48 protein-coding genes and 4 tRNA genes (1 of these 52 cut by a window edge) are annotated in these 56,770 nt (G+C 58.9%); 34 read left to right on the top strand and 18 right to left on the bottom strand.

The genetic code is table 11. The features are described from left to right. Positions 1–36: 36 nt before the first annotated feature. On the top strand, positions 37–1,047 hold the full coding sequence (locus ABIE13_RS21770; protein WP_354447352.1) for an inorganic phosphate transporter: 1,011 nt from the start codon (positions 37–39) through the stop codon (positions 1,045–1,047). Between the two features lie 112 nt (positions 1,048–1,159). On the opposite strand, the gene ABIE13_RS21765 is transcribed toward ABIE13_RS21770, so the two are convergent. Further along, positions 1,160–1,609: a hypothetical protein gene (locus ABIE13_RS21765; protein WP_354447350.1), complete on the bottom strand. Its 450-nt coding sequence runs from the start codon at positions 1,607–1,609 to the stop codon at positions 1,160–1,162. A gap of 279 nt (positions 1,610–1,888) precedes the next feature. Here ABIE13_RS21765 and rpsP point away from each other — a divergent pair, with 279 nt between their 5' ends. After that, the gene (rpsP, locus tag ABIE13_RS21760) at positions 1,889–2,149 is read left to right on the top strand and encodes a 30S ribosomal protein S16 (protein WP_354447348.1); all 261 of its coding nucleotides are present in this window, start codon (positions 1,889–1,891) and stop codon (positions 2,147–2,149) included. A 16-nt stretch (positions 2,150–2,165) separates the two neighbouring features. Next, positions 2,166–2,732: a ribosome maturation factor RimM gene (gene rimM, locus ABIE13_RS21755; protein WP_354447599.1), complete on the top strand. Its 567-nt coding sequence runs from the start codon at positions 2,166–2,168 to the stop codon at positions 2,730–2,732. A 143-nt stretch (positions 2,733–2,875) separates the two neighbouring features. On the opposite strand, the gene ABIE13_RS21750 is transcribed toward rimM, so the two are convergent. From ABIE13_RS21750 to ABIE13_RS21725, 6 genes are read right to left on the bottom strand one after another with little or no spacing between them, the layout of a single operon-like run. Beyond that, positions 2,876–3,151: a septum formation initiator family protein gene (locus tag ABIE13_RS21750; RefSeq protein ID WP_354447346.1), complete on the bottom strand. Its 276-nt coding sequence runs from the start codon at positions 3,149–3,151 to the stop codon at positions 2,876–2,878. Between the two features lie 51 nt (positions 3,152–3,202). Further along, the gene (eno, locus tag ABIE13_RS21745; protein ID WP_354447344.1) at positions 3,203–4,489 is read right to left on the bottom strand and encodes a phosphopyruvate hydratase; all 1,287 of its coding nucleotides are present in this window, start codon (positions 4,487–4,489) and stop codon (positions 3,203–3,205) included. 44 nt (positions 4,490–4,533) lie between these two features. Next, positions 4,534–5,427 (bottom strand): FkbM family methyltransferase, encoded by an 894-nt coding sequence (locus ABIE13_RS21740; RefSeq protein ID WP_354447342.1) that lies wholly within the window; start codon positions 5,425–5,427, stop codon positions 4,534–4,536. Between the two features lie 27 nt (positions 5,428–5,454). Then, a complete protein-coding gene (locus ABIE13_RS21735) occupies positions 5,455–5,745 on the bottom strand; it encodes a DUF1330 domain-containing protein (protein ID WP_354447340.1) in 291 nt (96 codons plus the stop codon). Positions 5,746–5,769: 24 nt separating this feature from the next. Further along, complete coding sequence (gene kdsA / locus ABIE13_RS21730; RefSeq protein WP_354447338.1) at positions 5,770–6,627, bottom strand: 3-deoxy-8-phosphooctulonate synthase; 858 nt, start codon at positions 6,625–6,627, stop codon at positions 5,770–5,772. Beyond that, complete coding sequence (locus tag ABIE13_RS21725) at positions 6,624–8,309, bottom strand: CTP synthase (RefSeq protein WP_354447336.1); 1,686 nt, start codon at positions 8,307–8,309, stop codon at positions 6,624–6,626. The genes kdsA and ABIE13_RS21725 overlap by 4 nt, the downstream gene beginning before the upstream one ends. Before the next feature lie 156 nt (positions 8,310–8,465). Here ABIE13_RS21725 and coaBC point away from each other — a divergent pair, with 156 nt between their 5' ends. From coaBC to ABIE13_RS21705, 4 genes are all read left to right on the top strand, one after another. Continuing rightward, positions 8,466–9,710 (top strand): bifunctional phosphopantothenoylcysteine decarboxylase/phosphopantothenate--cysteine ligase CoaBC, encoded by a 1,245-nt coding sequence (gene coaBC / locus ABIE13_RS21720; protein WP_354447334.1) that lies wholly within the window; start codon positions 8,466–8,468, stop codon positions 9,708–9,710. A 71-nt stretch (positions 9,711–9,781) separates the two neighbouring features. Continuing rightward, a complete protein-coding gene (locus ABIE13_RS21715; RefSeq protein WP_354447332.1) occupies positions 9,782–10,216 on the top strand; it encodes a hypothetical protein in 435 nt (144 codons plus the stop codon). Beyond that, positions 10,213–10,659 carry a dUTP diphosphatase gene (gene dut / locus ABIE13_RS21710; protein ID WP_354447330.1) on the top strand — a complete coding sequence of 149 codons (447 nt, stop codon included), beginning with the start codon at positions 10,213–10,215 and terminating at the stop codon, positions 10,657–10,659. Before ABIE13_RS21715 ends, dut begins: the two co-directional genes overlap by 4 nt. A gap of 203 nt (positions 10,660–10,862) precedes the next feature. Continuing rightward, positions 10,863–11,336, top strand: a complete 474-nt coding sequence (locus tag ABIE13_RS21705) for a glycine zipper 2TM domain-containing protein (RefSeq protein WP_354447328.1) — start codon at positions 10,863–10,865, stop codon at positions 11,334–11,336. A gap of 207 nt (positions 11,337–11,543) precedes the next feature. Here the strand turns inward: ABIE13_RS21705 and ABIE13_RS21700 are convergent, their stop codons facing one another. Next, complete coding sequence (locus ABIE13_RS21700; protein WP_354447326.1) at positions 11,544–12,068, bottom strand: FKBP-type peptidyl-prolyl cis-trans isomerase; 525 nt, start codon at positions 12,066–12,068, stop codon at positions 11,544–11,546. A gap of 60 nt (positions 12,069–12,128) precedes the next feature. Between ABIE13_RS21700 and ABIE13_RS21695 the strand changes: the two genes are divergently transcribed. After that, positions 12,129–13,259 (top strand): JmjC domain-containing protein, encoded by a 1,131-nt coding sequence (locus tag ABIE13_RS21695; RefSeq protein WP_354447597.1) that lies wholly within the window; start codon positions 12,129–12,131, stop codon positions 13,257–13,259. Between the two features lie 288 nt (positions 13,260–13,547). Beyond that, the gene (locus tag ABIE13_RS21690) at positions 13,548–13,865 is read left to right on the top strand and encodes a hypothetical protein (protein WP_354447324.1); all 318 of its coding nucleotides are present in this window, start codon (positions 13,548–13,550) and stop codon (positions 13,863–13,865) included. A 96-nt stretch (positions 13,866–13,961) separates the two neighbouring features. Here the strand turns inward: ABIE13_RS21690 and ABIE13_RS21685 are convergent, their stop codons facing one another. The 4 genes from ABIE13_RS21685 to ABIE13_RS21670 all read right to left on the bottom strand — a co-directional run bounded on the left by ABIE13_RS21685 (position 13,962) and on the right by ABIE13_RS21670 (position 17,433). Further along, positions 13,962–14,735, bottom strand: a complete 774-nt coding sequence (locus ABIE13_RS21685) for an MBL fold metallo-hydrolase (RefSeq protein ID WP_354447322.1) — start codon at positions 14,733–14,735, stop codon at positions 13,962–13,964. Positions 14,736–14,746: 11 nt separating this feature from the next. Further along, positions 14,747–15,850, bottom strand: coding sequence for an outer membrane protein assembly factor BamC (gene bamC / locus ABIE13_RS21680; protein WP_354447320.1), 1,104 nt, complete (start codon positions 15,848–15,850; stop codon positions 14,747–14,749). 60 nt (positions 15,851–15,910) lie between these two features. After that, complete coding sequence (gene dapA, locus ABIE13_RS21675; protein WP_354447318.1) at positions 15,911–16,798, bottom strand: 4-hydroxy-tetrahydrodipicolinate synthase; 888 nt, start codon at positions 16,796–16,798, stop codon at positions 15,911–15,913. Positions 16,799–16,860: 62 nt separating this feature from the next. Then, positions 16,861–17,433, bottom strand: a complete 573-nt coding sequence (locus ABIE13_RS21670) for a class I SAM-dependent methyltransferase (protein WP_354447316.1) — start codon at positions 17,431–17,433, stop codon at positions 16,861–16,863. A gap of 208 nt (positions 17,434–17,641) precedes the next feature. On the opposite strand from ABIE13_RS21670, the gene ABIE13_RS21665 reads away from it, so the two are divergent. From ABIE13_RS21665 to ABIE13_RS21615, 11 genes are all read left to right on the top strand, one after another. Then, on the top strand, positions 17,642–19,618 hold the full coding sequence (locus tag ABIE13_RS21665; protein ID WP_354447314.1) for a DNA topoisomerase IV subunit B: 1,977 nt from the start codon (positions 17,642–17,644) through the stop codon (positions 19,616–19,618). Between the two features lie 13 nt (positions 19,619–19,631). Then, positions 19,632–20,687: a lytic transglycosylase domain-containing protein gene (locus ABIE13_RS21660; protein WP_354447312.1), complete on the top strand. Its 1,056-nt coding sequence runs from the start codon at positions 19,632–19,634 to the stop codon at positions 20,685–20,687. Positions 20,688–20,710: 23 nt separating this feature from the next. Beyond that, a complete protein-coding gene (gene parC, locus ABIE13_RS21655; protein ID WP_354447310.1) occupies positions 20,711–23,056 on the top strand; it encodes a DNA topoisomerase IV subunit A in 2,346 nt (781 codons plus the stop codon). Next, positions 23,053–23,247, top strand: coding sequence for a hypothetical protein (locus tag ABIE13_RS21650; RefSeq protein ID WP_354447309.1), 195 nt, complete (start codon positions 23,053–23,055; stop codon positions 23,245–23,247). The genes parC and ABIE13_RS21650 overlap by 4 nt, the downstream gene beginning before the upstream one ends. A gap of 247 nt (positions 23,248–23,494) precedes the next feature. Then, entirely contained in the window at positions 23,495–28,648 is a 5,154-nt protein-coding gene (locus ABIE13_RS21645; RefSeq protein ID WP_354447307.1) for a two-partner secretion domain-containing protein, read from the top strand. Between the two features lie 141 nt (positions 28,649–28,789). Continuing rightward, positions 28,790–28,876, top strand: a tRNA-Leu gene (locus tag ABIE13_RS21640). A gap of 32 nt (positions 28,877–28,908) precedes the next feature. Further along, positions 28,909–30,222 (top strand): trigger factor, encoded by a 1,314-nt coding sequence (tig, locus tag ABIE13_RS21635; protein WP_354447305.1) that lies wholly within the window; start codon positions 28,909–28,911, stop codon positions 30,220–30,222. A gap of 160 nt (positions 30,223–30,382) precedes the next feature. Beyond that, the gene (gene clpP, locus ABIE13_RS21630; RefSeq protein ID WP_354447303.1) at positions 30,383–30,991 is read left to right on the top strand and encodes an ATP-dependent Clp endopeptidase proteolytic subunit ClpP; all 609 of its coding nucleotides are present in this window, start codon (positions 30,383–30,385) and stop codon (positions 30,989–30,991) included. 232 nt (positions 30,992–31,223) lie between these two features. Then, on the top strand, positions 31,224–32,486 hold the full coding sequence (clpX, locus tag ABIE13_RS21625) for an ATP-dependent Clp protease ATP-binding subunit ClpX (protein WP_354447301.1): 1,263 nt from the start codon (positions 31,224–31,226) through the stop codon (positions 32,484–32,486). Between the two features lie 221 nt (positions 32,487–32,707). Further along, positions 32,708–35,140 (top strand): endopeptidase La, encoded by a 2,433-nt coding sequence (lon, locus tag ABIE13_RS21620; RefSeq protein WP_354447299.1) that lies wholly within the window; start codon positions 32,708–32,710, stop codon positions 35,138–35,140. Between the two features lie 110 nt (positions 35,141–35,250). Next, positions 35,251–35,326: transfer RNA gene (locus ABIE13_RS21615), tRNA-Gly, on the top strand. A gap of 174 nt (positions 35,327–35,500) precedes the next feature. On the opposite strand, the gene ABIE13_RS21610 is transcribed toward ABIE13_RS21615, so the two are convergent. Beyond that, a complete protein-coding gene (locus ABIE13_RS21610) occupies positions 35,501–36,976 on the bottom strand; it encodes a PLP-dependent aminotransferase family protein (protein WP_354447298.1) in 1,476 nt (491 codons plus the stop codon). Between the two features lie 222 nt (positions 36,977–37,198). On the opposite strand from ABIE13_RS21610, the gene ABIE13_RS21605 reads away from it, so the two are divergent. Both ABIE13_RS21605 and ABIE13_RS21600 read left to right on the top strand, forming a co-directional pair. Further along, positions 37,199–38,203 carry a Bug family tripartite tricarboxylate transporter substrate binding protein gene (locus tag ABIE13_RS21605; protein WP_354447297.1) on the top strand — a complete coding sequence of 335 codons (1,005 nt, stop codon included), beginning with the start codon at positions 37,199–37,201 and terminating at the stop codon, positions 38,201–38,203. 53 nt (positions 38,204–38,256) lie between these two features. Next, positions 38,257–39,216 carry an alpha/beta hydrolase gene (locus tag ABIE13_RS21600; RefSeq protein WP_354447295.1) on the top strand — a complete coding sequence of 320 codons (960 nt, stop codon included), beginning with the start codon at positions 38,257–38,259 and terminating at the stop codon, positions 39,214–39,216. Between the two features lie 84 nt (positions 39,217–39,300). Here the strand turns inward: ABIE13_RS21600 and ABIE13_RS21595 are convergent, their stop codons facing one another. Both ABIE13_RS21595 and gabT read right to left on the bottom strand, forming a co-directional pair. Further along, a complete protein-coding gene (locus ABIE13_RS21595) occupies positions 39,301–40,869 on the bottom strand; it encodes an acetolactate synthase large subunit (RefSeq protein ID WP_354447293.1) in 1,569 nt (522 codons plus the stop codon). Then, positions 40,869–42,182 carry a 4-aminobutyrate--2-oxoglutarate transaminase gene (gabT, locus tag ABIE13_RS21590; protein WP_436278456.1) on the bottom strand — a complete coding sequence of 438 codons (1,314 nt, stop codon included), beginning with the start codon at positions 42,180–42,182 and terminating at the stop codon, positions 40,869–40,871. The genes ABIE13_RS21595 and gabT overlap by 1 nt, the downstream gene beginning before the upstream one ends. Before the next feature lie 207 nt (positions 42,183–42,389). Here gabT and ABIE13_RS21585 point away from each other — a divergent pair, with 207 nt between their 5' ends. The 11 genes from ABIE13_RS21585 to ABIE13_RS21535 all read left to right on the top strand — a co-directional run bounded on the left by ABIE13_RS21585 (position 42,390) and on the right by ABIE13_RS21535 (position 53,922). Continuing rightward, positions 42,390–43,799: a PLP-dependent aminotransferase family protein gene (locus ABIE13_RS21585; protein ID WP_354447290.1), complete on the top strand. Its 1,410-nt coding sequence runs from the start codon at positions 42,390–42,392 to the stop codon at positions 43,797–43,799. A 130-nt stretch (positions 43,800–43,929) separates the two neighbouring features. Beyond that, positions 43,930–44,005 (top strand) — tRNA-Gly (locus ABIE13_RS21580). 126 nt (positions 44,006–44,131) lie between these two features. Next, positions 44,132–44,207: transfer RNA gene (locus ABIE13_RS21575), tRNA-Gly, on the top strand. A 236-nt stretch (positions 44,208–44,443) separates the two neighbouring features. After that, positions 44,444–46,570 (top strand): TonB-dependent receptor family protein, encoded by a 2,127-nt coding sequence (locus ABIE13_RS21570; RefSeq protein WP_354447288.1) that lies wholly within the window; start codon positions 44,444–44,446, stop codon positions 46,568–46,570. A 404-nt stretch (positions 46,571–46,974) separates the two neighbouring features. Continuing rightward, the gene (locus ABIE13_RS21565) at positions 46,975–47,976 is read left to right on the top strand and encodes a Bug family tripartite tricarboxylate transporter substrate binding protein (RefSeq protein WP_354447286.1); all 1,002 of its coding nucleotides are present in this window, start codon (positions 46,975–46,977) and stop codon (positions 47,974–47,976) included. An 83-nt stretch (positions 47,977–48,059) separates the two neighbouring features. After that, positions 48,060–49,202 carry an aromatic ring-hydroxylating oxygenase subunit alpha gene (locus tag ABIE13_RS21560; RefSeq protein WP_354447284.1) on the top strand — a complete coding sequence of 381 codons (1,143 nt, stop codon included), beginning with the start codon at positions 48,060–48,062 and terminating at the stop codon, positions 49,200–49,202. A 55-nt stretch (positions 49,203–49,257) separates the two neighbouring features. Then, positions 49,258–50,358 (top strand): hypothetical protein, encoded by a 1,101-nt coding sequence (locus ABIE13_RS21555; protein ID WP_354447282.1) that lies wholly within the window; start codon positions 49,258–49,260, stop codon positions 50,356–50,358. 69 nt (positions 50,359–50,427) lie between these two features. Next, a complete protein-coding gene (gene dapA / locus ABIE13_RS21550) occupies positions 50,428–51,333 on the top strand; it encodes a 4-hydroxy-tetrahydrodipicolinate synthase (protein ID WP_354447280.1) in 906 nt (301 codons plus the stop codon). Positions 51,334–51,338: 5 nt separating this feature from the next. Then, on the top strand, positions 51,339–52,511 hold the full coding sequence (locus ABIE13_RS21545; protein ID WP_354447279.1) for an alpha-hydroxy acid oxidase: 1,173 nt from the start codon (positions 51,339–51,341) through the stop codon (positions 52,509–52,511). Further along, positions 52,508–53,116: a flavin reductase family protein gene (locus tag ABIE13_RS21540; protein WP_354447278.1), complete on the top strand. Its 609-nt coding sequence runs from the start codon at positions 52,508–52,510 to the stop codon at positions 53,114–53,116. Before ABIE13_RS21545 ends, ABIE13_RS21540 begins: the two co-directional genes overlap by 4 nt. A gap of 35 nt (positions 53,117–53,151) precedes the next feature. Next, complete coding sequence (locus ABIE13_RS21535) at positions 53,152–53,922, top strand: IclR family transcriptional regulator (RefSeq protein WP_354447276.1); 771 nt, start codon at positions 53,152–53,154, stop codon at positions 53,920–53,922. 27 nt (positions 53,923–53,949) lie between these two features. Here the strand turns inward: ABIE13_RS21535 and gltS are convergent, their stop codons facing one another. Further along, positions 53,950–55,131 (bottom strand): sodium/glutamate symporter, encoded by a 1,182-nt coding sequence (gene gltS / locus ABIE13_RS21530; protein WP_354447274.1) that lies wholly within the window; start codon positions 55,129–55,131, stop codon positions 53,950–53,952. 68 nt (positions 55,132–55,199) lie between these two features. On the opposite strand from gltS, the gene ABIE13_RS21525 reads away from it, so the two are divergent. Next, entirely contained in the window at positions 55,200–55,397 is a 198-nt protein-coding gene (locus ABIE13_RS21525) for a hypothetical protein (RefSeq protein ID WP_354447273.1), read from the top strand. 188 nt (positions 55,398–55,585) lie between these two features. Here the strand turns inward: ABIE13_RS21525 and ABIE13_RS21520 are convergent, their stop codons facing one another. Both ABIE13_RS21520 and ABIE13_RS21515 read right to left on the bottom strand, forming a co-directional pair. Beyond that, the gene (locus ABIE13_RS21520) at positions 55,586–56,281 is read right to left on the bottom strand and encodes a fumarylacetoacetate hydrolase family protein (protein WP_354447271.1); all 696 of its coding nucleotides are present in this window, start codon (positions 56,279–56,281) and stop codon (positions 55,586–55,588) included. Positions 56,282–56,307: 26 nt separating this feature from the next. Continuing rightward, positions 56,308–56,770, bottom strand: partial view of a TRAP transporter substrate-binding protein gene (locus ABIE13_RS21515; RefSeq protein WP_354447269.1) — the end only. The gene runs 467 nt beyond the window's last position; only the last 463 of its 930 coding nucleotides appear in the window; its start codon lies off the right edge, out of view; it ends in the stop codon at positions 56,308–56,310.

The following is a 56,770-nucleotide window of genomic DNA, read 5'->3' as shown; positions in this document are numbered from 1 at the left end:
CCTCGAATTCACCCTTATCAGAAAGATCTGAGAATCATGGAAACCGCACAAGCTGCGCTTTGGGTCGTCATCCTGCTGGTAGGGTTGGCCATCGTGTTCGACTTCATGAATGGCTTCCATGACGCCGCCAATTCCATCGCCACTGTGGTGTCCACCGGTGTATTGCGTCCTGCACAGGCGGTGGTGTTCGCTGCGTTTTTCAACGTCATTGCGATTTTCGTATTCCATCTTTCTGTGGCCGCGACGGTCGGCAAAGGAATCGTCATTCCCAGCGTGATCGACGTGCATGTGGTGTTTGGCGCCTTGGTGGGCGCCATAGTGTGGAACCTGATCACCTGGTACTACGGCATTCCCAGCAGTTCTTCGCACGCGCTTATCGGCGGGATCGTAGGCGCCGCGCTGGCCAAAGCGGGCCCCAGCGTCCTTGTGGCATCGGGCATCTTGAAGACCGTGGCGTTTATCTTCATTTCACCTTTGCTCGGGTTCCTGCTGGGTTCTCTCATGATGGTGGTGGTGGCGTGGGCGTTTCGTCGCGCCCGCCCGAACAAGGTAGACCGCTGGTTCCGGCGAATGCAGCTGGTTTCAGCCGGCGCTTACAGCCTGGGCCACGGCGGCAATGATGCGCAAAAAACCATCGGCATCATTTGGATGCTGTTGATCGCCACAGGCTACACGGCAGCAAGCGACGCCGCTCCGCCTACCTGGACCATCATCGTCTGCTATCTGGCTATCGGTCTGGGGACCATGTTTGGCGGATGGCGCATCGTCAAGACCATGGGGCAGAAGATCACCAAGTTAAAGCCAGTGGGCGGCTTCTGTGCGGAAACTGGGGGAGCCTTGACCTTGTTTTTCGCAACCGCGCTGGGCATTCCGGTATCGACCACCCACACCATCACCGGTGCCATTGTGGGCGTCGGCTCCACTCAACGGGCCAGCGCCGTGCGTTGGGGTGTCGCTGGAAACATCATATGGGCATGGGTGCTGACCATTCCTGCAAGCGCCCTGGTGGCGGCCTTGGCCTACTGGTTCAGCAACCTGATCTTCTGATCTTCGCCAGGCTCGTGTTCAGGCGCCTGAGAGCGCCTGGCTGCGTGACGTGGCTCTGAGGTACGCAAGGGTGCTCTAGGGTGCTGTGTGCCAGGAGACTCAAGCTGGGCGGTCACTGTGAAAGCTTGCGCGCTTCCTCAATCTGGTATTCAAAATAGCGTTGGAAGCTGAAGGCAATCGACGCCATCAGCACGGCTGTACCAATCATGAGAGACAGCGATATGCCGATGATGGTGAGCCAGTTTGTGCGACCTGGCGCGGCGTCGGGAGCAAGCTCTGGGTTGAAGCGGGCATTCCACTTCTCCGGTGACATGAGCCCGTAGATGATGGCGGTCAGAGCGCAGCCCGCAAAAGTGAACCCCAGCACGGGAAGCAACAACCAGGTCCATTGGTCGTCCTGGCCGAAACGGGTCAGGCGCATGATTCCGTAGAAGCCGATGGCTGTAGGGATGGGTAAAAGCCAACCTAACCAATCACCGAAGCCGCGCAGATAGAAGCGATGCAAGCCGAGCGGGCCGCCAAGGAAAGTCAACCAGGTCGCAAAAGTCTTGTTCTTTTTCATTCAATTGAATTTGGCTCGGGGTGAAAGAGCCAAGGGGAGGGGATTTATGTTGCGAAATGGCACCGCAATTCACGTGGGGGCCTGCGATACATCACTGCCAGAGCCAGGAGTCCCTAGCCACAGTTTTGGGGAAGCTCTATAATAATCGGCTTTCTCAGTGTGTCGCTGGCCGGGTGGCTATGTCGCGTGTCTCAGCACTGAAAAAATAACTGGGTTTGATCGCCATTTCATTTCGGGGTGGCAAAAAGCTCGGGTTTACCACCCACAGGACATTCAATCATGGTCGTTATTCGTCTCGCGCGCGGCGGTGCTAAGGCACGCCCTTTCTTCAACATCGTTGTGGCTGACAAGCGCGTTCGTCGCGATGGTCGCTTCATTGAGCGCATTGGTTTCTACAACCCCACCGCTACAGGCGCTGCCGAAGGCCTGCGCATTGCTCAGGACCGTCTGGCCTACTGGAAGAGCGTTGGCGCACAAGCTTCGCCAACCGTTGAGCGCCTGATCAACCAGGCTGCCAAAGCTGCTCCTGCCGCAGCTTGAGAGCGCAGCTCTCATGATGCTTCCCGGGCTTGAGCCGGCAGAATTGCCAGCGGACGCGGTCGAAGTAGGCCGCATCCTTGATGCCTGGGGGATCAAGGGCTGGTTCAAAATTCAGCCCTACAGCGCCTCGCCTGAGGCGCTTTTTTCTTCCAAACGGTGGTTTCTTCAGCCATCAGAGCGAGCCGGTAAGGGCTCGTTTGCCGGAACCGTGCGCCTGTCGATCAAGGAAGCCAAGGATCACGCGGATTCCGTGGTGGCCAATGCGCATGAAATTCCAGACCGCACCGCTGCCGAGCAACTCAAGGGTGCCCGGATATTCGTCTCGCGCTCTTCGTTCCCGACACCTGAAGAAGGTGAATACTATTGGGTGGATCTCATCGGTTTGACTGTGGTCAACCGTGAAGGCGTGACGCTTGGGGAAGTGAAGGATTTGCTGTCCACGGGTCCGCAAACAACCTTGGTGCTCAGCTTCGAAGAAGCGGGCAAGGTCCAGGAGCGAATGATTCCGTTCGTGGATGCCTATGTGGATTCGGTCGACCTGCCTGGCCGGCGAATCAACGTGGATTGGCAGCCCGACTATTGAGCAGTTGGGTAGCCGAATGCGGAGTCCCCATGTGGGATCAAACGCATATCTGAGCAAAGGTGCGGGTGCATCTGAAGGCCAATGCTTTCGCGAATAGAAGACCTGTCCGCTTATTGGTCTCAGCTGGCTGCGGTGTCAGGGCTCTACCTGGTCACCTGAACAAAAATTTCGTTGGGCTTGACCATGCCGAGCTCGGAGCGAGCCTTCTCCTCCACCATTCCTAGACCTGCTTTCAGATCGTCCACCTCGGAGGCGAGTTGCTCGTTTTCGAGTTTCGCCCGCGAGTTGGCCGCTTTCTGAAGGTCCAGTTTTTTCTGCAGCCCCGCCACATTGGGAATGCTGCCGCGACCGACCCACATCTGTGCGTGCAGGGTCACCAGGATGGCGACCAGCACAAATGGAACGACGCGGTTACTCATGCCCTTCAGTACGTGGCTGTAGTTGGTTTGGATGCTACGATTTTAGTAGGATCAACGGAGGTTGTAAAAGGCTGAGCGACCGGGATACTGTGCCATATCTCCCAAATCTTCCTCAATTCGCAGCAATTGGTTGTATTTAGCCATACGGTCGCTGCGGCTCAGCGAGCCGGTTTTGATCTGTCCCGCGTTGGTACCCACAGCGATGTCGGCAATGGTCGAGTCTTCCGTTTCGCCTGAACGGTGGCTGATCACGGCTGTATAGCCGGCGCGCTTGGCCATTTCGATGGCGGCAAAAGTCTCAGTCAATGTGCCAATTTGGTTGATCTTGATGAGGATCGAATTGCCAATGCCTTTTTCGATGCCTTCTTTCAGGATCTTGGTGTTGGTAACGAACAAGTCATCACCCACCAACTGCACCTTATCTCCCAGGCGCTCGGTCAGCAGTTTCCAGCCATCCCAGTCGCTTTCGCCCATGCCATCTTCAATGCTGATGATGGGGTACTTGTCTACCCAGGTGGCCAGCATATCTACCCATTGCTGAGCAGACAGGCGCACGCCGCCTTCGCCTTCCAGCACGTATTGACCGTCCTTGTAGAACTCACTGGCAGCGCAATCCAGGGCCAGCACGATGTCTTGGCCCGCGGTGTAGCCGGCGTCCGAGATGGCTTGCAAAATGAGCTCGATTGCTGCTTCGTGGCTTTCAACGCTGGGTGCAAAGCCGCCCTCGTCGCCCACAGCTGTCGACATTCCGCGGCCGTCGATGATTTTCTTCAAGGCCTGGAACACCTCTGCGCCCTGGCGCAGGGCTTCGCGGAAAGAGGATGCGCCCACTGGAACAATCATCAATTCCTGCAGATCGAGGGAGTTGTTGGCATGGGCGCCACCGTTGATGACATTCATCATCGGCACGGGCAGCTGGCAACCATTCATGCCGCCGAAATAGCGGTAGAGCGGCAAGCCAGATTCTTCAGCCGCAGCACGTGCCACCGCCATGCTGACTGCCAGCATGGCATTGGCGCCCAGCCGGGACTTGTTTTCCGTGCCATCGAGGTCGATCAGGGTCTTGTCCAGGAACGCTTGTTCGGATGCATCGAGGCCCAGAACGGCTTCGCTGATTTCGGTGTTGATGTGCTCTACAGCTTTCAACACGCCTTTGCCGCCATAGCGCGACTTGTCGCCGTCACGCAACTCTATCGCTTCGCGCGAGCCGGTGGATGCGCCGCTGGGTACGGCAGCACGGCCCATGACGCCACTTTCAAGCAGGACGTCGCACTCGACAGTGGGGTTGCCACGGCTATCCAGGATTTCTCGGCCTACGATGTCTACGATTGCACTCATGATGATGGTGTGGTTTGGAAGTTAAAAAATCGGGAATACGGGTTTCAAGCCAAAGCTTGAGCGCTCTGGTAACTCAGATGCGCGGCGTTCCAGGGCAGCACGGCATAAGACAGCGTGAATTTTGCAAGGTCTACGTGGATGGCCGCGTCACCAGGCTGCGCGCGTGTCAAGCCCGTCATGGTGCAGCGATCTTGCGGTACGCAGATCAGGTCTATGGATGCGGCATGGAAAATGTTTTCCGCAGCACCTTTGAAATTATCGCCGCTGAACATGGGGGCAATGTAGTAAAACGCTGCATAGCCCAAAGACTCGACAAACTCGACCAGTTGATCGCGATTGCCCGTAGGTTGTCCGTTGGTGAAATCTATCTCGAGATAGACCACAGGGCGCAATCGGGCCAGCAGGCTCCGCGCCCCTTCGAGCATCTCAAGCTCAAAGCCTTCAATGTCCGCTTTGATGAAATCCACACGAGGCAGGCCCAAGCCGTCTAGATGGATCATCTCGACCGGCTCAGACAGGTCGGAGGCCTGCGGCTGCACATCTCGCAAGGAAAACCCGCCAAAGTTATGTGCGGTGTGGGGGTCTTGCTTGGGAAAGCGCGCCGCTTGGGTTCCGCGCCCTACCGCCTTGTGTAGCGCATGAACGTTGAAACACTCATTGAGTGCCAGGTTGGCGCACAGCAGTTGGTGAGTGAGGCGGGCCGCCTCGAAAGCGTAGATAGTGCCTTTTTCCCCTACCGCGCGAGACATGGGAACGGTGTGCGAGCCGATGTTGGCGCCGGCTTCAATCACCACATCGTCCGGACGCAAGATTTTCTGGAACAGCGAGACTTCAGCTTCGGACCACTCTCCATAGGTGCGCAGGCTGCGGCCGACATAGGTGTCGTTCTCATTGACTAGAAACCTGCCATGCCGAGCTTCGGTGAGTTGGTACGCCATATTTTTCGAGCCCGGTGGATGGCCGGATCAGACGCCCTCGACGGCGACCATGTTCATGATTGCCGCGCCAGCGCGTGCCTGTCGGGCACGAAGGTACTCCGGAGAATCAAAGAACGCCTTGGCTTTCTGAAAGTCGTCGAACTTCAGCACCACCATGCGGCCCGGTGTCCAACTGCCTTCAAGTGGCTGCACGGCACCGCCGCGCACACAAATCTCCGCGCCGTGCGTTTGAATGGCCTCGGTCGACCACCGCTTGTACTCTTCGTACTGAGCGGGATTGGTGACTTCGACCTGGGCGATGATGTAGCCGCTACTCATGGCGGGTGCTCCGGCTGTTAATGGTCAAGCGTTGAAGTTGTTTTCGAGAAAGCCGTTTTTCTTGGTAATCTGGTCAAGGGCAACCAAGGTTTCCAGAAGCGCCTTCATATGCTTGAGCGGCACGGCATTGGGGCCATCCGACAAGGCTTTGGCGGGGTCAGGGTGAGTTTCCATGAACAAGCCGGCCACGCCAACCGCTACGGCGGCTCGTGCCAGCACAGGCACCATTTCTCGCTGTCCCCCACTTGATGTGCCCTGGCCACCGGGCAATTGCACGGAATGCGTGGCGTCGAAGACCACCGGCGCCGCAGTTTCCCGCATGATCGCCAGGCTGCGCATGTCACTGACCAGATTGTTATAGCCAAAGCTGGCACCGCGCTCGCAGGCCATGAAGCTGTCTGCGGGCAAGCCTTTTTCAATGGCGGCGGCGCGCGCCTTGTCGATGACATTCTTCATGTCGTGAGGCGCCAGAAACTGCCCCTTCTTGATGTTCACCGGTTTGCCGCTTTGCGCCACAGCCCGGATGAAATCGGTCTGGCGGCAAAGGAAGGCAGGGGTCTGCAACACATCAACCATTTGCGCCACATGAGGTATTTCAGCCTCGGTGTGGACATCGGTCAGAACGGGAACACCTAGCTGCTTTTTGACATTGGCCAGAATTTCCAGCCCTTTTTCCATGCCAGGGCCGCGAAAACTGACCCCACTGCTGCGGTTGGCCTTGTCGTAGCTGCTTTTGAAGATGAAGGGTATGCCCAGGCTGGCAGTGATTTCCTTCAGCTGGCCGGCGACGTCCATCTGCAACTGCTCGGACTCGACCACGCAGGGGCCTGCGATCAGGAAGAAAGGCTGGTCCAGCCCAATCTCGAATCCGCACAGTTTCATTTGATGGCTTTCAGCGCCTTGGCGCCAGCTTGGCCCTGATGAGCCGCCTGATGCTCCAACGCGGCCTCAATGAAGGCGTTGAACAAGGGATGGCCGTCCCATGGTGTGCTCTTGAATTCGGGGTGGAACTGTACGCCCACGTACCAGGGGTGCACGCTTTGCGGCAATTCCACGATCTCGGTGAGATGCTCACGCTGGGTCAGCGCGGAGATGACCAGGCCCGCCTGACGCAGCGAATCCAGGTAGTTGACGTTGGCTTCGTAACGGTGGCGGTGCCTTTCGTTGACAACGTCACCATAGATCTTGTGGGCCAGCGTGCTGGGTGCAACGTCGGAGCTTTGCGCGCCCAGGCGCATGGTGCCACCCAGGTTGGAGGCGGCATCGCGCTTCTGGATGCTGCCGTCCTTGTCTTTCCACTCGGTGATGAGGGCGATGACGGGGTGAGGTGTCGCGGGATCGAATTCGGTGCTGTTGGCGTTTTCCAGATTGGCGACGTGACGCGCGTATTCGATGGTGGCCACCTGCATGCCCAGGCAGATGCCCAGGTAAGGAACGCCACGTTCACGCGCAAAGCGGGCGGCAGCAATCTTGCCTTCCACTCCGCGAGGGCCAAATCCGCCTGGTACAAGAATGGCGTCGTATTTGCCCAGCTTGGCCACGGTCGCCGGGGTAATAGTCTCGGAATCAATGTGCTCGATCACCACCTTGGCATGGTTTTGCATGCCGGCATGGCGCAGCGCCTCGTTCACGGACTTGTAGCTGTCCGAGAGGTCCACGTATTTGCCCACCATGGCAATGGTGACATCGCCTTGTGGGTGTTCCACTTCGTGCACCAGATCGTCCCAGCGTTTCAAGCTGGCAGGAGGCGTGTTCAGGCGCAGCTTGTCGCAAATGAGGCCATCCAGGCCTTGCTCGTGCAGCATGCGGGGCACCTTGTAGATGGTGTCCACATCCCACATACTGATAACGCCCCAGGCCGGCACGTTGGTGAACAGGCTGATCTTGTCACGCTCTTCTTCTGGAATAGGGCGGTCAGCCCGGCAGAGGAGGGCGTCGGCCTGGATGCCGATCTCGCGCAGCTTCTGAACCGTATGCTGCGTGGGCTTGGTTTTCAGCTCGCCCGCGGCTGCGATCCAGGGAAGATAGGTCAGGTGCACGAAGGCGCTGTGATTGGGCCCGAGTTTCAGGCTCAGTTGGCGCACCGCCTCCAGGAACGGCAAGGATTCAATGTCACCGACGGTGCCGCCGATTTCCACGATGGCTACATCGACCTCACTGGAGGTTCCGATACCAGCACCGCGCTTGATGAAATCCTGGATTTCATTGGTGACATGCGGAATCACTTGCACCGTTTTGCCCAGGTAATCGCCGCGGCGCTCTTTTTCGAGCACGCTTTGGTAGATTTTGCCGGTGGTGAAGTTGTTGGCCCGCTTCATGCGGGTCGTGATGAAGCGCTCGTAGTGGCCCAGATCCAGGTCGGTTTCAGCGCCGTCGTCGGTGACGAACACCTCGCCGTGCTGGAACGGACTCATGGTGCCCGGGTCAACGTTGATGTACGGATCAAGCTTGATGAGAGTAACTTTAAGGCCGCGCGATTCTAAGATCGCGGCCAAGGAGGCCGAGGCGATTCCCTTGCCCAGGGAAGACACCACACCGCCGGTGACGAAGACGAATTTGGTCATGTCATGACGAAGGCGTCAGCCTCCGCTCGGTGGGAAATTCCGATTATAGGCGCCCGCATTGATCCCTTAGAGCGGTTTACGATCTATTCACCGGCGGGCCTCCGGGATTCCGAACAGATCGGAAACGCGTTCTTAGCCCGTGCTACATTGCCCGGCATGAACGATTGGGTGCAAGAATCAGGCGAATTGTCAGGTCGCCATATTGTGCTGGGCCTCTCCGGTGGCGCCGCATGCTTCAAGGCTGCGGTGCTTTGCCGTTCGCTAGTCAAGGCTGGCGCGACCGTGCAGGTCGTGATGACAGAGGCAGCGGAGCGCTTCATGACCTCGGTGACCATGCAGGCACTGTCTGGCCGCCCGGTCTATACATCTCAATGGGATACCCGGCCAGATAACGGCATGGCCCATATCAATCTCAGTCGAGAGGCTGATGCCATTCTGATCGCGCCGGCCAGCGCAGATTTCATCGCCCAGCTGGCGCAGGGCAGGGCAGATGAGCTCCTGGCGCTGCTTTGCCTGGCACGGCCGTCCGAGCGAGTGCCTCTGCTGTTGGCGCCTTCCATGAACCGTGAGATGTGGGCGCATCGAGCCACGCAGCGCAACCTGAGCCAGATCGTAGAGGATGGGGCGCACGTTCTTGGCGTCGCCCATGGCGATCAGGCATGCGGGGAATTCGGAGATGGGCGGATGCTCGAGGCCGATGAGCTTCTGGAGGAATTGATTGCCTTCCTGGCTCCCAAACCTCTTGCCGGGCAGCGCGTGCTCGTGACAGCGGGGCCGACTTTCGAGGCGATTGACCCGGTACGGGGCATTACCAATCTCTCGAGCGGCAAGATGGGTTTTTCCATTGCGCGGGCCGCGCGGGAAGCCGGCGCGAACGTGGTCTTGGTGGCCGGTCCGGTGCACTTGCCCACGCCGCGAGGTGTCCTGAGGGTCGATGTGACCTCAGCGGAGGACATGCGTCGCGCCAGCGTGGAACATGCCGAATCCGCAGATATTTTTGTTGCCACCGCAGCCGTGGCGGACTGGCGGCCCGCCGAACAGGCCGTCCACAAGATCAAGAAAGACGGCAGCGGGGAGGTGCCGCATCTTTCGTTCGTAGAAAACCCGGACATCCTGTCTGAAATTGCGCATTCTCCGCGTGCACGCTCGGGTGAGCTTTTCTGCGTGGGCTTTGCCGCCGAGAGTCAGGATCTTCTGGCCAATGCGCAGGCCAAGCGTGCGCGCAAAGGCGTGCCGCTCCTTGTTGGCAATATTGGTCCCGCAACCTTTGGCCGAGATGACAATGCGCTCTTGCTGGTAGACGATGAGAGCGCTCGCGAGCTACCGCACGCCAGCAAGCGGGTATTGGCGCAACAACTGGTGGCTGAGATTGCGCGACGCGTTTCCGGCTGGTCCGCCTGATGGGCGAGCATGAGTGTGAATAGCTCATTTCCTCTGCCTGTCCAGATTGGCGCTCGTAACGAGGGGCATGCATGAGTTCGCAGCTGATTGACCACACGCCGCCAAACGGTGACTTCGCGCGCTATATCGACAAGCTCATGCGAGAAGCGGAAATCGCGCAGCAGAGTACTGTTGCGGTCCCTGCAAAGACGGCTGGTTCCGCTTCTCCACGAACTGCTGTCCCTGCGCAGCCCAGGCCCCCAGGGGCGACGTCTGCCGTGGCGACCCGCAGTGAAGGCCCGCCAGAGCTGGTCGATCTGGTGAACAAGGTTTTTAAAAGATCGAGCCTTCCCAAAGAGGGCAAAAGTGCCGGAGCCTGGTGGCCGTGGGTGGCCATGGCATTGGTGGTCTTTGGGGTGATTTTTCCGGTGGCCATCGGGACGGTGGCAGTGATCGCATTTGTTGTTTGGCGAGCGCTGAAAAAGCTTTCCGGTACCCGAGGTGCCAGAGTAGGGAGAAAATTTTGAAGATTGATGTGAAGATTCTGGACGAGCGCCTGCGCACGCAGATGCCCGCTTACGCAACCCCCGGCAGTGCCGGCCTCGATTTGCGTGCTTGTCTGCAGACACCCCTTGATTTAGCGCCGGGCGCCTGGCAATTGGTCCCGACGGGCATGGCTATTCACCTGGCCGACACCGGCTACGCCGCTCTGATCCTTCCGCGCTCCGGGCTTGGTCATAAACACGGGATTGTCCTGGGTAATCTGGTGGGACTGATCGATAGCGACTACCAGGGCCAGTTGATGGTCAGTGCCTGGAACCGCAGCGAGACTCCTTTCACCATCGAGCCCATGGAAAGAATTGCCCAGTTGGTTATCGTTCCTGTGGTGCAGGCCAGATTCCACATCGTCAGCGACTTTCCTGCAAGTGAGCGAGGCGAAAGTGGCTATGGCTCCACGGGCAAGCAGTAGTCGGGTGATGGCGCCAGGGGCGGAGGCAAGCTGCCGCGTACGAATGGTCCTACGCACATTCCTTCCCTTCGCTGGTGGAATAGTGGCCTGAACCTGGGCTTAATGGGGGTATGCGTGTTGACCGAAGCGCACGGACTTGCCCTGTCAATGCAGGCATGTCTGCTTTTGCGGTCACTCATAGCATTCAATAAGGAGTAGTTCAAATGATCAAATTTCAACGATTAGGCGGCGTTTGCTTGGCCGTAGCGGTGGCCGCATCCCTCGCAGCCTGTGCTGGTCAGCCTTATGGCAATTCTGGCTACCCTTCTGCCTCTCAACCGCCTTATAGCCAACCCGGTTATTCATCGTTTGCCACTGTGACCAACGTCGAGATGGTCCGTGCGGGCGGAAGTAGTGGTGTTGCAGGCGCAGCCATCGGTGGTGTGGCGGGCGGCGTGCTGGGCAACCAGGTCGGCGGTGGGTCAGGTCGCACTGCCGCTACCGTGGTAGGTGCGATTGGCGGAGCGCTGATCGGTAACGCGGTTGAGCGCAATTCCGCAGCTGGCCGCGGTGCGGACGTTTATCGAGTGACCGTTCGCCTGGATAACGGTGGCACCCAGAGTTTTGACTACCAGCAGGCGCCCAACGTCCGCATAGGCGAGCGCGTGCGCGTTGACGGTAATCAGCTCTATCGTTAGTCCTGAAATGAATGCCTAGGAGGCTGTCGGACTGGGAGCGCCGATAGCGAGAAAAGGCCCCAGCGAGGACAGTTTTCTGCGGGTGACCGCCCCAGGAATTTGCAGGCCCATAGCCAAGCTATGGGTCAAGAAGACCTTGGAAAATGGATCGCTAAATGGACCGCTGCGGCCATTGCGCAGCCAGCGATTTCCAAATCCGACAGCCTCCTAGTGCAGCAGCGTCCCACCTGGGGCGGCTGGCTGCACCTTGAAAAAACCGGTACCGGCGGTGCCGGCCGCAATTTCTTCTTCGCTCGCCTCTCGGACCGCTTCCACCTTCAGATGCAAGCGCAGTCCAATCCCTGCAAGAGGATGATTTCCATCCAGGACGATATGTTCGGGATAAATCGTAGAGACGGTGTAGAGAGTCTCTGGTGACAGTTTGGAATTCAGTCCTTCAGGCAGAGCGTGACCCTCGAAAACCATACCTTCTTCCAGGGGCTCCGGGAATAGCGCGCGTGGTTCCAGGAAGAGCTTTTGCTCGTCAAAATCTCCAAAAGCGTCTTGTGGCTCCAGATTGAGAATCAGCTTGGCACCGGGCTCGTGGCCTTGTAGTGCTTCCTCAATCTTGGGCAAGAGATCAGCACCTCCCAACAAAAAGTCTACGGGCTCGTCGAGCACGTCCAGATCTTCGCCCAGGCTGTCTTTCAATGTCCAGGTGAGCGAAACAACGCATTGCTGTGTAATTTCCATCGCACAATTGTCGCATTGCAACGTACGGGCTGCCGCGAGGCGCCCTTTCTTCTTTTTATGATGGACATCACCCAACCCCTGCAGCTCCTCGGCGGACTCACTCCTGTGCAGTTCATGAAACGCCACTGGCAAAAGAAGCCGCTTCTTATTCGCCAAGCCGTTTCTGCCTTCACCCCGCTGTTGGCAAGAAGCGAGCTGTTTGAGCTTGCCGGGCAGGAGGGCGTGGAGTCACGTCTGCTGAGCCAGGGTGAGCGCGGCTGGAAAATGCGTCAGGGCCCGCTGGCTCGCCGTGCACTTCCGCCTGCAAGTCAGCCCAATTGGACATTATTGGTTCAGGGAGTGGATCTTCACCACTCGGGTGTTCACGACTTCATGCAGCAGTTTCGGTTCGTTCCGGACGCTCGCCTCGATGATCTGATGATCAGCTATGCCAGTGATCAGGGAGGCGTGGGACCCCATTTCGACAGCTACGACGTCTTTCTTTTTCAGGCGGCAGGCAAGAGGCGCTGGCGCATAGGCCGACAAAACGATCTGAGCCTGGTAGAAGGTCTGCCTCTGAAGATACTGTCCAACTTCGAGCCGGAAGAGGAGTACGTGCTCGAGCCTGGGGATATGCTTTATTTGCCGCCGCGCTGGGCGCACGATGGCGTTGCGGTAGGCGCCGACTGCATGACCTATTCCATAGGTTTCAGGCAACCTTCGCGGGGCGAGTTGGCACGGGAGCTGCTCACACGAACTGCGGATGAAGCGGCCGATTTTCTGGGTGATACGCCCTACAAGGATCCATCGCAACCTGCGGTGTCTCGTCCCGCGCAGGTGCCTGCAGCGATGCTGGATTTTGCCCGCGATGCAGTAGAGAGGGCGTTGAGAGATCCTTCGCAATTGGCCATGGCTTTAGGCGAGGCGTTGACCGAACCTAAGACGAACGTATGGTTTGAGCCATCACCTGCACCTGCAAGTGGACAGAGCAGTGGTGCTATCGTCCTGGATCGCCGCACCCGTATGATGTATGACGATCAACATGTTTTCATCAACGGCGAGAGCTACCGTGCTGGTGGACGAGATGCGCGCATGATGCGAGACTTGGCGGACAATCGGGCCCTGTCAAAGGCTGATGTGACTCGGCTGAGCATGGATGCCATCGAGCTGGTCAACCAATGGAAAGAGTCAGGATGGCTGCACCTCAACTGAGGCGTTTCATCTGATATGCTTCGTCCGAATGCATGCTTTTGGCTTCAGGGTGAGCGCTTCCAGAAAAAGTGGTCACCCGTCAACCAAAACAAACCATCGATTAGTTCTCAATTTGACACGATTGAACGTCGTTTCAGCGCATCAGGGTTTATCACAATTGCTAAGGTGCGGGCTATAATCGAAATCTGAGCGGAAAGAGAATAAGTACTTTCTCTCGGTCAGGACGAAGTTTTATATCGAGTCGCCCTGGCGCATTCCGGAAATATTACTCTCAAAAGGACCATTGAAATGAATAAATCGCTTGTTTTGGCCGCTCTGATGGCTGCTGCTGCCCTGACTGCTTGTGGCAAAAAAGAAGAGCCAGTTGTGGTTCCAGCACCTGTTGAAGCTCCTGCTGCAGCCCCTGCTGCTGAAGCCGCAGCGTCCGCAGCCGCTGACGCAGCTTCTTCTGCTGGCGCAGCCGCTACTTCCGCAGCTGACGCTGCCAGCGCTGCTGTGACTGGCGCTGCAGCTACTGCCGGTGCTGCGGTTGATGCCGCCGCTGCTGCTGCCAGCACTGCTGCCGCTGACGCTGCATCCGCTGCTGCTGCCGCTGCTAGCAAGTAAGCAAGCGAATGTCTCCGGAGCTATGAGCTCCGGAAGAGAGCCACCGTTCAGGTGGCTTTTTTTTGTCTTATCAGGCGCGGCTTGGATCGGCTGGGATCAAACGCTGTGCCAGTCGCTTCCCATGGGCGTGCAAAACAGCACTTCAGCCGGCGGGCAACCCAGTATTCCGGAAAGGGCAGCCTGTGCCAGGGTTGGGTGGTTGTTTCGTTCGCTCAGGTGTCCTGCGATCACTGTGTGAAGCTGTTCGTGCAGCAGAGCCTGCAGTGCCTGGGCGGACTGACCGTTGTTGAGATGGCCATGCGAGCCACCCACGCGGCGTTTCAGGAAAGCCGGATAGCTGGACTTTTCCAAAAGATCCAGGTCATGATTGCATTCAAGCAGAAGGGCATGGCTGCCCTGCAGATTGCTCAGCACATAAGGTGTGATGTGGCCAAGGTCCGTGAGCAGCCCCAACGAGCGCGCACCATCTGTGCAACTAAGCTGCAAAGGCTCCTGCGCGTCATGGGGTACGGTGAACGGGCGAAGTTGCACGTCACCTACAGCGACCACTTCACCATCGCGAACCACCCTCAACGGGATATCTGCTGAGGGGGTATCCAGCGCTCGCCACGTCCCGGCACTCATGATCAGCTGAATCTGATGACGCTTCGACAAGGTCACAGCACAGCCTACGTGGTCACTGTGCTCATGGGTGACGAATATGGCATCCAGCTGCGAAGAGGTGATGCCGTGACGTTGCAGGCGAGTTTCTATCTGGCGAACGCCTAGCCCACAATCCACCAGCACTCGCGTGCTGGTGGTGCCATCCCACGCTTCTATCAGAGTGGCATTACCGGAGCTACCGCTGGCCAGGCTGCAAAAGCGCAGCATGGTCGCTGTCCTTACTTAAGTTCGTCAGCAATGACCTGAACGATGCGCTGTGCTGCAGCCTGTGGAGCAGGACCGCCGTTGGTGTCCAGAACAGATACTGTTGCCACCTGGTTTTCGCTCTTCACTGCAATCTGATATCTCGAAGTCGGCACAGGAGGGGTTCCCCGTCCGAGCAGCCTGCCGAAAAAGCCCGGTTCCTTTTTCTCCAACGTAGGGTCGACGTAGCGGACGAAATAAATACCCTTGTTGCGGTCGCGGTCCTCAACCGTAAAGCCCGTGCGGTCCAGTGCCAGTCCAACTCGGCGCCATGCACGGTCGAAATCCTCGTTGACTTGAACCACTGGCGTATTGTTGACGCTGGCAACGCGTGCATTAGGTGCGGCCGGCGCTTGAGCGGCACTCGCCAAAATAGCTTTTGACTGCTCCTGGGATACGCCAAGTCTCACCATCAAGCGGCGAAGGAATTCTGCCTCCAAACCTGGGTCGCTCGCGCGTGGTTGCCAGATGGTGTTGTCACGCTGCGCGTTGGTAAAGGTCTCTTCCATGCCGCGGTGGCTGATGAAGATGTCTGTTCCGCCCTGCGCGTTGCGTTCCAGGCGCGTGCGGAATTTATCGCGTTCTCCGGTGGAGTACACCGAATCCAGCAGCTTGCCGATCGTGCCGCGAATGAAATCCTGCGGAATTTTGGCGCGGTTTTCAGCCCAATCGGTTTCCATGATTCCGATGTTCTGCTGGTCTACCGCGAGCAGGAAGCCGCTTTCCAGCCAGAATTCACGCACGGGGTTCCAGAGCTTGTCCGCAGGACGGTCCACCCGCAGCCAACGTTCATTTCCGGCGCGCTCGAAATGCACATCCGCCAATGTGGTCGCTGCGGTAGGCGTGCCGGTTGTGGCGGCAACGGCCTGTGTGGCTTGATAGCTGCTGGCCGACACGGCGGAGCCGGGTACGACATAACGCGACTGGCCAGGCAGTTGGGTCAGATCAGGGGGTACTTCCAGTGAAACACCCCGGCCGGAACTCTTGTAGTCGATCCTGTCGGATTCGAGAACCGAACACCCACCCAAGCCGATGAGCAGGGCAAATGGAAGGGTGCGGATAAGAAGGGAAGGCTTCACGAGTTGGTTTCCTTTAATACGGAACAAGCGTTCAGGCTGACAAGCGCCATGGCGCTGAATTCATTTCAACAGGCCGCTTGCCCGCAGCGCTTCTTCGACGCCAGCCTCAAAAGACTGTGCCATGGGGGTCATTGGTAGCCGGAGGGTGCCGCCACATAGGCCCATGCGAGCCATGGCCCATTTCACGGGGATGGGATTGGCTTCCACAAAAAGCTGTTTGTGGACCGGCAGCAGTTTGAGCTGGATGTCCATGGCAGCACGCACATTTCCGGCAACGGCGGCTACGCACAGCTCGTGCATCAATTTGGGGGCAATATTGGCGGTGACGCTGATATTGCCCTGACCTCCGCAGAGCATCAGCGCAACGGCCGTGGGATCGTCACCGGAGTAGACGGCGAAGTCCTTGGGTACTTCACGAATCAGCCACTGCGCACGCTCGATATTGCCTGTGGCTTCCTTGATGCCCACAATGCCCGGGACTTGCGTCAGGCGCAAGACGGTATCGTGCAGCATGTCGCCCACGGTACGTCCGGGCACGTTGTACAGCACCATGGGCAGATCACCCACCGCTTCTGCGATGGCCTTGAAATGACGGTACTGGCCCTCTTGCGTAGGCTTGTTGTAGTAGGGCACTACCTGCAACTGGCAGTCGGCGCCCACCTTTTTGGCAAAGCGTGCGAGCTCAATGGCTTCAGCCGTTGAGTTGGCTCCACAGCCTGCCATGATGGGCACGCGGCCTGCGGCTTGTTCGACTGAAACGCGGATGATTTCCTGGTGTTCGTCTATGCTGACCGTGGGCGATTCGCCCGTGGTGCCGACCACTCCAATGCAATCAGTGCCTTCGGCAATGTGCCAATCAATCAATTTGCGCAGCGTGGGGTAATCCACACTGCCGTCTTCGTGCATGGGCGTCACGAGTGCGACGATACTGCCGGTGATAGGTGTCATGAAAGTGCTTGTCTTTCGCGGTGAAGCGAGCATTTTAGTGCGCTAGCCCGTCGTTTGACGGCCTACAGCGGATATTGTTCCGCTGCCGTATTTTCCCTCGCCGCTCCGGTTGGCCGTTTGGCCGCCGCAATGCGCTGAACAAAACGCGGGGGATTAGCCAGAAAACCATCTTCAAATGCGACGATTCTCCATGGCGAACCTGCGCATGCCTGCAATAGCTCGCCCGGTTGGAGCAGGAAGTCTGGCCGTGAGGGCTTGCCGACGGTCTCATTGCCTGCCGCGAAGGTTTCATAAATCAGTACTCCGCCCTCTGCAACGCTATCGAGCAGTGTAGGCAACAGGGGCCGCCACAGATAGTTGGTGACCACCACTGCACCGAATTGCCGGCCCGCCAGTGGCCAGGGGCCGTTCTCGATATCCGCCAGAACCGCCTCACCCAGAGAGCTCACTGCTTCTATGGCGGCTGGGTCGCGATCGACGCCGGTCACCGCGTGGCCACGCTCCGCAAACCATCTCATGTGGCGACCGCTTCCGCAGGCGACGTCAAGGACCGGCGCGCCTGGGAGTACGAGAGGTGTCCAGCGCTCTATCCAGGGCGACGGAGCAGTAAGGGAGTGGCTGGGGGCTGCTTGCATGGAGTTCGCTTGAATGGAGCTGGAGGGTGTTTGTCTGCACAGAGGGGCTTTTAATTGGGCGGGGCTCCGAGCCCGGATTTCCGGTTTGGCAAAGGGTTGGAAAGTGAGGCATTTTCCACATGTATTTTCCTCACTATGGCCCCCAGGGGTGGACCTGACTGTGAATTTATCCAGTCTATCAGGAGTGGCCGGGCTAAAATGCTCGGTTATGGCTACGAATTCCACATCAGCATCCGGTTACTCGGAAGGCTCCATCCGCGTGCTTAAAGGGCTGGAGCCCGTCAAGCAGCGGCCCGGCATGTACACGCGTACTGACAACCCTCTGCACGTGATCCAGGAAGTACTGGACAACGCGGCGGACGAAGCTTTGGCCGGGTTCGGCAAGAAAATCAAGGTATCTCTGCACGCCGATGGCTCGGTCAGTGTAGAAGACGACGGACGAGGCATCCCTTTCGGAATGCACCCCGAGGAGAAGGCACCGGTTCTTGAACTGGTATTCACCCGGCTGCATGCTGGCGGGAAGTTCGACAAAGGTCAGGGCGGCGCCTACAGTTTTTCTGGCGGTCTTCACGGTGTGGGGGTCAGTGTGACCAACGCCCTCGCCAAACGCATGGAAGTCACAAGCCACCGCGAGGGCATGGTTGCCACGATGGTTTTCGAGGCTGGTGATGTCGTCGAGCCTCTCCAGGTTCGCAAGCAGGCTGAAGGCGATCGCCGCCAGGGCACCACCGTGCGTGTTTGGCCGGACCCCAAATATTTCGAGTCCCCTGTGCTTCCCATAGCAGAGTTGACGCACCTGTTGCGCAGCAAAGCGGTGCTGATGCCCGGTGTGAGCGTCGCTTTGTTCGATGAGAAAAAGAAGGACACCCAAACCTGGCAATACAAGGGTGGCCTGCGCGATTACCTGGAGCAAACTTTGGTCGCGGATGCGGTCATCCCCTTGTTTGAGGGTGAGGGCTATGCGGGCAAGGATGCCGAGAGCTTCGCAGAGGGCGAGGGCGCACAGTGGTGTGTCGCTTTCACCGAAGAGGGGCATCCGGTGCGCGAAAGCTACGTCAACCTGATTCCCACCAGTGCAGGCGGCACGCATGACAGCGGGCTGCGAGACGGCCTTTTCAACGCAGTCAAGAGCTTCGTCGAACTGCACAGCTTGTTGCCCAAAGGTGTCAAGCTGATGCCTGAAGATGTGTTCGCGCGTGCAAGCTATGTGCTTTCTGCCAAGGTGCTGGACCCTCAGTTCCAGGGCCAGATCAAAGAGCGGCTCAATTCGCGTGACGCAGTTCGCCTCGTCTCTGGCTATGTGCGTCCCGCGCTGGAACTATGGCTGAATCAGCACGTGGAACATGGCAAACGCCTGGCCGAATTGGCTATCAAGGCGGCGCAAACCCGCCAGCGTGCAGGGCAGAAGGTTGAAAAGCGCAAAGGCTCCGGTGTGGCCGTGTTGCCCGGCAAACTGACCGATTGCGAAAGCAGGGACCTCACACTCAATGAGGTGTTTCTGGTCGAGGGCGACTCCGCTGGCGGCAGCGCCAAGATGGGGCGTGACAAAGAAACCCAAGCCATCCTGCCTTTGCGCGGCAAAGTTCTCAACACCTGGGAAGTCGAGCGAGATCGGCTCTTTGCCAATACCGAAATTCACGACATCTCCGTGGCCATAGGCGTTGATCCTCATGGTCCAACCGACACCCCCGATCTTTCTGGGCTGCGTTATGGAAAAGTCTGTATCCTTTCAGATGCGGATGTCGATGGCTCGCACATTCAGGTACTCCTGCTTACCTTGTTTTTCCGCCATTTCCCTAAACTGATAGAAAAAGGCCATGTGTACGTGGCCAGGCCTCCCTTGTTCAGAGTGGATGCACCGGCTAGAGGCAAAAAGCCAGCCTCCAAGATGTATGCGCTGGATGAAGGTGAGTTGACTGCTATTTTGGATAAATTGCGCAAAGATGGCGTGTCTGAGGGAAAATGGACCATCAGCCGCTTCAAAGGGCTGGGGGAGATGAACGCGGAGCAATTGTGGGAAACCACTCTCAATCCAGACACCCGCCGTCTCCTGCCGGTGCAATTGGGCCGGTTTGACTTCGGCCAGACGGCCGCTGAAATGACCAAGCTCATGGGCAAGGGCGAAGCTGCTGCCCGCCGTGAACTGATGGAACTCCACGGTGATGCAGTGGAAATCGATATATGAACAAACACTGGCCATGAATGAGGCTCTGCTTAGACTGAAAACGCTCGCTCGCGTAGGGCCCTTGCTGGTCGCCATGTGGCTGTCCGCCTGGCATGGGGGTGCGCGCGCTGAACTCTGGGCGTATGTGGATGATCGGGGAATGACTCATTTCGCCTCTGAACAGGTGGATGATCGGTACGAGCTCTTCTTCAGGGGCCGGGATGCTGGCAGCAAAGACCAGGTGGCCAACGACGGCGCGCTGGTCTCCGGCAACGGAACTGCACGCCCAGGTGTCAGGCCCACGGGCACCGATGGGCAGCCGGCCTTTGTGTTGCCCAAGCGCTTTGCCGATCTCGATTCCTCCAAGGGCTACAAAGCGGTTCAAAAGCACATGCAAGCGGCAGCTCAGCGGCATGCGATTGACTACGAACTCATCAAGGCGGTGATCGCTGCGGAATCAGGCTTTGATCCGGTTGCGGTTTCACCCAAGGGGGCTGTGGGACTGATGCAGTTGATGCCCGCCACAGCGGGGCAGTATGGGGTGATAGCGGACCGTCAAGGGCGAAAGGACAAGAAGGGCAATTCCCTGCCCCTGCTGACCGTCGAACAAAAGCTGGTCGATCCTCAGATCAATATCCAGGCCGGTGCACGCTACCTGGCCTATTTGATCAAGCTCTTCAAGGGCGAGCTCTCCCTGGCTGTGGCGGCCTATAACGCTGGAGAGGGGGCTGTGCAGCGCGCTGGCAACAAAATCCCCAATTACAAGGAAACGCAAGGCTACGTCAAAACAGTGATGGGGTTATACGAATTCTTCAAGCCGAACGCCCCGCTCGCGCAGCCTCGTGCCGACACGGCCGGAAAGCTCAGCGGTCGGATAAGCAATTCCTCTCGAGGCCGTGTGCGCGTCGAGCTGGGGGGAACCCCTAGCAGTACGAATGGTGGTGGCCCGGTTGATGCCATTCCGGCCCCAAGGCCTTCACAGGCGCCATCGAACAGCTGGGCACCGGTGGCTTATGCCCCACAGGTGCCTGCAAATGAACTGAGCCCGTTGGCCGAGGCGAGCTTCGCCTTGACTGATGCTCGCCAATAAGTCCTTTCTTTTTCTTTTTTCCCATGAACGATCAAACGGTCCTGGACCTGGCCGGGGAGGGCAGTCATTCGCCTGACGACCTGGCTTTGGCCACGTACGCACAGCGCGCCTACCTGGAATATGCTCTTTCCGTCGTCAAGGGCCGCGCGCTTCCTGACGTGTGCGACGGGCAAAAGCCCGTGCAGCGGCGGATCCTCTATTCGATGGAGCGCATGGGTCTTGGCTATACCGGAAACACCGGAGCCAAACCAGTCAAAAGTGCCCGAGTAGTTGGTGATGTGCTCGGTAAATACCATCCGCACGGAGACACGGCTGCGTACGACGCCCTGGTCCGCATGGCGCAGGATTTCAGCCAACGCTATCCCTTGATTGACGGCCAGGGAAACTTTGGTAGCCGCGACGGCGACGGCGCCGCTGCCATGCGTTATACGGAAGCCCGTCTGGCCAAGATCACCAGTCTTTTGCTGGACGAGCTTGACGAAGGCACGGTTGATTTCACCCCTAACTACGATGGCTCGCATGATGAGCCGCGTCAGTTGCCTGCGCGATTGCCATTCGCCCTGCTCAACGGCGCCAGCGGTATCGCCGTCGGCCTGGCCACAGAAATTCCCAGCCACAACCTGCGCGAGGTGGCAGAGGCCTGTGTGGCGCTCGTCAAATCGCCACAACTCACCGACGAGGATCTATTCGCGCTGATCCCCGGTCCGGACTATCCGGGCGGTGGGCAAATCATCAGTTCATCGGCAGATATTGCGGATGCCTATCGCACCGGGCGTGGCAGTCTCAAAGTGCGGGCGCGGTGGAAGATCGAAGACCTCGCACGCGGCCAGTGGCAGATGGTGGTCACTGAATTGCCCACGGGTGTGAGCAACCAGCGCGTGCTCGAAGAGATTGAGGAGCTGACCAATCCCAAGATCAAAGCCGGAAAGAAAGCGTTGACGGCTGATCAGACCGGTGCCAAGGCCACGTTGCTGGCAGTGCTGGACACGGTGCGTGACGAATCCAGCAAAGACGCAGCAGTGCGTCTGGTGTTTGAACCTCGCACCAGCCGTATCGGCCAGGACGAGTTGGCGAACATTTTGCTGGCCCACACCAGTTTGGAAACTTCTTCTTCCATCAATCTCACAAGCGTCGGCATTGACGGAAGGCCCGTACAGAAGTCCTTGCGCCAGATGCTGCAGGAGTGGGTGACGTTCCGCCAGCAAACCATCACCCGTCGCAGCCAGCACAGGCTGCAGAAGGTGCTGGACCGCATTCACATCCTCGAAGGTCGGCAACTGGTGTTGCTGAACATCGACGAGGTGATTGCGATCATCCGTCAGAGCGAAGACCCCAAAGCGGCCTTGATTGCTCGCTTTGCATTGAGCGAGCGGCAAGCGGAAGACATTCTGGACATCAGACTGCGGCAATTGGCCCGTCTGGAGGCCATCAAGATTGAGCAAGAGCTCAAGCAATTGCGAGAAGACCAGGGGCGGCTGGAAGACATTCTGGGCAATCCGGCCAGCCTCAAGCGGTTGATGATCAAGGAAATCGAAGCTGATACCAAACAATTTGGTGATGCGCGCCGCACGCTGATTCAAGCGGAGAAAAAAGCCGTCGTTGAAGTCAAGGTCATTGATGAACCCGTGACCGTGGTCGTCAGCGAAAAAGGCTGGGTCCGTGCGCGTACAGGACATGGACATGACGCCACCGGATTTGCCTTCAAATCGGGTGACGGCCTGTACGGCACTTTCGAGTGTCGCACCACGGACTCCATGCTGGTGTTCGGCACCAATGGCCGTGTCTACACGGTCGCCGTGGCGAATCTTCCCGGCGCTCGCGGCGACGGGCAACCTATCACCACCCTCATCGATCTGGACGCAGGCACCCAGCCGGCGCACTACTTTGCCGGACCAGATGGGGCAGTGCTGATGCTGTCTGGCTCGGGCGGTTATGGATTCCTTGCGCGGGTAGAGCACATGTTGTCGCGCCAGCGTGGCGGCAAGTCATTCGTGACCCTGGGTGAAGGAGAGCAAATCTGCCGTCCTTCGCTGGCCTCACTGCCCAATGCTTCCTCTGTGGCTCCAGCCACCCACATTGCCTGTGCGTCTACTGGAGGGCGGATCCTTACCTTTGAAATCACCGAACTGAAAGTCATGGAAAAAGGTGGGCGAGGTTTGACCTTGATCGACCTGGAGCCCAAAGACGCCTTGGCCGGTGCAGTGGCGTACACCCGCAGTGTCCGCATCAAGGGCATTGGCCGGGGCGGAAAGCCGCGTGAGGAAACGCTGGAAATTCGCAGCCTCAACAATGCACGCGGGGCCCGTGCCCGCAAAGGCAAGGCAGCAGACCTGGGATTCAAACCGACCGGGGTGGAGCGCGTGCAATGATGGGCATAGACGTTTCCACCGTCGGGCTGCTGGTAGCGGTCGTCACCGGTCTGGGAAGCGCCTGGCTGGCTCGACGACTGGGGCGAGGGTGGCGTGCCCGGCGCGCTGCCGAGCAGCAAAAACTTCGGCGTGCCGGTGAATCTCGTCAGGTGCGCCGGGCGCGAGAGCGAGAGCAGCAACGCAAGGGCTGATGGCCGGATAAGTGTTGGCCCCAGAGCCAGCTTCAACTTCCCATTATTTGGTTTCAAGCGGGCGTGAAACGCTGACGCTCGCAGCTTATGCGCCGCTCACCCGGCCGGCAGACAGGGCACCGCTCGCCTTGGTTCATGGTCCGTGAATCCTGAGTTGAGTACCTAAGTTAGTACTTTGGATATAATTTAAATGAGAATATTTCTCATTATTAGACTATAGCTATTACTTCTTAGGTCGGTTTGCATCATGCAAAAACATAGACTCGCGCTGGCGATCCTGGCAGCCATGGCTCAATTTCCGGTGTCGTCCCAGACGGTGGCTTCACCGCATGCTGCGCAAGGTGCGAGCCCCATTTCGGATGTGACACGCAACGGGGTGGGGATTGTGCACATCACTGCGCCCAACCCCTCTGGCGTCAGTCACAACCAATTCCAGCACTTCAATGTTCCAGCCGGTGGTTTGATCTTGAACAACAGCACGCAGCCTTCCGTGACCGTGCTGGGTGGGGGCGTGGCCGGTAATCCGCAGCTTGGAAGCCTGCCCGCTCGCCTCATCGTGAACGAGGTTATCTCAGCTTCACCCAGCATCATGCGTGGCGCACTGGAGGTGGCAGGTTCACGTGCAGACATTGTTGTGGCCAATCCGAATGGCATTCACTGCGACGGCTGTGGCTTTTTGAACGCAGGACGCGTCACACTCGCGACCGGCGCGCCCGAGTGGAACGAGGCAGGTGGTGTCCAGGGTTTTCGTGTCGAGCGCGGTGTGCTGAGTGTGGGGAGCGGTGGCATGAACGCTCAGGATCTGCACCAACTCGATCTGCTGGCTCGCGGCATCGTCGTCGAAGGCAGCGTTCAAAGTCAGCGCATCCGTGCCATCTCCGGGGCCAATTTGGTGACCTATAACGAAGGCGGCACGCCAGAGGTCCATCAGGCTTTGGAAGGCCATGGTGACGCGCCTAAATTCGCCGTGGACATTGGTGCACTCGGCGGTATGTATGCCGGGCAGATCTACCTGGTGGCCACGGATCAGGGCATGGGCGTCAACAGTGCCGGACGCTTGATCGCACGAGAGGGCGCTCTGCATCTTCAAAGCGACGGTCACCTGCACATTCATGATGCCTTCGCCCAGCAGGGCATGCATGTAGCGTCGGCAGGTGGAGAGATTGAGTTGACAGGCGAAGTGGTGTCTCCCGCCGCCGTGCAGATTTTTGCTGGAAAGTTGGTGCGCAACGCAGGCCTTCTGGCGGCTGGCGAGGGTCTGTCTGTTCAGGCCTCGAGAATTGAAAACGGCGGCAGCCTGGTGGGTGGTGTGGCGAACCCTCGCCTGCAAAACCTGGGTGCCAAGTCTGAGCAGGCGGGCCATGGCGTCCATCTGAGCGGCGAAGTGAGCAATGGAGCAGATGCGCTGATCTTCAGCGCCGGCCACCTCAGCATTGATGGCTCGTTGCGCAACGTCGGCGGGCGGGTTCATTCAGAGGACAACATCACGGTCAGCGGGCTGATTAGCAATGAGAATGCCGACCTTCGAACAGTGCGGGAATCCTCCATCACCGCGGCCCATGAAGTTTATTATGCGGATGAGCTGGCACCGGGACATATGCAGCGCGCGAGTGACGTGCGCTTCGATCGTCAGCACAGACTGGTGCTCGCGAGTGAACAGTTTCCGTTCGAGCAGTTCGGCCACGAAGCCATAGAGCCGGTGTGGCTGCCCGGTTCACAGTTTTCACTCACGAAAACGCCTGAGGCCCGTTACAAGGATTCCGACCCCATCTGGGAGCGATTTGGGGTTAAACCGCCCGACTTCAGTGATCTCAGGGAACTGGCTCCGCTGCCAGGTGTGGGCATTTGCACCCACAACAGCACTCCGAGCGCCAACGGTCCATGCAACCAGTACCCGGAAGCTGCCCAGATGTACGCGGAGGCAGTCAATGCGCGCCGCGCACTTTCCATGGCCGAACTCCAGCTGAAGCTGGATGCATTCAACGCAGACCTGGAACATCGCCGCACTTCACGATACGTTTCGCGCACCATTGATCAGCGCCAGATAACCGAAGATCGCGTCATCGCCAGCCATCCTGGTCAGGTCATCGCTCGCGGAGCCATCAGCGTGGGCGGTGGGATCAATCGCGATAGCGTGCTTTCAGCTGGGGGCCAGTTTATGTCTTTCGGCGCCTTCGACAACCAGGCCACGGTAGGGCGCGGAACGGTGGTTGCCGAAGGGCGCATTCGGCGCACTGGGTCGGATGCGTCGCATCCCCAGGGGGATGGGTCTCACTCAAGCGAGCCCGTGCTCTTCGCATCTTTGGATTCCGAGCAATCCTTCCCGCTCGATATCCGGGCGGCCGGGGTCGACTCTTCCCACATGCGAAGTGCTTACACGCGAGGTGCTACGTCATCGGGTGAGTCGCTTCCCCATCTGACTGAAGTGATGCAACACGGATGGTCTTCGCGTGCGGCAATTCCTCACATACGAGTTGCCGACGAGACGCGTGGCAGCCTGCTGGCAGGCAGTGACATCCATATCCTGGCGCCCGGGCAGGAAGTTCGCAATGGCGGGGCGATGATTGCGCACGGAAGTGGTACCTCCCCAGGCAGAATCAACGTGGACGCGGCTGACATCACGCACCAGGGTTCGATGGCTGCACAGCACACCCTCCTCAGGGCCACACAGGACATCGTTGTCACGGGCGGGAAGATTCACCCGGTGGGCAATGAATTGGGAGATACGCGTTCTGTGCTCAAGGCCGGACGCAATATCGAACTGAGTTCCGCGTTGAGAAAAACCATGGAAAGCCATGGCTCTGCGCAAGTGGAGGCTTATCTGTCGCAGCAAACTACTCAGGTTTCGGCGCGGAACGTCGAGTTGCTGGCCGGACAGGATGTGCTCACGCAGGGGGCTTCGATCCAGGCCGGTGATTCCCTGGAGGCCCATGCGGGGCGTGACATGCACATCGCCACTGCGTACGAAAGTCGAACCACGCAGGTGAACCCAGGGCTGAACGAGCAAGGAGGGGCCTTTCTTTGGCGTGAAAGTGAGGGTAGGGCGCTTGGCACCCATCTGAGCGCGGCTGGCGTGGCCAATCTGAGTGCTGGCCGCCATCTGAGTTTTACGGGTAGCGAGTTGGGCAGCCAGGGTGATTTGCATCTGCGTGCTCGCAATATCAGCATTGAAGCCGCAGGCATTCAGCACACACTGTCACTGCAAACTGATCAGGCTCGCAACCCCCTTCACGCGCAAACCTCTCGCCACAGTGCCACCCCAAGCGTTCTGACCGCTGAACGCAGCGTCACTCTGATCGCTGAGAAAGACATCGATGTCCTTGGCAGCCAGGTCCTTGCGCAGCACGGTCAAGCCCTTGTATCAGCCGGGCAGGATCTTGCCATTCAAGGCGTGGTCACCGTATCGAGCAATCAGGCAAGCCATGACTCACCGGGGGGCGCATGGCTCTCCTTCAATGAAGGGAGCTCGCGCCGCAGCTCCCATGGCAACGCCATTCACAGCTCTCAGGTCGAGGGCAACCGCATCTCTTTCAATGCCGGCGGGGACGTGAAGATTCGCGGCTCCAGTGTCACCAGTGAAAACGCGCTGAATGTCATCGCCGGCGGCCATATTTCTCTCACGGCCATGCAAAGCGCGAGTGAAGAGAGTGTGGGCTCCCGGGAAGCCACGCGTGGGGCTTTTTGGTTGGGCAACATGCTCACGCTGGGTTGGAAGGACAAAACCAAAGACATCCATACCGGCACCGGTACCACGGAGCGCGGCAGCATCGGCTCGTTGAACGCAAGCGTGCAGATAGATGCTGCAGGAGCCTACACACAGGCTGCCAGCGACTTGCTGGCAGCCGAGGACATTACCGTGCGTGCCAAGGACATTCATCTATCCGAAATGGAGGAAGCCCACCGCAAGGCTGAGCATCGTACCGAAAGCGGTACCGGCGGCTCAATCAGCCTGGGCGCTTTCGGTTTTTTGGGGCTGACCCATACTGCGTACACCAATGCAAAGTCAGCCTTCCACGCGGGCAGTGGCCGCGTCGCGATGCTGCACACGCTGGCCGCGTTGCGGGGCGCAAAAATTACAAAAGGGATGCTTTACTCCAAACAGGATCAAGATGGAAAAACCACCCCGGCTGCCGTCGGAACCTGGTCGGGGCTTCTAGGCGGTGTTCGCATGGGCTTGCAGTGGAGTGATTTTTCCATCTCCAGTCAAAAGCTCAGCGATGTTCCACAGACGGCAGAAATCAACGGCGGAGGCAAGGTCCACCTCATGGCCGACGAGCAAGCCGGCATCTTGCGCACAGCTGGTGCTTCGGTTCAAGGTGGGCACGTGAATATGAGTGCGTCGCAGATTGAGCTAGGCGCCGCCCGTGCGCACGAACATCTGGAAGCAGCAGACACTACACATGCCGCCGGCGCAGGAGCTAATTTGGGCGCATCCTGGGGCGGCGATGCCTTCTACAGCTTCGCCGCGCATACCACCAGGGAGAGCCGGAGCCGACCGCGTTCGACAAGAATCAGCGCGCAGGAAACTCTCAGCGTCCGGGGACCTCAACATGTACGTTTGCAAGGCGCCGTCCTGGAGGCGGATTCCATCGCCCTTTCGGCTGGCACCGAATTGCTCATTGACAGCCTGCAAGACACTGCAACGGTATCTTCGGATAACACCGCCGCAGACCCCGCCTTTTGGTCCGGTGACGGCATGGTCTTTACTGGCGCAGGTGGTGGGCAAGGTGCCGGGCAGTCGGAATACGCTGCGGTGACCCTCCGAAGCGGCATTCTGGCTGGGCGCGGTGGATTTGATATCCACGTCGACGGCACCACCCGCATCGCAGGTGGATTTGTCGACAGTCTGGCGCCTGCGCAGAACAACCAGATAGTCAGCGGGCACCTTGAAACTCGCGACATCGTGAATTCCCGCGCTCACAACGCTCGCGGCGTTGACGGATACGCTGGTTACGACACCTACTTCCCCGGAAATATCCATGGAGGCTGGAGCCTTATTCCCAATGCGCCTTTGGTGGATCAAGGCAGAAAGACCAGTGAAACCAGGGTTGTCATTGCCCCTGGGGCGATCACTTTGACCAAGGAAACTCCCAGCGCGGCGGCAGAGCAGATCGAAAAGCTCAACCGTGATGCAGCGTCAGAGCGCCTTCAAGTGGTCTTGGACCTGCCGGCCGATCCGGGCAAGCTTCTATTGCAGCACGGCGCCCTCATCTGGGCGATCGGCGCATCGATTCCCCCACGCCAGATGGCTGATTGGGCCGCATTTGCAGATGCGCGGCTGTTGCAAGCGCAGGCAGGGGGAAACCAAGTGCTGGCACACTGCTGGAGCGCGCACGGCAGTTGCCGTGCACTGGGAGTTGAGGGCTTCAACGCACTGATTGGAAAGCTGGGCTTGCACTGAGAATTTCCCCTTTTCGGGCCGCTATCCGGGCATTGCTGATGGATCGGTCTCAATGCAGGTTAAAATATTCGATTCGCCAATTTACATAAAGCAGGGCGGTCATGCATGAGCAGGCCGCCCGCATCGTTTGAGACATATTGTGCGCGGGTGGCGAAATTGGTAGACGCACCAGGTTTAGGTCCTGACGCCAGCAATGGTGTGGGGGTTCGAGTCCCCCCCCGCGCACCACAACTCATATTTCTTTCGAGAGAGAAAACATAATGGCCGTGAACGTGGAAACCCTTGAGAAGCTCGAACGCAAGATGACGCTGACCTTGCCCGTGGATTCAATTCGTGGCGAAGTCGACTCGCGGCTGAAGAAGCTTGCACGCACTGTGAAGATGGACGGCTTCCGTCCTGGAAAAGTCCCCATGAGCGTGGTGGCCCAGCGCTATGGTTATTCGGTGCAGTACGAAGTCATGAACGACAAGGTGGGTGAAGCCTTCTTCAACGCTGCCAACGAAGCCAATCTGCGCGTGGCTGGTCAGCCCACCATCACTGAAAAAGATTCCGCCCCTGAGGGTGAGATGGCATTTGATGCCGTGTTTGAAGTCTTTCCTGAAGTGAAAATTGGTGATCTGGCGACTGCTGAAGTCGAGCGCGTCTCTGCAGACGTGGGCGACGAAGCCATTGACCGCACCATCGACATCCTTCGCAAGCAGCGCCGCACTTTCGCCCAGCGCGCTAAAGACGCTGCCGCTGAAGATGGCGACCGCGTGACCGTGGACTTCACCGGCAAGATCGACGGCGAGCCCTTCGACGGTGGCAAGGCCAGCGATTTCCCCTTCGTGATCGGCGAAGGCCAGATGCTGCCTGAGTTCGAAAATGCTGTGCGCGGCATGAAAATCGGCGAAAGCAAGACGTTCCCCCTGGCCTTCCCTGAAGACTACCAAGGCAAGGAAGTAGCTGGCAAGACGGCCGATTTCATGGTCACAGTCCATAAACTGGAAGCCAGCCATCTGCCTGAGGTCAATGAAGCCCTGGCCAAGTCGCTTGGCGTCAAGGACGGCACTGTGGACGCTCTGCGCGCAGACATCCGTAAAAACCTCGAGCGCGAAGTGAAATTCCGCATTGCCAGCCGCAACAAGCAAGCTGTGATGGACGCCCTGGCTGCCAAAGCTGAGTTGGACCTGCCCAAGGCCAGCATCCAGGCTGAACTCGACCGCATGGTCGAGAGCACCCGTGCGGACCTGAAAGCTCGTGGCATCAAGGACGCTGACAAGGCGCCAATTCCCGAAGACCTGTTCCGTCCCCAGGCTGAGCGTCGCGTGCGCTTGGGTCTGGTGGTCGCTGAGCTGGTTCGTGCCAACAATCTGCAAGCTACGCCCGAGCAGATCAAGGCTCACGTCGAAGAAATGGCTTCCAGCTACGAGAAGCCAGAGGAAGTTGTGCGTTACTACTACGCCGACAACCGCCGCCTGGCCGATGTGGAAGCCCTGGTGATCGAAAACAACGTCACCGAGCACGTGCTGGCGAAAGCCAAAGTGGAAGACAAAAAGCTGAGCTTTGACGACCTGATGGGTCAGCAAGGCTGAAATCACACATGGAATGCAGGATGATTGCCGCGAAGCAGTCCTGGATCCATGGCATGATTTTCGGTAGTTCGTGTCCAGTCGGCCAAATTGGTTGACGTCATGGGGCTTGAGCCTGGGGCTTCAAGCCCCATTTGCTTTGAATAGAACCAACGGAGTTTTCATGAACGTACTTGAAACCAGCAACCTCGGCCTGATCCCCATGGTGGTCGAGCAATCCGGCCGTGGTGAACGGTCCTATGACATTTATTCCCGCCTGCTCAAAGAGCGAGTGATTTTCCTGGTGGGCGAGGTCAATGATCAAACTGCCAATCTGGTGGTCGCACAGCTGTTGTTCCTCGAAAGCGAAAACCCCGACAAGGAAATTTCGCTCTACATCAACTCTCCAGGCGGGAGCGTGACGGCAGGCATGTCCATCTTCGACACCATGCAGTTCATCAAGCCGGACGTGTCCACCATGTGCCTGGGCTTTGCTGCCAGCATGGGTGCATTCCTGCTTGCCGCCGGTGCCAAAGGCAAGCGTTACTCGCTGCCTAACAGCAAGATCATGATTCACCAGGTACTGGGCGGTGCTCGTGGCCAGGCAACGGACATCGAGATCCATGCCCGCGACATTCTTCGCACCAAGGACCAGATGAACCGGATCCTCGCAGAACGCACCGGCCAGCCGCTGGAAAAGATCCAGCGCGATACAGAGCGCGACTATTTCATGACCGCCGACGAAGCCAAAGACTACGGCCTGGTGGACCAGGTCATCGCTCAGAGGCCATAAGCATGCGCTTGCGCTCTGCTGCCCGGCATAGTTTATTGCTCCCTGGAGATGCCTCTTCCAATGGGGCTGGCTTGGGGACGAAAGAGCCGCCTGGTGGCACCATTGCCGCACTGAGCCTGCCGGCAAGTGTTAGTTAAGCCGGGTGTGCCGTTGCTTTTTGGCAACGGCATTTCCCTTTTTGGCCACAAAGCATTCGGTATCATGCGGCCATCCATCATCAAATTGTCATTCAATGGCCGATAAAAAAGGCTCTTCCAGTGAGAAGACGCTGTACTGTTCGTTTTGTGGCAAGAGTCAGCACGAAGTCAAGAAGCTGATTGCCGGACCTTCGGTGTTCATCTGCGACGAGTGCATAGACCTGTGCAACGACATCATTCGCGACGAGCTTCCGGCCACTACAGAGCCTGAGGCCCGCAGCGACCTGCCGACGCCGTCTGATATCAAGAACAACCTTGATCACTACGTCATCGGTCAAGAGCGTGCAAAGCGCACGCTGGCGGTGGCGGTGTACAACCACTACAAGCGCCTGAAGCACAAGGAAGACGCCAAGGGCGGCGACGTTGAGCTGGCCAAGAGCAACATCCTGCTGATCGGGCCCACGGGTTCTGGCAAGACTTTGCTGGCTCAGACACTCGCGCGCCAGTTGGACGTGCCCTTTGTCATGGCAGATGCCACGACATTGACCGAAGCTGGCTACGTCGGTGAAGACGTTGAGAACATCATCAGCAAGTTGCTGCAAAGCTGCAACTATGATGCTGAACGCGCTCAGCGGGGCATCGTCTACATTGACGAAATCGACAAGATCAGCCGCAAGGCTGACAACCCCAGCATCACGCGGGACGTCTCGGGCGAGGGTGTGCAGCAGGCGCTTCTCAAGCTGATCGAAGGCACCTTGGCCAGCGTACCCCCACAAGGCGGTCGCAAGCACCCGAATCAGGATTTCCTGCAAATCGATACCACCAACATTCTGTTCATCTGCGGCGGCGCTTTCGCCGGGTTGGAAAAGGTAATCGAAGCGCGTACCGAGGCCTCGGGCATCGGATTTGGTGCCACCGTCAAGAGCAAGAAGCAGCGTTCGATTTCCGAAGTTTTCTCAGAAATCGAACCTGAAGATCTCATCAAGTTCGGTTTGATTCCTGAATTGGTGGGGCGTATGCCGGTTGTGGCGACGCTTGCCGAGTTGAGCGAAGACGCACTGGTTCAGATTCTCACGGAACCCAAGAACGCACTGGTCAAGCAATTTGGCCGTTTGCTGGCCATGGAAGGGGTCGAGCTCGAAATTCGTCCTTCGGCTTTGAACGCCATTGCCCGTAAAGCGCTTGCTCGCAAGACGGGTGCACGCGGTTTGCGCTCGATCCTGGAGCAGGCTCTGATCGATACCATGTTCGATCTGCCCAACTCCGCCAATGTGGCGAAGGTGGTGGTCGATGAGAACACCATCGAAGAAAGCCAGCCGCCATTGCTGGTCTACCGCGAAACTGCTAAAAAAGCTTGAGTTTTTCTGCCTTTTCTGCCTTCCTTCGAGGGGCGGAAAGGGCTGGGAGGCTCGGCTGCATTGCCGTCAGTCAGACGTTAGAACCCGCTCCAACTTCGCTTTTCGTGAAGGAGGGCATCAAAATTGCAAGGCTTTACGCGCCATTTAAGGCGCCAACTCCCCAACGGGTTGAAAATGTGACTTGCGCAGCCATATCTGGCTGACAACCTTGAGGATTTTCCATGTCTGGAACTACGCCACTGCCTGCCACGCCGATTGACCTGCCCCTGTTGCCATTGCGCGATGTGGTGGTCTTTCCGCATATGGTGATTCCACTGTTTGTGGGTCGCCCCAAGAGCATCAAGGCGCTCGAGACCGCCATGGCCGCTGACCGGCGAATCATGCTGGTAGCCCAAAAGACCGCTGCCAAGGATGAGCCCGCCGTTTCCGACATGTTCGAAGTCGGCTGCGTCTCCACCATTTTGCAGATGCTGAAATTGCCTGACGGCACTGTCAAAGTGCTCGTAGAGGGCCAGCAGCGCGCTACCGTCACTCACATTGAGGACGGTGAGTCTCATTTCATCGCCACAGTGACTCCGCTGGAGCCTGCTGTCGGGCAGGACAGCAGTGAAGTAGAAGCGCTGCGCCGGGCCGTCATGCAGCAGTTTGACCAGTACGTCAAACTGAACAAGAAGATTCCGCCCGAGATCCTGACATCCATTGCCAGCATTGACGAGCCGGGTCGCCTGGCCGACACCATTGCGGCACATCTTCCGCTGAAGCTCGAGAGCAAGCAATTCGTGCTTGATCTGGCCGATGTCAAAGCACGCCTTGAAAATCTCTTTGAGCAGCTCGAGCGCGAAGTCGACATTCTCAACGTCGACAAGAAAATCCGTGGGCGTGTGAAGCGCCAGATGGAGAAGAACCAGCGCGACTTCTACCTCAACGAGCAAGTCAAGGCCATCCAGAAGGAGCTTGGCGAAGGTGAGGACGGCGCGGACATAGAAGAGATCGAGAAAAAGATCAAGGCCGCGCGCATGCCCAAGGAAGCGCGCAAGAAAGCCGATGCCGAGTTCAAGAAACTCAAGCTCATGTCACCCATGTCGGCCGAAGCCACGGTGGTGCGGAACTACATTGATGTCCTGGTCGGTTTGCCATGGGCCAAGAAAACCAAGATCAAGCACGATCTGGCTTATGCAGAGCAAGTGCTGAACGAAGACCATTACGGCCTGGACAAGGTCAAGGACCGCATCCTTGAATACCTTGCTGTTCAGCAGCGAGTGGACAAGGTCAAGGCGCCGATTCTCTGCCTGGTCGGCCCACCTGGGGTCGGCAAGACATCGCTTGGCCAATCCGTTGCGAAAGCCACGGGTCGGAAATACGTGCGCATGGCACTGGGTGGCATGCGCGATGAGGCCGAAATTCGCGGCCACCGCCGCACTTATATTGGTGCCATGCCTGGCAAAGTGCTGCAAAGCCTGAACAAGGTCGGCACGCGCAACCCACTGTTCCTGCTCGACGAGATCGATAAGCTGGGTATGGATTTTCGCGGAGACCCTTCAAGCGCCTTGCTTGAGGTGCTCGACCCCGAGCAGAACCACACCTTTGGCGACCACTATGTCGAGGTGGACTTCGACCTGAGCGACGTGATGTTCGTGGCGACTTCCAACTCGATGAACATCCCGCCTGCGCTGCTGGATCGCATGGAAGTTATTCGCCTTTCGGGCTACACGGAAGACGAAAAAACCAATATTGCCATCAAGTATCTGCTGCCAAAGCAGATCAAGAACAACGGCCTCAAGGAAGGCGAGCTCAAGGTAGACGATGATGCCGTGCGTGACATCGTGCGCTATTACACGCGTGAAGCCGGCGTTCGCTCCCTCGAGCGCGAGCTGTCCAAAATCTGCCGTAAGGTTGTCAAGGGCCTGCAGCTCAAGCAGTTGACGCCTCAGGTGATGGTCACTGCGGAAAATCTGAACGACTACCTGGGCGTACGCAAGTTCAACTACGGTCGCGCAGAACTGCAGAACCAAGTCGGGCAAGTGGTCGGTTTGGCCTGGACCGAGGTCGGCGGCGATCTGCTGACCATCGAAGCGGCCACCATGCCGGGCAAGGGCAATGTTCAGCGTACAGGCCAATTGGGCGATGTCATGAAAGAGTCGGTCGAGGCGGCACGCACTGTGGTGCGTTCGCGGGCTCGCGGCATGGGCATCAAGGATGAAGTGTTCGAAAAACGCGACATCCATATCCACGTGCCAGACGGTGCCACGCCCAAGGACGGCCCAAGTGCAGGTGCAGCCATGACCACTGCCATTGTGTCGGCACTCACCGGCATTCCTGTGCGCGGCGACGTCGCCATGACGGGTGAAATCACACTCCGCGGAGAAGTGACTGCCATTGGCGGCTTAAAGGAAAAGCTTTTGGCGGCACTGCGAGGTGGGATCAAGAAAGTGATCATTCCTGAAGAAAACGTCAAGGATCTTCAGGAGATCCCTGCCAACGTGAAGGAAGGTCTTGAAATCATTCCCGCCAAGTGGATCGATAAAGTCCTTGAAGTGGCCCTGGAGCGCCAGCCTGTGCCATTGACGGATGATGAGGTCAGCGCTCCGGTCGAGCCTGCCGCTGCACCCGTGGTGGAGAAAAAACCCACGCGAGGCTCTGCAGTCAAGCACTAAGGGCACTAAGGGCCAAGTTTGGACGAGGTATCACTGCCGCAGATTTCGCAACGATTTCTGCGGCACTTGCCAATACCCCAAAAAATTGGCTATACTACAAGGCTTGCGACGCGGGAATAGCTCAGTTGGTAGAGCGCAACCTTGCCAAGGTTGAGGTCGCGAGTTCGAGTCTCGTTTCCCGCTCCAGAAATTTTTTCAGGGCTTCACCAAATCCCTGAACATAAAAAAAGCAGCTTCGGCTGCTTTTTTCGTTTCTGAATGGTCATTGCTCTCTGCGTGGTTCGTTCTAGGTTGATCGTTCTATCTAGTTCGTTCTAACGTGTGCTTTCTACTGACGCGCGCGGTGGCTGCTGATCTGTTTTACTTTCGGTCCGCTGCCTGCAGCGCCTTCAGGAGGGACTCGAATTTAGTCACCATGTCGGCCTCTTGCACGCACGCGTAACCCAGCACCAGTCCGCGTTGGGCAGGTGTTCCCGGTGCGAAATAGGTGGAAAGCGCTTTGACGTGGATTCCTCGGGCCAGGGCTTCACGCGCAACCAGGGTGTCTTCCAGGGCGACTGGAAAGCGCATTACCAGATGCAAACCAGCTTCGTCCTCGCCGTGCATCATCCAGTCTTTGCCCAAACGCCTTTCAATCAGAGTCGCAAGCATCTCACGGCGCTGTGCGTACAAGGTTCGCATCGCGCGTATGTGAGAGGCGAAATGGCCTTCCGCAATGAATTGGGCGAGCGTGGCCTGGGTCATGAGCCGACCCTCGCGATACAGATCAGCGTGGGCTGCGCGGAAGCTGGCCACCAGCTCCAGCGGGACCACCATATACGCCAGGCGCAGCCCGGGATAAAGCGTTTTGCTGAAGGTGCCTACATAGATGACCCGGCTTCCCCCTGCCAGTCCCTGCATGGCAGGCACCGGCGTGCCGGATAGGCGGAACTCGCCATCGTAGTCGTCTTCAATGATCCAGCTTCCGTGGCGGTGTGCGAGGGAGAGCAACTCCTGCCTCCGTTGAAGCGGCATGACCGAGCCGAGAGGATATTGGTGCGAAGGCGTTACAAACAGAAAGCGCGGAGCTTCTCCGGCAGCCGGTTCCACACAGCGCATGCCCTCTGCATCCACTTCAACAGGGATCTGCCCAATACCATTGGCCTCCAGAATCGAGCGCGCTCCCCAGTAACCGGGGTTTTCCATCCAGGCTATATCGCCCACATCGCCGAGCAGACGAGTGATCAGGTCAATGGCCTGGTGGGCGCCGTCCGTGACGACGATCTGCTCTGGCGAGCAGTTGACAGACCGCGTTGCGGCCAGATGCCTGGAGAGGGCTTCTCGCAATTGCGGGTGCCCGCCATATCCATAGCAAAGTTCTTCCGCGCGGTGGTTGCGCCAGCAGGCATTGCGCAGCCTCGTCCACACCCGTGCGGGAAAGCGCGATACGTCCGGGACACCGGGCATGAAGGCACTCCATTGGGTGGCAGAGGCTCTGGGCATGGCCACAATGCGTGAACCCCGGGCGGATAGGGCATCTGACTTGCGAGGCTCGGAATGCGACGTGAACGCCATCGCCCTGGCGGTCCGCCCCAGGGGCAGCCGTTCCACACGCGTGCCCATCCCCTGCCTGGAGCTGACATAAGCCTCCAACTGTAGCTGGCGGTACGCCGCCAATACCGTATTGCGCGCAATCCCCAGTTCGTTGGCCAGAACCCGGGAAGGCGGAAGCAGGGCGCCCACCGAAAGAACCCCGTCCTGAATGGCGCCGCGCAGGCATTCGTAAAGCCGCCGATGCATGGGGGCCGAGCCGGCCGGCATGCGCAGCTTGATGAGATCAACCAGGAGCGCTTGCATGGTTCAATTCAGCATGCCTGCCGACTTCGCAGGGATCACCAGAAGGCGTGGCTCTGTTCCAACTTCAAATGGCCCCATCAAATTGCCTGGATTGGTACCAGGTCTTGATGCCCTTCGGATGTTCAATTGACTCAGCACTTTGATCGAAGCATGCAGATGCCATGTATCCAGGCGCCGGGAGAGTTTTTTCCCCATCATCACCCCTGTATCGGAGATATCGAAATGACCACATCCTTGCATCGCAGGCGCGTCCTTCGCGCTGGTCTCGCCTTTGGCGTGAGCGGAGCAGGCGCATTGGCCGCCACATCGATTGCGCGCGCAGCCACCTATCCCACTCGCGTCGTCAACTTTGTAGTTCCCTATGGCGCCGGTGGCCCTTTCGACATCACTGCGCGCGTTGTGGCTGAACGCATGTCCAAGCATCTGGGGCAGACCGTCGTCGTTGACAACCGCAGTGGCGCAGGCGGCATGATCGGGTGCACCTATGTGGCCAGAGCGCCTGCCGACGGCTACACCCTGCTGCTTGGCGGGCTGACCACTCATATTCTGATGCAAGGTGCAGTGGAGACCATGCCGTTCGATCCCATCAAGGATTTCACCGTGGCCTCGCTGCTGTCCAAAATGCCTCTGGTGATGGTGGTGAACAACGATCTGCCGGTCAAGGACCTGCGCTCGTTGGCGGATCTGCTGCGCAACAATCCCGGCAAGTATGACTTTGCTTCGGCAGGCAACGGCACGTCTGGTCACATTCTGGCGCAGAACTTTGTGGATTCCATTGGCGCCAAGGCCGTGCATGTGCCTTACCGAAACAGCGTCAACGCCTATACGGATCTGCGCGGCGGACGCATCGCATTCATGGTGCAAACAAGCGGCTCGACAGAAATGCGCTCCGGTGTGGTGCGTCCTCTGGCCGTGTTCTCCGACAAGCGGTCTCCAGCAATGCCCAATTTGCCCACCGTGGCGGAAGCTGGTCTGGCCGACAGAGTCAAATACAACCTCGAACCTTGGCAAGCTGTCATGGTTCGCAGGGGAACGCCTGCCGATGTCATTGCAAGGCTCAACGCGGCCGTGACGGCCACGCTGGCTGACCCCGCACTTCAAGCGCGGTTCGACGAACTGGGCTTTGTAGCCACCCCGGCCACGCAGGAGCAAGGTGAGCGCTACTTCCAGGAGGAAAATAAGCGCTGGGTCCCTATCGTCAAGGCGATGGATCTGGTCGGGCGCTGAAACCCTGGTCATAACGCTTTGCACACCATCACCTAATTCCAATTGAGCATTCCATGCCATGTGATCCCGAGATAGTCGCCTTCTTCGACTTTGTCACGCGAGAGATGAATCGCCATGCAGCCACGGGTGGCCTCACGGTGGAAGAGCGCCGCTGGCGCGCCGAGCAGTACGCCAAATTGACGGCCGAGCCGCACCCGCCCGAGCTCGAGTCTTCACAAATGTATATCGCGCTCCCAGGCCGGGAGGTGCCCGTTCTGGTGCACCGCCCGCGTTCAACGGAGCCCCTACCTGCCATCTTGTTCTTTCATGGTGGCAGCTATGTCGCCGGAAGTCCACAGTCGCACGACTTCATCAGCGCCAGCATTGCCCACAATACGGGTGCGATCGTGATCAGCGTGCATTACCGCCGGGCTCCAGAGAACCCCTATCCTGCTCCCACTGAAGACTGCTATGCGGCGCTGTGCTGGGCAGTGGCGCAGGCAGAGCGGCTTGGCATTGACGCGACCCGTATCGGCGTGGCGGGCGACAGCGCGGGTGGATCGCTTGCTGCCGTGTGCACTTTGCTTGCGCGTGACCGCGGTGGTCCGGCCATCGCGCACCAGACATTGATTTACCCCGGCCTTGGTGCGGGGCCCGAGACGGCCAGCTTTCGCAACAATACTGAAGATCTGTTTCTCAAACCAGCGGGCGTTGAATTTGCCCAGCGTGCCTTTCTGGGAGACTCTGAACCCGACGCCTATTCCAGTCCGTTGCGTCATCCTTCGCTTGCGGGCCTGCCCCCCGCGTACGTGCTGGCGGCCGAACTTGACCCCTTGCACGATGACGGCCTGTTGTATGTCGACAAGCTCAAGGCCGCGGGCGTACAGGCCACCCTGCGGTCTGCACCCGGCATGGTGCACGGCTTCATTCGCGCGCGGCGCTGGAGCAAGGTCGCTCAGGCTGAGTTCGAGGCCATGTGTGCAGAGATGCGCCAGGCTTTGAGTCTGCCTGTGCCTCAAAGCACGCCCTGGTAGATCTGTGTGCGGTGGCATGGCGCGGCTCTCCAGAGCGGGCCATGGCCGAACCCAAGTAGGCCTGATGGACTCGTTCACCCTGTCTCAGGCCATGGCCACTTCGATCAAGCGCGGACCGGCGCTGGCATGTGCACGCGTCAGGGCTTGTGCAAACGCCGCAGCATCGGCCACACGTTCAGCCGCTACGCCGTGTCCGCGTGCGAGCGAAACCCAATCTGCACGCGGGCGATCCAGCGTCAGCATGTCGCGCGCGGCCCGACCCGTGGGACCAGCACCGGTATTGCGCCACTCTCCTTGGAGAATGGCGTAGTTGTGGTTGGCAAAAATCACCACAGTCACGTTCGCTGACTCGCGGGCCAGTGACCAAAGAGCCTGTTCCGTGTAGAAGGCGCTGCCGTCACCCACCATAGCCAGAACGCGGCGGTCCGGGCATGCGACAGCCGCACCCAGGGCCACTGGCATTCCGAAGCCTATGGAGCCGCCCATGTTACCTAGCAGGGTGAATGGGCCCGACCCCGTCATCGTGGCGTAGATGCTCCGCCCCGAGGTGACTGATTCGTCCACAACAATGGCATTCTCAGGCAGCGTGTGGGCTAGCGCCTGCGCGATGGAGTCGGGCGTCAAGGGGCCTGACGGGTATGTCGCTTTCACACGCGGTGTGTACGCAAGCCTGTGGCCTTCAGGCACGCAGATAGAAGCCAGCGCGGCCATGGCCACTTGCGGATCCACGCCAGGGGCGACTGCCTTCACGACGCGGCAATTCTCGGGAATCAACACGCTCGGTTTGTCGGGGTAGGCGAAGAAGGCGACGGGTGTTGGCGCGCCCATCAGGACGATGCAATCGACGTCCGCCAGAAACGCCAGTGCCGCATCGACTGCATACGGAATCCGTGGCACTTCAGGAAGTCCACCGCCGCGCTCCATGCGCGCATTGCTGCCAGGCGACGCCACGCGGCAGCCTGTTGCCTCTGCTACGGCAAAAGCCGCCCGGATGGCCTCGGCGCGCAGCGCCTTGCCTCCCAGCAGCAAAAGCGCGCGACTGCCGTACTGGCGCAGCGCAGAAGCGGCGGCCTCGATATCGTCGTCATTGGGTGCGACGGCTTGCGCTTTCGGGGCTATCGATGGCGAAACGGCTGTACGACCCCAGGCGGAGTCTGCGGGCAGCACCAGTGTGGCGATGCAGCCCGGCGTGCCTTGCGTGGCTGTAATGGCTTGCGCCGTGCATGCGGCCACTTCATCAGGCGTCTGGGCGCGGCCCACCCAATGCGACATGGGCCGGGCGAGTGTGTCGATGTCGCTGGCGAGCGGTGCATCATGCTGAAGGTGGCGGACGGCATGATCACCCACCACGTTGATGACGGGGGTGCCTGCCTTGCGCGCATTGTGCAGATTGGCCAGGCCGTTCGCCAGGCCGGGCCCCAGGTGCAGCAAGGTGGCGGCAGGTCTTTCCGCCAGGCGGGCATAGCCGTCTGCCGCGCCGGTCACTACGCCTTCGAACAGACCCAGAATCGCCCGCATGCCTGGTGCCCGGTCGATCGCGGCGACCAGGTGCATTTCAGAGGTTCCAGGATTGGCGAAACAGGTATCGACTCCGGAGGCCAAAAGCGTGCGAACCAGCACGTCGGCACCCGTAGGCCATTGAGATTCATCCATCAGACAGTCTCCAGATCGGCTTTGGCCAGTGCACCAAAGCATTGCGAAAGAATATCCAGGCCTTCATCAAGCAAAGCGTCCGATGCTGTCAAGGGCACAAGGAAGCGCATCACGTTACCATGGGTGCCGCAGCTGATAAGGATGAGCCCGCGCCGGCAGGCTTCGGCCAGCAGGAAGCTCGTGGCCTTGGGCGCTGGGCGCGATGGGTCACCACCTTCAAACAACTCGATCGCGACCATGGCCCCCAGGCTTCGAATGTCGCCAATGATGGGGTGTTCCACGGCCATTGCCTTCAGGCGCTTGGTAAAGCGCTCGCCAATCTCCTGACTGCGCTTGAGCAAGCCTTGTGCTTCGAAGGCGTCCATCACAGCCAGCGCCGCCGCGCATGCCAGGGGGCTACCGGCGTAGGTGCCGCCCAGTCCCCCCACATGAGGCGTGTCCATGATGTCAGCACGTCCCACCACGGCAGACAGCGGAAACCCTCCCGCCAGCGACTTGGCCACGGTGATCAGGTCCGGCTCAACCCCGGCTTGCTCGATTGCGAACCAGGTGCCGGTACGGCCTGCGCCGGTTTGCACTTCGTCGGCGATCAGCAGGATGCCGTGGGTGTCGCAAAGCGCGCGAAGGCGCTGAAGAAATTCCGGTGGGGCGATATAGAAGCCACCTTCACCCTGTACCGGCTCCACGATGATGGCCGCCACCTGGGTCGCTTCGATGTCGTTCTTGAAGAGCGTTTCCACTGAGCGGATGGCGTCATCCACCGTCACCCCGTGGAGCAAGTTGGGAAACTGGGCGTGAAAGATGTTCGCCGGAAACGGACCGAAACCTTTTTTGTAGGGCATGACCTTGCCTGTCAAACCCATGGTCAGCAGCGTACGCCCGTGATAGCCGCCGCCGAATGCAATCACCCCTGGACGACCGGTGTGTGAGCGGGCGATCTTCACCGCGTTTTCCACAGCTTCCGCACCCGTGGTGAGCAGCAGAGTTTTCTTGGGCGACTTGCCCGGCGCCAGAGCGTTCAGACGCTCTGCCACTTCCACATAGGGCTCATAAGCAAGCACCTGAAAGCACGTGTGCGTGTAACGCTCCAGCTGGTCCTTCACGGCCTCCACAACACGTGCGTGGCGATGCCCCGTGTTGAGCACTGCAATGCCACCGGCGAAGTCGATATAGCGCCGGCCCTCTACATCCCAGATTTCCGCGTTCTCGCCGCGGGCGATAAATACCTCGTGGATATTGCCTACACCGCGAGGAATGGCCTGGTTGCGGCGGGACATCAAAGTGGCGTTGGAGGTAGCAGGGGAGTTGTGCATGGCAGAGGCGCTGGAAAGAATGGATGGCATGTCCTGTGGCCCGAAAGGTGTGATCGCCGGGACGAAATGCGTCAAAAAGCGATTCTGGTCCGCGCTCTCCAAGAGCGACAGGTACAAAAGTGCAAGTGCTAGCTAGACCTGTACTGGTACCCAGCCCTGTACAATTTTTAGAAGTTTCCCGTCCGGTTTTTCACCGCATCGCTTTTCATGTTTGCACTGCAGCACCACAGCCAAGTTCCGTTGGTTCAGCAGATCGTCACGCACTTCACTGGCTTGATCGAACAAGGCAGGCTCCGCCTGGGTGCCAAACTCCCTTCCATCCGCCAATTTGCCAAGACGCATTCAGTCAGCGTCTTTACCGTGGCTGACGCCTACGACCGACTGGTGGCCCAGGGTTACCTGGTGTCTCGTGCCAACAGTGGGTTTTTTGTGAAGCGCATGGCTGCCGCTGACGCAGCGGCGACGGGCACCGGGGTCAGGCGCTGGGCGCCCTTTGACGCCATGTGGTGCTTGCGCGAAGTGTTTGAGAACCGAGACCTGGCACTGAAGCCGGGTTGTGGCTGGATTCCAGATGCCTGGCTTTTCAATGACGGTTTGCAGCGCGGGCTTCGAGCCCTGGCTGCCGACGGCGGAGATTTTGGGGGTTACGGCGACCCCCTGGGATACAGGCCATTGCGACAGACGATACGAGACGTCATGCTCGAGCAGGACATATCCGTCTCATTGCCCCAGATACTGCTGACACAGGGCTCCAGCCAGGCGCTGGACCTCGTCGCGAGAAGCCTGATCAAGCCCGGAGATTCTGTCCTGGTGGACGACCCAGGGTATGCCAATCTGCTGCATTCGCTTCGGTTCCTGGGCGCGCGCCTGCTGGGCGTTCCGCGTTCGCCGGATGGGTACGACCTGGGTGTTCTGGAAAGCTTGATCACCGAGCACCGGCCAAAGGTCTTCCTGACCCAGCCTCGGCTGCACAGCCCGACCGGATCGGTTGCCAGTCTCGCGCAAATGCACAGGGTACTCAATCTGATTGAGCGCCACGACATGCTCCTGGTTGAAAACGACATCTACGCAGACCTCGACCCTGTGGTCCGCCAGAGTTTTGCCAGCCTGGATCAATTGGACCGCGTCATCCACATCCGAAGTTTTTCCAAAGCTTTGTCACCCAACCTCAGAGTGGGTTATTTGCTGGCCAGCGCCGATCTGGTCGAAGACTTCGCCCAGATGAAGATGATGTCCGGGCTGACATCTTCCGAAATCTCCGAACGCATCACGCACCACGTGCTGATGGACGGGCGCTGGCGAAAACACCTGAAGTCATTGAGCGGTCGCCTGGCCGACGCGCACGATCAGACGGCCGAGCGGCTTCTGCAAATGGGCTTCAAGCTGTTCGCGCAGCCAAGGGCGGGGTTGTTCCTATGGGCTCATCATCCTGACCTGCCTGATTCCGACGTGGTTTCTGCCCAAGCGGCTGAGTGCGGCATCATGATGGGGCCAGGCCATCTGTATTCCACTTCGCTGGAAGCGACGAACTGGATGCGCTTCAATCCAGCCTATTGTGATGACGAGCGCATATTCGACTTCTTGAAGACGGCGCTGGCGCAGCGCCAAGCCGTGTGACCCAGCCTTCTGATCTGCCAGTGCTCAGGGCTGCGGGTGACTGATCATTCGCGACGGCAGGTGTGGCGTAAAGTCAAAAAAATAAGGCTATAATCGCTGTCTTTGCTGATCACCAAACAGCAAAAATTACGCGGGAATAGCTCAGTTGGTAGAGCGCAACCTTGCCAAGGTTGAGGTCGCGAGTTCGAGTCTCGTTTCCCGCTCCAGAGTTTTAAGCCTCGTGAATCTCAAACGGTTCGGGGCTTATCAAAGAGAGCTTAGGCTCTTTTTTTGTCGGGGAATCTCCTGGCAATATGGAAGTCAAACGTTGTCCTGGCCTTCAGGACACGCATGCGGGAATAGCTCAGTTGGTAGAGCGCAACCTTGCCAAGGTTGAGGTCGCGAGTTCGAGTCTCGTTTCCCGCTCCAGTTTCCCAGATGCACACATCAAGTGTCGTCTGTAGCTTGTTCAAAGGGCTTTGAGGCCCTTTTTTCACGCCTTCGAACATCTCCCTTCACTCCATGACGCCGCTCTGGCGGGCAGGGCACTGCGCTTGCGAAGGCCCTGCGCCATGCTCCCTTATGCTTCGGGCAAGCCTTGTCTCTTTTGGGAATGAACACCCCCTCGAAAGATCGATGGCCTTAGCTTTCACCGACCAAATGGAATGAAACGCCCCATCCTGCTCTCACTCGCCGCCCTCCTATCGATCCTGCCTCACGTCAGCAGGGCACAGGAGGCGCAGACTGACGAGGTCATGGATTTGCCAGAGGTCACCGTGAGCGTTCCGCGCGGCAGCGTGCGAACCTTCGAGGTGGCTGGCTCGGTTGACCGGGTAGATGGCAGCGACATCCGCGAAGGCCGCATGCAGGCCCAGCTGAGTGAGGGGCTGGCGGCAGTTCCTGGCCTGCAATTGCAGAACCGATACAACTTCGCTCAAGACTTGCAGCTGTCCATTCGGGGTTTTGGGGCACGCTCCACCTTCGGCGTACGGGGTGTGAGGCTGTACGTGGACGGGATCCCCGCCACGCTACCCGATGGGCAGGGCCAGACTTCCAACATCGACATCGCCTCGCTGGACCGCGTTGAGATTCTGCGCGGGCCGTTCTCTGCGCTCTACGGCAATTCCTCCGGCGGGGTGCTGCAGGCGTTCACTGTGACGGGCAAAGGAGCGCCGCGCCTGGCCTATTCAGCGGCGGGTGGTAGCTCCGGCGCCTGGCGCCAGGGTGTGGAGGCCTCGGGATCAGAAGGCAAGATCGACTACGTTCTCAGTGCCAACCGTTACCGCACCGACGGCTGGCGTGACCACAGTGCGGCCACGCGTGATCTCGTCAACGGCAAGCTGGGCGTCACACTCGATAACGGAGGGCGGCTGACCATGGTGTTCAACCGCGTACGCATCAGCGCGCAGGACCCGCTGGGGCTCACCGCTGGCCAGCTCTCTGACAACCCACGTGCCGCCGTGCTGGCTGATCAGTACAACACCCGCAAGAGCGTGCTGCAAACTCAGGCCGGGTTGCTATGGGAACACAGAATAGATGCCGACCAGCAGGTGCGCGTCATGCTCTATGGCGGGCAGCGCGCTCTGAACCAGTTTCAGTCCATACCGCCTTCCGCCCAGCAGAGCCCGCAACACGCAGGTGGCGTGATCGACCTGGACCGTGACTATGGCGGCGTGGATGTACGCTGGCGCGGTTCCTTCGATTTAGCTGGACTTCCCTTTGAGTTGGCCGCAGGACTGAGCTACGACAGCCTGCGAGAGTCCCGCAGTGGCTATGAAAACTACGTCGGCAACGTGCAGTCGCCCGTACTCGGCGAGCCGGGGCGCCTGCGGCGGCTCGAACGCAATCGTGTGTCTAACCTGGACCCCTATGTTCAAGCGACTTGGCATCTGGCGGAGCAATGGACTGTGGACGCCGGTGTGCGGCGCAGCCAGGTCAGCTTCGACTCGCGTGACTTGTACGTGGTCGGCGCCAATGGTGACGACAGTGGCCAGGCGCGCTACAGCCAGACGCTACCGGTCGCCTCGATCCGCTGGCAACCGTCACAGGATTTGGCGCTGTACATCTCAGCAGGGCGTGGATTCGAGACGCCCACGCTCAATGAACTTTCTTACCGCCCCAATGGCACGGGGGGCTTGAACTTCGCTCTGCGGCCTGCGGTCAATGACAGTCTGGAACTCGGTGCCAAGGCCCGCATGGCGGGCGGCATGCTCACTGCGGCGCTGTTTGAAACACGTACCCGCGATGAGATCGTCACTGCGACCAGCTCAGGCGGGAGAACCACCTTCCAGAATGCAGGCCGCACACGGCGGCTGGGTTTTGAGCTGGGCTGGCAGCACGAAACGCCCAGTCACTGGCGCACGCAGGTGGCGCTGACCTGGCTGGATGCGCGTGTGCGCGACAGCTTCTGCTCGTCCGCGCCTTGCAGCAACAGCAACGTCGTCGCGGCGGGCAGCCGCATTCCGGGTATTGCAAAACAATCGCTTTTCGCCAGTTGGGGGTGGGTGCCGCCGCAGGGCTGGCGTGCGGGTATGGAAGTGCGCACTTTGAGCCGTATTCAGGCCAATGACCTCAACACGGCCAGTGCACCGGGCTACGCTGTAGTGTCTCTGTATGCGGGCTACGTTCGTCAGTGGAAGCGGTGGGACTTCAATGCCTTTGCGCGAGTGGACAACGTGGCGGACCGACGATACGCGGGTTCGGTCATCGTCAACGAAGGAAATGCCCGCTACTTTGAGCCCGCCCCGGGGCGCCAATGGATGGTAGGGATGGGTGCAACGTACCGGTTCTAAAGCGCTTGGGAGCGGGCCTGGAATTTATTGGCGCTGCCTGTCAGCTCACGCACCGCATTTCAAGAGACTTTAATTGTTGACAGGCCTGGTTGAGGCCGCCTGACGCGATCTGCCACATCAGCCGCACCCATGCCGGCTGCAACCCCCTGTGTACTTGGATTCTGATTTCTGGCATTGCAGTCCTCTGCAGGGTCTTTGATAGCGCGTCTCAATTTAATTGCAATGAAATTAAATTGATTTCTTTTTTGACAGCAAATGTTGCGAGGCCTAGCATGCGCTCACTGCTTAACTTCTAGCCATGCGCGGATAGCGGCAGCGCGGTCGGCCAGGGATATCCACCTCACAGACGATTTTCTTCGCCAACGCAAAAGTAATTTCTCACAGACTTTCAAGCAAAGACCACGATGACACTCATCCTCTCTCCCCGCATTCGCTTGCTTGCCGCCAGCCTGGGCGTGATGGCCGCCTGTGCAGTAGCTGCTCCCGTCCTGGCTCAAGACGCTGCCCCTCGCACTTCAAAATTGGTGGTCGGCTTCAGCCCTGGAGGTCCTGTGGATCAAGCCGCGCGCTTGATTGCTGAGCAGTTGGGGACCAGGACCAAGTCCACTTTCGTCGTTGACAATCGTCCGGGTGCCAACGCGCAATTGGCAGCCACACAGGTCAAGAACTCGACCCCTGACGGCGCCACCATTTTCGTCAGCAGCAGTACGGCGATCACCATGAACCCGACCTTGTTCGCCAAGACCATCACCTACAACCCGGACAAGGATTTCTCGCCCGTCGCTCCTCTGGTTGAGATGCCTCTCATTCTGGTGGTCAACGCCAGCGATCCGAAGATGCAGTCGGTCAAGTCTTTGAAAGACCTGGTCGAGCTGGCCAAGCGGACGCCAAAAGGGCTGAACTACGGCTCCTCCGGCAATGGTGGCCTGGTGCATATTGCGGCTGAGCTATTGGCTACAAGAACCCACACGAACCTGGTCCACATTCCCTACAAAGGGACGGCCGCAGCCCAGGCTGCCATCCTCGCAAAAGATGTGGACATGACGTTCGACGCTCTGGCCGTCATGCCCCACATCCGGGCGGGAACTCTGCGAGCCCTGGCTGTGTCCTCTAATCGGCGCCTGGCGGAACTGCCTGACGTTCCCACGGTCGAGGAGCTTGGATACGGCGATTTCAACGTGGCCTCATGGGTGGGCTTGTTCGTACCCAAGGCCACGCCGCGCTCCTATGTGGAAAAGCTCAATGCAGAGGTGAACGCCGCCATGAAAGATCCTGCTTTCCGCGAGCGTCTTGCAGTCGTGGGTCCACTGATGCCCATGACCGTGTCTGAATTCGAACAGAAGATCCACAAGGAAACCCAAGACCTTTTGATGGTCATCAAGACCGCCAAGATCACCGTCGATTGACGCCCTTGCAGTTTGAGACTGGCGCAGGAACTCTTCCTGCGCAGTATTCACACGCCCATCGTTATCGATTTTCAAACGTTTCCATGCCTGATCTCTTTGCTCCCGACGCATTTGCTGCAGCTCGAAAGCCGTTGCCCGATGCCAGCACGCTGCCCCCCGTTGCCTACCATGATCCTGCGTTCTACCAACGCGAGGTGGACAGGCTATTCATGAGGGAGTGGAATTTCATAGGTCATGAGGACCAGCTTCCGACTCCGCGCTCGTATTTCACCATCGACTTTGCCGGTGTGCCGGTGATCGTCACTCGCAATGCCGCAGGCGAAATTCGCGCATTTGCCAACTCCTGCCGGCATCGCGGCGCGCGCCTTGTGGAAGGAGAGGGCAGTTCTCCCGTGTTCGTCTGCAAGTACCACAGCTGGTCTTACGATCTCAACGGCTCGTTGCGAGGCTGCCCTGGCATGGAAGGGGTTCAAAACTTTGACAAGGAAGAAAACGGGTTAGTGCCCGTACGGCTGGAGAAGATGGGACCTTTCATGTGGGTCAATTTCGATCCGGAGGCCGCTTCTCTTGCAGAGCATCTGGGAGATTTGCCTGCCAAGGTGGCAAGCCATGGGCTCAGCGAGCTGGTTCTCACACGCCGCAAGGAACACGATGTCCAGTGCAACTGGAAGGTGTTCGTCGAGAACTTCATGGACTACTATCACACGCCCACGGTGCATAAAAAAACCCTTGCACGTGGCAGTCTTTCGGTCTATCACCGCAAGCCGGTCGAGCTTGCACCATGTGATGGCAACTATCTGGAACTGTATGCCGCCCACGAGGGTACGGCTGGCCTGTTGCCCGGCGTTGAAGGTTTCCCAGAGTGGCCGGGCCTGGAAGGCCGGAACAAGGAAGGTTCGACCTTCATCTTCACGTCGTCCTGCGGCTTGTTCGGTTTTACCAAAGATTGCGTCTGGTACGTTCAGATCAACCCCACCGGTCCGGAAAGCATTCGTTTGACCTTGGGCTCATGCTTTCACAAAAGCACCGTAGAACGTCCGGATTTTGAAGAAGTGGTTCAGCGCTACTACGAACGCTGGGACGTCGCCGTCGAGGAGGACAACGAAATCAACGAACTGCAGCAACGAGGCGTGCGCTCGCCACTTTGCAAGCCCGGTCGAGTGTCACCTTTGGAAGCCGTCTCCTACGCATTTCGCCGCCAACTGCTCGACAAGTTAGGCCTGTGAAGCACCCGTGGTTTCATCGATTCCCGCAATTCTTCATTCCCCAATCTGAATGACCGTGAACAACCACTCTGCTGATATCACTTTTTTCGGCACGGGAGAGTTTGCTGCTCGCGCCTTGTTTGATCTCGCAGCCAGCGCCAGCCAAGCCATTACCGTGCAAATCGTGGGTCGTAGCGAGGCCAGGCTGGCCTGGCTGCGCACTGCGGCGAATGCGCGAGCGGTTCTTTTCGGGCGGCCTGTGCGCACCATCACCCGTGTGTGCCCGAGTTTTGACGAGGAGTCGATAACGCGCGTACTGAAGGAGTCTCGGCCGAAGGTGGTGTTCCAGGCGGCTTCCTTGCAAACCGCATCCGTTCTTCGTGGTGCCGACAATGCCTGGAGTCAGCTTGTCCAGCAAGGGGGGCTGAGTGCCACGGCACCCTTCCAGGCCTTGCTGTCGCTGCGGATCGCCCGGATTGCTGAACACGTTCTTCCCGGCATTCATTTCCTCAACGCCTGCTTTCCTGATGTCGTCAATCCGATGCTGGTTGCAGCTGGCGTACGTGTGCTCAGCGGTGTGGGCAACATTGGCATTCTCTCCAACGCATTTGCTGGTTCCAGGAATGTTCGAGAACCAGGGCGTGTGCGCGTGCTGGCCCACTACCAACAGCTTGGCGTCTGGCGCAAGGTGCCACAAGAGCGTGCAGGGACTGCACCGCGTGTATGGCTGGACGGCCAGGAAGTCGACGACGTGTTTGGGGCGTTCGCGGATGTCCAACTATCGCCAGAAGTGGCTTTCGATATATCAGGAGCTACTGGCGTGCCGCTCATGGTGGCGCTAGCGTCAGGGATGGCGTGGCGTGGCCACGTGCCGGGGCCGCTGGGGTTGCCAGGTGGCTATCCGGTGCGCATAGATGCAAGCGGGAACATGTCTCTTGACTTGCCAGAAGGCGTCACTGCGAAGGACGCGGAGGCCTGGAACAAGGCTTTCGAGGAACGCAGCGGAATGACGGTGGGTCCGGACGGTCATGCCCAGTACCACGGCCTGCTTCGTGAAAAGCTTCAAGCGCACGACGCCGACATTGCAAAAGGATTCCACTGCGCTGACGTAGAGATCGCCGCACAGCGCTTGTCTGCGTTGCGCGATCGTTTGCAAGCGGCGCCCGCGTTGGCTTGAATCTGTGAACCTCCATGGCCGCATCCTGAGCTTTATGCCCAAGCTGACCCCTTTTTCAAACCAATTCATATGATCACTTCCAACAATCTGAAGGGCATCTATTCGGCGCTGCCTACGCCTGTTCATGCCGATGGTGTTGTGCATGCCGATGCCGTGCGCACCATGGTGCGCCGCCAGGTCGAAGCAGGCAGCGCGGGCCTTGTGCCCATTGGCGGAACCGGTGAGTACGGAGCGCTTTCCGGCACACAGCGCGAAGCCATGGTGCGCCATACTGCTGAGGCCAGCGCGGGGCGCTTAGCCGTAATAGCAGGCATCCTGGACCCTGGCTACGCCGATGCGCTCGCCGCCGGGCGCCGCATGGCAGCTGCCGGTGCGGATGCACTCATGGTGGTCACGCCGTACTACACCAACCCCTCGTCGGTCGGCGTGCGTGATTACTTTTTGCGTTACGCCGACGAAGCGCCGTTGCCCATCATCCTCTACGAAATCCCTTACCGGACACGCATCGCGATAGCCCCCGAAGTGCATGAAGAGCTGTCGCGTCACGAGCGCATCATCGGCATGAAGGCATGCAACCTGGATATGTATCATTTCCTGCGTGTGCTCGCCTGTGTGGGCGATGACTTCGCGGTGCTCAGTGGGGAGGATTCGTTGCTTCCCTTGCACCTGATGGCCGGCGCGCATGGCGGCATCGTGGTGACTGCAACGCTGTTGCCGCGCGTCTGGAATCAGCTTTTTCAGCTGGTAAAGGCTGGCCACCATCGTGAGGCCCTGCTACTGCATCGCCGTCTCATGCCCATGATGAATCTCGCTTTTGCGGAAACGAACCCCGGGCCCATGAAGGCCGTGCTGGACCTGGTAGGCCCCGCAGCACCCGAGGTTCTCGCTCCTTTGGTCGCGCCGCAGGCAGGATTGGTGCAATCGCTCAGGGCGGAAGTGCAAAATCTCATGGCTGAATTTGGCGAGACGCCCTGAATCACGTGACCCCCGCCAGCATTGCTGACTACCAGCGCATTGCACGCAAGCGTCTTGCTCGCATCGCCTTTGATTACCTGGAGGGCGGAGCGGAAGACGGACATACCTTGCGTCGCAACCGCCAGGCTTTTGAACGCCTGACCTTTCAGCCTCGTGTGATGTGCGATGTCACCCACGTCGACTCGGCCGTGACCGTCTTGGGAAGGCCTCTGGCCATGCCGGCCATCGTGGGCCCGACCGGGTTGAACGGCCTTTACATGCCTCGGGCCGAAGAAGACCTGGCCAAGGCCGCGCACGCTGCTGGGCTGCCTTTCGTATTGTCATCAGCCTCCACATCCTTGATCGAGGACGTGCGTCGCGCGACGGCCGGTGACTTGTGGCTGCAGCTCTATGTCCAGCAAAATCGCGCCATTGCCGAGTCTATGGTTCAGCGTGCTCGCGATGCCAACTTCTCGGTATTGATGGTCACGGTAGACACACCCGTACATGGCGTGCGGGACCACGATGTTCACAATGGATTCAAGCTGCCGTTGCGGCCGTCCGTGCGACTCATGGCAGATTTGCTCATGCATCCGCGCTGGTGTCTGCGAATGATACGACAGGGCGGCTCCCCCCAACTGGTCAATCTGGCGCGAAGCCTTGGCGAGCGTGCCAACATCAACGCACAGGCGGCGACCATGAGCCGACAGATGGACATGGGACTTGATTGGGGCGCCATAGCCTGGTTGCGCAAGCTTTGGGACGGTCCCATCGTGGTCAAGGGGATACTCTCCGTTCATGACGCTGACAAGGCTGCACAGCTTGGCGTAGACGGCATCGTGCTGTCCAACCATGGGGGGCGTCAGTTGGCGTTTGCACCCAGCCCTATCGAGATTTTGCCCCGCGTGATGGACAGGGTTGGCCAGAGGTTGACCGTCATCGTCGATGGAGGGGTTCGCCGCGGCAGTGACATTGCCAAAGCACGCGCGCTGGGCGCTCAAGCCGTGTTGCTGGGGCGTGCTCCTCTCTACGGCCTGGCAGCCAGCGGTCGCGCGGGTGTAGATGACGTACTCGGCATCTTGCGTAGAGAGTTCGAGATTACGCTGCGACTGCTTGGCCGTTGCCAGGCAGCCCAGCTTGATGCAACAGCCCTGGACGACGGACACCGCGACCAGTTGGCACGACTGGATTGTTCATGACATCTTCTTATTCATTTCAACAGCTCGATCTTGCGCAGTTTGCCCATGAGGATCGCTACAAGTTCTTGATGGCGAGCGTCATACCCCGCCCGATAGCCTTGGTCACCACACTTGGCAATGATGGCATCGTCAATGCCGCGCCTTTTAGCAGTTTCGTGGTGCTGTCCATTGATCCGCCCTTGCTAGGTATATCGGTGGCACCACGTGACGATGGTGACATCAAGGACACGTCGCGACTGATTGAGGCCACTGGTGAGTTCGTCATCCACACTGTGGACACTGCCATGGCGAGACAGGTTCAGCTTTGCAGTGCCGCCCTCGGCCCTGACCAAAGTGAGGTAGAGCATGCTGGTCTGGAACTGGTGCCCTCGCTCAAGGTCAAGCCGCCGCGCATTGCACAAGCGCCTATCCACTTCGAATGCAAGCTGCATCGAATAGAGTATTTCGGCCACCGCCGCTCTGCGCTCATTGTGGGGGAAGTCGTTCAAACTCACAGCCGGGAAGGGCTGGTCAAGGGACACCGGGTCGATCCGCTTGAGGCGAACATGCTCGGGCGCCTCGGCGGCGGTGTCTATTGCAGCTCCACAGGGATAATCAAGGCCTGAATCGGTGCACACCGCGCTGATAACCTGCCTTTCAGATGTCCAACGCAGACTCGCCTCTCTTCGTTAACGCAATCGCCAAGTGCTTCAAGGTCCTCGATGTATTTGATGGGCCTAAGCGCCAGATGACGATGGTGGAGATTGCGCAGGAAAGTGGACTGGACCGCAGTGCCGCGCAGCGCATGGTCTTTACGCTGGAGACCTTGGGGTATCTCGGACGTGTCCCGGGAACCAAGACCTACGCGCTGACCTCGCGCTTGCTCAGCTTTTCCTACAACTACGTGCGTTCGCATGAGCTGGTTTCCAAGGCCATGCCCTACCTGCAGGAACTGAGCACCACGTTCAATGAAACGGTCAATCTGCAGGAGTTGGACCACACCGAGATCGTGTTGATTGCGCGCGTGGTGAGCCCGCATCTACTGAATGTCCGTGTGGCTGTGGGCAGCCGGCTGCCCACATTTTGCACAGCTTCCGGCACGGCCATTCTCGCCTGTCTTCCTGCAAGTCACAGAGATCGGATTTTGAGCGAAAGTGATCTCGTTCCGTTGACGCCTCACACGGAAGTCCAGCGAAAGAAGTTGATTGCCCGTATCGAGCAGGCCGCACTCAAAGGTTACTCCGTCGTTGCGGACCAGGCCGTGATTGGCGACATCTCATTGGCCGCGCCTGTCATAGGCCCGGACGGGCTACCCCGGGCCGCGGTCAATATTTCAGTGCCGTCGAGTCGATGGACTATCGAGACTGTGGAGCGCAAGATGGCCAAACACGTTCAGGCCGCTGCACGCGCCTTGTCCGTGGACACGCAGTAGCTGCCTGCATATTCCCGGCAACACACATCAGCCCGCAAGCAGTCCTATAACGATCGCATTGACCAGGTCAATGGAAAATCCGCAGACCAGGGGCACGACCACGAAGGCCTGCCGTGCGGCGCCGAATTCTCTGGTCACTGCGGTCATGTTGGCGATGGCGGTGGCTGTTGACCCTAGCGCAATGCCGCCAAAGCCTGCGCATACCACTGCCGCTTCGTAATTTCGCCCCATGGCGCGAAATACCACCAGCAGAACGAAAGCGATTGTGAGCGTAATTTGCACGATCATGGCCAAAGTGATGAATGCAAGCACGTGCTCCAATTCCCAGAGTTGAAGCCCCATCAATGCCAACGTGAGAAACAGACCCAGGCAGACGTCGGAAATGAGCGCCAGTCCCGGCTGCATGATCGGAAAATCCCAAAGCTTGCCTGTGCCGCCGAACTTGCCTAGATCCGCCACCGCTCGCAAGATGATGCCTGCCAGCAGGCACCCCACGAAACTGGGAAGCTTCAGCGGTGTCATGTCCGTCAGTTGGGTAATCCCTTGTCCCAAAATCAAGGTGCAGTTGAGCCAGAGAATGGCCAGCAGCACGCCGTGATAGCCCAGGTGTGCGCGATCTTCATCCCGGTGCAGCACTCCCACTTCAAGTTCGGCTTCGCCGGAGGGCTTGACCCGATGGCGCTTCATCAGAAAAGCGGCCACCGGACCTCCTATGACGCATGCGGCGATCAGTCCCATGGTATTGGCGGCCAACCCCAATTCCTGAGCATTTGTGATCCCCAGGTTTTCGGCAAAATGATGTGACCAGGCCACCGTCGTTCCCACTCCGCCAATGAGTGAAATGGACCCCACCATCAAACCGGCTCGTGGGTCCATTCCGAAGACGCTCGCCAGCCCCATACCGGCAGCGTTCTGCAAGAGTATGAAAACGATAGACAGCGCGGTCAGGATCAAGAACGGCCGCCCGCCTGCGGCCAGCGTGCGCATATCACTGCTCAGCCCAATCGCTGCGAAGAAGTACAGCAGCAGGCCATCCCGTATGCTGTGATCAAAAGACACGGTGATGCCTGCACCGTAATAGAGTGCGCAAACGATCAGCGCACCGATCACACCGCCCACCAGGGCTTCGGGGATGCTATAGCGACGCAGCCAGCTGACACGGGCGATCAATTCCTTGCCACCAAAGAGCAGCAGGATCGCCAGTGTCACACCCAATAGCGGAGTGACTTGAATCAGAATGATCTCCCAATTTGGAATGAGTTGTACAGGGGAATGGCTTGCGGACGGCAGCGTTCACGGGTGCAGCAGCGTACGAATACAACGCGCTGGCGACCATGCGCGTTCGCACGACTTGCAAGTATTCCCGCGCATGTTCCACGGTAGATGAGATTCCACTCTGGCCTGTAGTCAACGCTAATGCGGGCGGCGCTCAGGCGCCTTTCATGAATCAACTGCTGCACGGGTTCATTGCCTAGCTGGGTGTCCAGCTAGCGAAACGATCTATATTGATGACATCGTGCCACCAACGTGCGGAGGGCAGAGATCCACCTTGGAGTCTACCAAGTTTGGAGCACTCTACCCACGCAGTTCCCAACCCGAAGTATTCACCCCCCGCGCGGTTGCGGGGAGCGGCGCGGAGAGATCTAGGGGCGCGGTAAGCCGATCAGACCATCTTCACGCGCAGGTCGGTCAAACCCGTGATGCGTCCTTCCATGGTGTCGCCTGCCACCACGGCGGCCACGCCTTCGGGGGTACCGGTGTAGATCAGGTCGCCTGGCTGCAACTCCCACGCGCTGGAGAGGTGCTCAATGGTTTCAGAGATATTCCAGATGAGCTTGTGAATGTGGCTGCGCTGGCGGTCGCTGCCATTGACGGTGACGGAGATCTCAGCGTTGACAATTTCACCTGCTGCTTCCACAGGCGTGATGGGGCCGATCGGCGCGCTCAGATCAAACCCCTTGCCGATACACCACGGGCGGCCTTGCTTTTTCATGTCGTTCTGCAGATCGCGCCTGGTCATGTCCAGGCCGACTGCGTAGCCGTAGACGTGCGACATCGCGTCGGCGGCCTTGATGTTCTTGCCGCCTTTGCCGATGGCCACGACCAGCTCGATTTCATGGTGCAGGTTCTTTGTCAGCGAAGGGTAGGGCATTTGGCCGGTCTCGCCAGCAGGTACGACGAGCACCGTGTCGGACGGTTTGAGAAAGAAGAACGGAGGCTCGCGGCCTGTGAATCCCATTTCCTTGGCATGGTCCTCGTAGTTGCGGCCGACGCAATACACGCGGTGCACAGGAAAGAGTTCGCTTCTACCAACGATGGGAACGCCGGTGGTGGGAGTAGGAGAAAAGAGGTAGCTCATGGTGTTTAAGTTGAACAGGAAAGAGATCAGGAGATGGATACTTCGGCGGGCAGGTAGGCCTGCACCAGTTCAGGTGGCAATTGTGAGAGGGAGTGTCGGCGAACATCCGCAGTGGCCTGCTGCAGGCGCGGCATGTCCAAGGCTTCCATGGTGTTCACTTGAACACCGAGCGATCGCAGGCGGGTCAGCGCTGAGGTGTCTTGCTCGGCGGCGTTCGAGCGTTGCTGCGCGGTCGCTTCTTTCACTGCTTGCTGAAGGGTCTCGCGCTGCGCCGGGCTGAGTCGTTCATACCAGCTGCGGGGACACACCAGCAGCAAAACGCCATAGAAGTGACCGGTGAGGCTTACATGAGGATGGTGTTTCCACAGATCGAACGTGAGCAGGTTGGTCAATGGATTTTCCTGCGCGTCCACTGTACGATCCTCCACCACGCGCACCAGATCTTTCACGTCAGTGGTCATCGCCGTGAAGCCCAGGGCGGAAAGCGCT

The sequence above is a fragment of the Ottowia thiooxydans genome (genome assembly GCF_040548795.1).
Classification (GTDB): domain Bacteria; phylum Pseudomonadota; class Gammaproteobacteria; order Burkholderiales; family Burkholderiaceae_C; genus Ottowia; species Ottowia thiooxydans_A.
The sequence above is the reverse complement of the archived record's forward strand: the minus strand, read 5'-3'. Positions and strand labels throughout refer to the sequence as shown.

Excerpts from the sequence above, each read along its gene's own strand:
- ABIE13_RS21605 (WP_354447297.1), top strand. The coding sequence starts at position 37,199 with ATGACCACATCCTTGCATCGCAGGCGCGTCCTTCGCGCTGGTCTCGCC.
- ABIE13_RS21695 (WP_354447597.1), top strand. The coding sequence starts at position 12,129 with ATGGACATCACCCAACCCCTGCAGCTCCTCGGCGGACTCACTCCTGTG.
- ABIE13_RS21665 (WP_354447314.1), top strand. The coding sequence starts at position 17,642 with ATGGCTACGAATTCCACATCAGCATCCGGTTACTCGGAAGGCTCCATC.
- ABIE13_RS21610 (WP_354447298.1), bottom strand. The coding sequence starts at position 36,976 with ATGCAAGCGCTCCTGGTTGATCTCATCAAGCTGCGCATGCCGGCCGGC.
- coaBC (WP_354447334.1), top strand. The coding sequence starts at position 8,466 with ATGAACGATTGGGTGCAAGAATCAGGCGAATTGTCAGGTCGCCATATT.
- ABIE13_RS21725 (WP_354447336.1), bottom strand. The coding sequence starts at position 8,309 with ATGACCAAATTCGTCTTCGTCACCGGCGGTGTGGTGTCTTCCCTGGGC.
- ABIE13_RS21540 (WP_354447278.1), top strand. The coding sequence starts at position 52,508 with ATGACATCTTCTTATTCATTTCAACAGCTCGATCTTGCGCAGTTTGCC.
- ABIE13_RS21705 (WP_354447328.1), top strand. The coding sequence starts at position 10,863 with ATGATCAAATTTCAACGATTAGGCGGCGTTTGCTTGGCCGTAGCGGTG.
- parC (WP_354447310.1), top strand. The coding sequence starts at position 20,711 with ATGAACGATCAAACGGTCCTGGACCTGGCCGGGGAGGGCAGTCATTCG.
- ABIE13_RS21650 (WP_354447309.1), top strand. The coding sequence starts at position 23,053 with ATGATGGGCATAGACGTTTCCACCGTCGGGCTGCTGGTAGCGGTCGTC.
- kdsA (WP_354447338.1), bottom strand. The coding sequence starts at position 6,627 with ATGAAACTGTGCGGATTCGAGATTGGGCTGGACCAGCCTTTCTTCCTG.
- ABIE13_RS21715 (WP_354447332.1), top strand. The coding sequence starts at position 9,782 with ATGAGTTCGCAGCTGATTGACCACACGCCGCCAAACGGTGACTTCGCG.
- ABIE13_RS21670 (WP_354447316.1), bottom strand. The coding sequence starts at position 17,433 with ATGCAAGCAGCCCCCAGCCACTCCCTTACTGCTCCGTCGCCCTGGATA.
- ABIE13_RS21690 (WP_354447324.1), top strand. The coding sequence starts at position 13,548 with ATGAATAAATCGCTTGTTTTGGCCGCTCTGATGGCTGCTGCTGCCCTG.
- ABIE13_RS21645 (WP_354447307.1), top strand. The coding sequence starts at position 23,495 with ATGCAAAAACATAGACTCGCGCTGGCGATCCTGGCAGCCATGGCTCAA.
- gabT (WP_436278456.1), bottom strand. The coding sequence starts at position 42,182 with ATGCACAACTCCCCTGCTACCTCCAACGCCACTTTGATGTCCCGCCGC.
- ABIE13_RS21660 (WP_354447312.1), top strand. The coding sequence starts at position 19,632 with ATGAATGAGGCTCTGCTTAGACTGAAAACGCTCGCTCGCGTAGGGCCC.
- ABIE13_RS21685 (WP_354447322.1), bottom strand. The coding sequence starts at position 14,735 with ATGCTGCGCTTTTGCAGCCTGGCCAGCGGTAGCTCCGGTAATGCCACT.
- tig (WP_354447305.1), top strand. The coding sequence starts at position 28,909 with ATGGCCGTGAACGTGGAAACCCTTGAGAAGCTCGAACGCAAGATGACG.
- lon (WP_354447299.1), top strand. The coding sequence starts at position 32,708 with ATGTCTGGAACTACGCCACTGCCTGCCACGCCGATTGACCTGCCCCTG.
- ABIE13_RS21750 (WP_354447346.1), bottom strand. The coding sequence starts at position 3,151 with ATGAGTAACCGCGTCGTTCCATTTGTGCTGGTCGCCATCCTGGTGACC.
- rimM (WP_354447599.1), top strand. The coding sequence starts at position 2,166 with ATGCTTCCCGGGCTTGAGCCGGCAGAATTGCCAGCGGACGCGGTCGAA.
- eno (WP_354447344.1), bottom strand. The coding sequence starts at position 4,489 with ATGAGTGCAATCGTAGACATCGTAGGCCGAGAAATCCTGGATAGCCGT.
- ABIE13_RS21585 (WP_354447290.1), top strand. The coding sequence starts at position 42,390 with ATGTTTGCACTGCAGCACCACAGCCAAGTTCCGTTGGTTCAGCAGATC.
- ABIE13_RS21740 (WP_354447342.1), bottom strand. The coding sequence starts at position 5,427 with ATGGCGTACCAACTCACCGAAGCTCGGCATGGCAGGTTTCTAGTCAAT.
- ABIE13_RS21765 (WP_354447350.1), bottom strand. The coding sequence starts at position 1,609 with ATGAAAAAGAACAAGACTTTTGCGACCTGGTTGACTTTCCTTGGCGGC.
- ABIE13_RS21565 (WP_354447286.1), top strand. The coding sequence starts at position 46,975 with ATGACACTCATCCTCTCTCCCCGCATTCGCTTGCTTGCCGCCAGCCTG.
- ABIE13_RS21600 (WP_354447295.1), top strand. The coding sequence starts at position 38,257 with ATGCCATGTGATCCCGAGATAGTCGCCTTCTTCGACTTTGTCACGCGA.
- dapA (WP_354447280.1), top strand. The coding sequence starts at position 50,428 with ATGATCACTTCCAACAATCTGAAGGGCATCTATTCGGCGCTGCCTACG.
- ABIE13_RS21770 (WP_354447352.1), top strand. The coding sequence starts at position 37 with ATGGAAACCGCACAAGCTGCGCTTTGGGTCGTCATCCTGCTGGTAGGG.
- ABIE13_RS21735 (WP_354447340.1), bottom strand. The coding sequence starts at position 5,745 with ATGAGTAGCGGCTACATCATCGCCCAGGTCGAAGTCACCAATCCCGCT.
- rpsP (WP_354447348.1), top strand. The coding sequence starts at position 1,889 with ATGGTCGTTATTCGTCTCGCGCGCGGCGGTGCTAAGGCACGCCCTTTC.
- ABIE13_RS21520 (WP_354447271.1), bottom strand. The coding sequence starts at position 56,281 with ATGAGCTACCTCTTTTCTCCTACTCCCACCACCGGCGTTCCCATCGTT.
- ABIE13_RS21535 (WP_354447276.1), top strand. The coding sequence starts at position 53,152 with ATGTCCAACGCAGACTCGCCTCTCTTCGTTAACGCAATCGCCAAGTGC.
- ABIE13_RS21560 (WP_354447284.1), top strand. The coding sequence starts at position 48,060 with ATGCCTGATCTCTTTGCTCCCGACGCATTTGCTGCAGCTCGAAAGCCG.
- ABIE13_RS21570 (WP_354447288.1), top strand. The coding sequence starts at position 44,444 with ATGAAACGCCCCATCCTGCTCTCACTCGCCGCCCTCCTATCGATCCTG.
- clpX (WP_354447301.1), top strand. The coding sequence starts at position 31,224 with ATGGCCGATAAAAAAGGCTCTTCCAGTGAGAAGACGCTGTACTGTTCG.
- dapA (WP_354447318.1), bottom strand. The coding sequence starts at position 16,798 with ATGACACCTATCACCGGCAGTATCGTCGCACTCGTGACGCCCATGCAC.
- clpP (WP_354447303.1), top strand. The coding sequence starts at position 30,383 with ATGAACGTACTTGAAACCAGCAACCTCGGCCTGATCCCCATGGTGGTC.
- ABIE13_RS21700 (WP_354447326.1), bottom strand. The coding sequence starts at position 12,068 with ATGGAAATTACACAGCAATGCGTTGTTTCGCTCACCTGGACATTGAAA.
- ABIE13_RS21595 (WP_354447293.1), bottom strand. The coding sequence starts at position 40,869 with ATGGATGAATCTCAATGGCCTACGGGTGCCGACGTGCTGGTTCGCACG.